The organism is Clostridium sp. D5 (assembly GCF_000190355.1).
GTDB lineage: Bacteria > Bacillota > Clostridia > Lachnospirales > Lachnospiraceae > Faecalicatena > Faecalicatena fissicatena_A.
Map to the genome: position 1 here is coordinate 375,370 of NZ_GL870810.1, position 57,671 is coordinate 433,040.

The window sequence follows — 57,671 nt, forward strand, 5'->3', positions numbered from 1 at the left end:
CAAATTCTGTTGCCGCCGGCGGCGCGAATGCATCAGGCATTCGGGCCAACTGCGGCAAGCACCCTCCCTGTTCTCTGTTTTTTCTCTTACGGGTTCTCAGCAAACGGACAGAAGTTGAAAAGGCATACACAGTCTCAAAGGACTCCCTGCCTGCCTTTCACTTTGCGTCCCCTCCGCTCTAAAATGTCTTAGGCTGAGTTAATACTGATTTTACGTGTTCTACTTCCTGCTGTGTTGCCTTAGCAGCCGGTACATAGTAGCTCTTTTCTCTGGCTACCTGATAGAGTTTCTCCTGAGACATTTCGCAAGAATTGCGGAACTGCTTCAGGCATTGTTTTAATTCCTGGTTTTCAGTCTGTGGAATCATGTCACCAAACATTTTCAGTTCTCCGTTTACTCCGACTAAGGCATCGGATACCATTGTTTTTTCATTCATATTCGTCACCTCTTATAAGAATTTCATCAGTTCCTGTTTGTTTTTCATTGCAGAATCAGCTGCATCCTGGAAAAGTTTTTTTACTTCAGGGTCTTCAGCCTGAGATGCATAATCAGTCATCTTGCAGTGGGTTGTGTCATAGCCGCCAATCAGGTGACGTAAGTTTTGCAGATCCAGTATTGAAATATCGGACATAATCTGACCTCCTTTGAGAAATAATATTTTCGAAGATTATTATGTCCGTCATATAAAAAAATATACTGGTAGAGAATGGAGCATTGTATGCAGACTGAAAGCCCGGGATTATCAGGGTTTAATATACATCGCTTGTTTTAAAGTCATATACTATAATATTCCTTAGATGGTATGATTTGTCAATTAACAGCATGCTGATCTTTTTGAGCCGGAGGCCTGAGCCGCGCATGCAGGATAAATTCCGAGAACAGCTCGCGCATCTCAGGAGATGTGCGGTACATGCACTCCGGATGCCACTGTACGCCTATGGCAAATGGATGTGTGGGCATTTCAATGGCTTCTATGGTTTTGTCCGATGCATGTGCGCAGGCGGTGAGATTCCTGCCAAGCATGCCGACCGTCTGGTGATGGAAGCTGTTGACATCCAGGCGTGAGCCTATATATTTCCTGAGCTGGCTTCCTTTATCCACTTCAATTTTGTGGCTTACTTCAGCGCGCGAATAGGACTGCTGCATATGATTCAGCGGACGTCCGGGCTGAAGGGAAATATCCTGATAAATCGTACCGCCGCAGGCAACATTGTATACCTGCATACCACGACAGATGGAGAAGACTGGTTTTTTAGTATTTAGAACAGCCTTCATCAGGCGGATCTGGAATAAATCCAGTGTAATATCCGTCTTACCGATGCCGTTTTTTGGCTCTTCGCCAAACAGAAGAGGGGTGATGTCATTTCCTCCGCAGAAGAGAAAGCCGTCACAGAAGGTGATATATTCCTCGATTGCATGGTCGGATCTGATCAGGGGAAGAATAAAGGGCAGGCCGCCAGAGTATCGGACAGACTGGATATAAGTATTGGTCACAAACTGTCTGTCGTCCATGAGGCCGCAGACTACAATTCCGATTTTCGGTTTCATAAGCACTCCTTTTTTAACATAGGATAATTCAGGCAGGAATACGTCTGCCGGAAGTGGTGGTTATAGAGTATGTAAAAAAGTGGTAAAATATACCTTGACGTGCAGTTTTACTGCCCGCAGGACATAAAATGCGGGGTGCTCCCTGATTATTTCTTGACGTGCAGTTTTAGTACACAACGGCCCGCAGGGTATGTAATACGAAAAAGAAAATTGTATTTATAAGGGAGGGATTAAAGAATGATGAATTTAATTGATATGCATTGTGATACGATCGGCAGGCTGATGGATGCACCAACAGAGGAGAGTCTTGCAGAGAATAGTTTGTGCATTGATCTGGATGGGATGAGGAGAGCAGGCACGCTTGCCCAATTTTTTGCCTGTTTTGTAAATGCGGTGGCATTTGAAAATGAGGATGTACATAAGGCAAGACCAAAAGAAATCTCATCGGAGGCATGGGAGCGCGCTTATCAGGCGGTGCTGGCGATGACAGACAGGATAGAGCAGGAGCTAAATGAGATGATACGGGTTGCACTTTCTGCTGAAGAGATTTCGAAAAATTGCAGAGATGGTGTAATATCTGCTGTAAAAACAGTTGAGGAAGGCGGCATTATCAACGGAAAGCTTTCCCGGATTGATACGCTTTACAAGGCAGGAGTGAGACTGATTACGCTGACGTGGAACCATCCGAACTGCCTTGGGTATCCGAACTCCAGGGAAAGGAGTATCATGGAAAAGGGGCTGACGAGTCTGGGATGTCAGACAGTGGAACGGATGAATGAACTTGGTATGATTGTGGATGTGTCTCATTTATCTGACGGTGGTTTTTGGGACTGTATCAGGATAAGTAAAGCACCGGTTTGTGCATCCCATTCCAATGCGAGAGCTCTTTGCAGCCATCCGAGAAATCTGTCAGACTATATGATCCGCGCACTTGCGGAAAAGGGCGGAGTGGCAGGACTGAATTTCTATCCTGCATTTTTAACCGGAACAGATGAGGCTGTGTTAGATGATATTGCCCGACATGCTGTATATATGATTCAGTGCGGGGGGGAAGATGTTATCGCTATAGGGACGGATTTTGACGGTTTTGACAATAAAGGCCGTGACAAATGGATCGGTCATGTGCGTGAGATGGGGCTGGTCTGGGAGGCCATGAAAAACAGAGGCATCACGGAGCGCCAGCTGGATAAGATCATGTCCGGGAATGCGCTCCGTGTAATGCGGGAAGCCTAGTACAGCATTGCTATTGCAGCAGATAGGCCCTTGCAAAATGACTGTCTGTGAGATGTGTAAAGCCGGAGTAAGAAGGATTTTGTGCCAGCAGATCCCGAAGCAGGGCATCCTGGTCCTCCAGGATATTCATGATATAGACAATGACCGGCCTCTTATGGTAAGCGTCTGTTTCTGCGTATACTTTCAGGTCTGCAGAAGACAAAAATGTCAGTGTTTCATAGTTTATGACTTCGTAATACAGAGTATGGTTCCAGAAATTTACTCCGTCATTGATGACGATGCAGTCCAGTCCGGCATATTTCTGTGCCGTTTCAACTGCCGGTTCTGTTTGTTTTTCAAGATAAATCCAGTCGCAGCCCCAATAGCTGAGAAGAATACAGCCCGAAGTCAGCAGAAGCACAACGGTAAGGCGCAGGTTTCTGCTCGTGAAGAATGCACGGGCAGTAAAATCAATTGTGCCGCTTATCAACAGTATTAGAACAGGATAGGCAGGTGAGATATATCTGTCATAGTGGTAGACTGCAATTTTAGAGACCAGCAGGAAATAGCAGACTGTGGGAATCAGCAGCATTCCCCATAGTTCTATATGTTTTACAGCAATTTTTTTATTAGTTCGCAGCCGCCAGATGAGTGCGGCTGCAAAAAGAATCAAAATGACGTACAGCAGATTACCGGTCAGATTTCTGCTTATAATCTGGAAAAAGTCCTTGAGGCCGTCTATGTAGCCGGTGGAAGCTGCCAGATTATCCAGAGATTCTTTCCCCCGGTATCCTGTGAAAATATGCTCAATCATTGCCGGAAAGACGAACACAGCGGCCGCTGATGCAGCCAGGGTGTCTGCAAGGTACAGTAAGGCAGATTTCCAGCGTCTGCGCAGGAGAAGTGAGAAGCCAAAATACAGTCCTTGCAAAAAAAGGAATATGAAGAAGTAGTAATGCGTCAGCATGCCGGACAGAATAACCAGCGGATAACAAATAAAAAACTGCAGCGGCTGATTTTTATAATACTTTACGTGAAGCCAGGTAAGGAGCGCGGTTATAAACATCAGCATAGTATACATGCGCAGAAATGTATTGATCTGTATGAGGCCGCCGGCTAAAGCACAGAACAAAGCAGCAGTCAGAGCAGTCGAGCGCCGCGTAGTCAGGTTTTTCATTGTCAGGTAGGTTAATAGGATAAGACCGGAGAAAAAAGTGATGTTAATGACAGCTGCGAACCATATGCTGAACTTAGCCGGGAAGAAGCTGCATACAGTATGGAGAATCACATAATAAAACGGAGGATGAACATCCGCGCTCTGTTTGTCCCAGACATTGTCATACGAAAAGCCATTGCCTGGCTGTACAGTCATATAGTCCAGAAATGGCTGCTTTGGATCGGTATATGTCTTCCCTAAATCAACAGACATAAAAATATTGTTTCCGGAATAATTGCTGAGTCCGTAGCTGTAATATTCATCTACATGCATTCCCTTTTTTAAAGAAACTGCAAAGACTGTTGCACAAACTCCGGCAAGAATGATGAAACTCAATATAAAAAAAGCGGTTCGTTTCTTTTTAGGCACAGTGGTCATCTTGTAAACTCCTTTATTCTTTCTGTCATTATGGGAAAATTATATAGGAGCAGCAAAAAAAATGCAACACGCCTGCTTATTTTATAGAGGAAAGATTGCCTGGAAGAACGGTAAATGATATAATTATAAACTAGTAAGCTGAGCTTACGAAATATGATACGACTTGAAAATGGGGACTGAAATTTATGAAAAAAGTATTTATCCATGCTTATGCGGCAGGAAATCTGGGAGATGATCTTCTTATCAGGATCTTGTGTGAGCGTTATCCAAAAGTACAATTTAGAATCTGCGCAGACAGTTCCTACAAGGAGCGGTTTAGAGACATCTGCAATCTGTCAGTGTATTCACCTGAAGACAGGTATGTGCGCAGATCAGACCGCCTTGCCGGCTGGATCAGGCATACGGACCGCGGATTCTGGAAATGGATGCTGAAAACCTCCTGTGCGACTGTCCATATCGGGGGATCAGTATTTGTACAGCATCAGGATGATTTTACAGATGCATTCCGTCTGGATGAAGAACTTAGTGCCAGAAGCAGAAGAATATATGTGATTGGTGCAAATTTCGGCCCTTATGAGGATGAACAGTATCTGAAAAGTTACAGAGAACTGTTTAAACGATACCAGGGCATTTGCTTTAGAGACAAGTATTCTGCAGGTTTGTTTTCAGATCTTCCTCAGGTTAGATGTGCGCCTGATGTAGTATTTAATTATCAGACAGATATTCAGAGAGCCCAAAAGCGGCAGGTTCTTTTTTCTGTTATTGACATGAAGAACCGGCAGGGAAAGTGGGGAATCAGCCGGCACGATGGGGAGTATAAAGCATTTATTGCAGAACTTGCAGATGCGTACCTGAAAAAAGGGTATGACATTAAGTTTATATCATTCTGCAGATTTCAGGGAGATGAGGAAGCCATACGGAATATCAGGAAGCTGATGAAAGATCCTGACAGCGGCCGGATTTCTGTATGCTGCTATGATCGGGATCTCCGGGAATGTATGGAAAGTTTTACAGAGTCTGAAATTGTGATAGGGACCAGATTTCACAGTGTTATACTGGGATGGATCATGGGTAAAAGGGTTCTTCCGATTGTTTATGATCTGAAGACGAAGCATACACTGGATGATAATGAGTGTCCTTTTTATCTGGAACTGAACAACCTGAAGTGGGATATAAAGGAGCTGATGCAGAAGATAGACAGGATTACGCCTCTGGATACGGAGAATCTGATCAGAGAGGCAGACGGACAGTTCAGGGAGCTGGACAGCATTTTAAGGGGATGAAACAGGAAGTAAGTATACGGATGTTATATGGAGAGAATAGGATGGGAAATGAGTTGGTGAGCGTACTTATGGTGAACTATAACCATGAGGATACTATCGGGGAAACTATTGAGAGTGTTTTGGGACAGGGCTATCAGAATCTGCAGTTTATTATCGTGGATGACGGATCCACTGACGGCTCCTGTGAGGTGATTCAGAGCTTTAAGGATGAGCGGATCGAACTGTACAGGCTGGAGAAGAACCGGCATATCTGTTATGCTACAAATTATGGCTTCAAAAAAGTAAAGGGAGAATTTCTGGCAAGGGTTGACAGCGACGATATTTGGTATCCGGACAAGCTGGAACGGCAGATGGATTTTCTGAGTGCCAGTCCCGACAGAGATATCTGTTTTTCATGGATTGATCTAATCGATGAAACAGGACGCAATATAAACGAGGAGTGCAGGGATCTGCTGGGGTTGTTTGAAACAAGGTTTACAGGGCAGAGTGACTGTCTCCACACATTTTACTTCCTGGGCAACTGCCTTTCACATCCTTCAGTGCTGATGAGGACAGAGGTAATGAAGAAGACGGGGGATTTTGACCTCGGTTATATGCAGTCCCATGATTTTGATTACTGGGTCCGGATTGCTAAAAAGTATCCGCTTTATGTGATGCCCGAAAGGCTCCTTGCCATGCGCAGGTTTTTGGGAGAAGGTAAGGAAAACACAAATAACAGTAACCATTCGGACATAAGTAATACACGGTTCTTTAATGAATATATGGACATCCGTGCTCATTTTTTTGAGGGTATGGACGATCCGCTGTTTTGCGAAACATTCCGCGGTGATTTTGTGTGTGGAGATTCGGAGACGGAACTGGAACTGGAGTGTGAAAAGGCATTTCTTCTCTGTCGTCCCATACATTCCGAACAGACTGTTCCGGCAGCAGGTATAAGACGTTTCCATGAGTTATTCCGGAATCCGGACGCAGTGCAGTTATTGGAAGAAAAGTATCGCTTTTCAGTGAAGGACTTTTATCAGATGACGGGCACCCATCTGTACTGTGACAAAATACGGGATGAAAGACTGAATCAGAAAACCGAGGAATGCCGCCAGCTTCATGCAGAAACAGAAAGGCTGCAAGCTGAGATCAGACGGCAGAAGAAAGCGATCAGGGAGTATACGGAATCAACCAGTTGGAAGGTGACGGCACCTCTGCGTGCAGCAGGGAAAATATTGCATAAATAATATAATAATTATCAGTATGATAGGAAGGAAAACTGGGCTGGATCAGGTGCATAAAACAGATCAGAGAACAATAGCCGGTCAACTGAAATGAGAAACAAGAGCAGGAAGCTCTTAATATAGAAGAGCGTGTACCAGTTTAGAATGCAGTACATTCGCGGTCAACCGGAAATTGTTTTGACAGAGTTGCAATAAGTACGTTAATACAGAAAATATTCTGAAAATAAGGAAAATTATGGGTAATCTATGTATGCATTTCGGTCTTGCGCATGCGCCGGAGATACGTTATACTGATGGCATGGACCGTATGGGGGGAAGGTCCTGATCTGCAGCTAAAGTGTAACAAAAGACAGAGAGGAGTATACGTTAATGAGAAAGCAGAGGAAGACGCTGCTGTGTATTTTGAGCCTGTGCATCTGCCTTTTGGCAGGTATGCTGGTCTCATTTGATGCACATGCAGAAGAGTACGATGGCAAACCTGTAACAGGCATGGATGAAGAGGGAAACATCTATGAGATTGAGCCTGAGGTGGGACTGGTTGAGGAGGATATCTCAACATTTGCTGACAGTAATGAAAAGATTGTAAATTTCAATACCAAGGGCAATGCAACTACAGATTACAATGAAGTTGGAACCGGAGACGGCGGCTATACGAACGGCGCCTATGGAGCAGATGCAGCATATTTGGGTGAATCAGGCGGGAAGGTAAAGTTTATGCTTTCCGGTGTGATCGGACAAGTAGACAAAGGCAGCGTGCAGGTGATTAATAAATCATCAGCAAAGTCTGTAAGTTACTATACCGTCTCCGGAGGATGGCTCGTACATAAAGTAACTACGAATTTAAACAGCAGCAATTATGCAAGCAGCATCCGGTGCGGACGGGCTCCGTCTTATCTTTCAGAGGGTGGCCAGTATTACAGCTATGACGGACATTATTTTTATACAACCGATAAATATTCGGCAATGCTGAATGACTACAGGAACAACAGCAGAGGAAGTTCTGTCAATCCGGGAAGTCCGTATTATAATTATTTTCAGTATCTGCCTATGAGAAGTGCCAGTGCCTATTCTCCGGCATCCATGGATTCAATGATTGCAAGCGAGACCAGAGCTGAATCTAAGATGCGCGGAATCGGCACATCTCTGATGAGCAATCAAAATACATATGGAGTGAACGGACTGCTGGCAGCAGGAGTTGCAGCGAACGAAAGCGCCTGGGGAAACAGTAACCTGGCTCTCACAAAGAATAATCTTTTCGGTTTGAATGCTGTAGATTCCAATCCGAATGATGCATATTCTTATTCAGACATAAACAGCTGTATTAAAGATTTCACCGAGACTTATATGTCGAAAGGATACTTGAATCCCAAGGATTGGCGTTATTTTGGCGGTTTTCTGGGGGATAAGGCAAGCGGAATCGGCGTGAAGTATGCTTCCGATCCATACTGGGGAGAAAAAGCCGCAGCCGCAGCATGGTTCCTGGACGAAGCCGGCGGCAATCAGGATCAGAATGTATATACAATAGCAATCAAAGATACATTAGCCAGCAGCCACCAGAACGTGGCAGTAAGAGCTGACAGCAATGCAGGCTCCACGGTTTTGTATTCAACGGGCACACAGTCTAACACGGCACTGTTGATTTTGGATAATACATCTCAGAATGGTTTCTATAAAGTGATCAGTGATGGTGTTCTGAACAGTTCCAGAACGGGGCTTAACACCGCTTCTGGTAAATATGATTTCAGCAGTATGTATGGTTATGTTGCTGCTGACAGTATCGTTATTGTAAATAAGGGGACAAATCTGGCAGGTGTTGACAGATTTACGGATATGGATGAAAGCGCATGGTTTTACGAGTATGTGAAGTTCGTGTACGACCGCGGTATCATGACCGGAATGGATACATTCAAATTCGGACCGGGAGAAGATCTAAGTCGCGCGCAGTTCGCGACAATTCTCTACCGTATGGCCGGCTCCCCATCTGTATCATACAGCAATGTATTCCCGGATGTGCAGGACGGATATTTCTTCACCTCCCCGGTGTTATGGGCTTACAGCAATCAGGTCATAACCGGGTATGAGAATGGAACATTCGGCCCCGGAGATCTGATAACAAGAGAGCAGATGGCAGTGCTGATGTACCGGTACGCAGAATATTGCGGACTGAATACCCAGGACAGCAGCAATCTGAATAGTTTTCCGGATGCCGGCAAAGTCAGCGGATTCTCAAAGGAAGCGATGAGCTGGGCCGTGGGTGCGGGACTGATCCAGGGCGATCAGGGAGCGCTGAATCCACAGGGAAATGCCAGCCGTGCACATTGCGCAACTATTATTACGCGGTTCATGCAAAAATATGGACTGTAGGACAGAAGGAACAAGGAGGAAAAGTATGAAAGTAACCATGAAAAAAACGATGAAGAATGCGCTGCTGGCTTTTGCCCTGGTGCTGTTTGGAACCCTGATACTGGGATTCAATTCAAAGGCAGCCGGAAGAGTGGGCATGTCAATCACAACGGAAGGCGAAGTGGCTGCGGACAAGCAGGTTACATTCGATTTAAAGGTAGAAAATGGTACTTCAGATACTATCTATGATGCGGAATCTCTTGGGCTGGGTATCTTTTCCCTTAACCCAAAGGATAACGTGGACAATTTTCAGTGGACTGCAAACAATGCAATCATCATTAATCCAAACGATGCAACAGTTGCTGCAAATGTTGAAAAATTAGCACCTAAGGGTGAACTGAATCTGAAGTTCTCCGGAACCCTTCCAGCTACATGGAATAAGGAAAGCTGCATGGCAGTTATGGCAATCAGCCTCAAAGAGGATGGCAGCTATGAGTTGATTGAGATGGCATTATATGGTGATTTGCCATATACGGACGTAACACGTCAGGACTGGTTTGTAAATTATGCAACAATGCTGTATAAAATGGATATTATGACCGGTATGAATGAGACGACCTTCGGAGGAGGCGAAAAGGTGAGCCGCGCCCAGTTTGCTACTATACTCTGGAGAATGGACGATATGCCGGAAGCTGCCTATGATGCCAAGAGATTTCCCGATGTCCCGGATGAAAAATTCTTTACAAAACCCGTGATGTGGGCGAGTTCAGAAGAGGCTGGCATTATCACAGGATATGCAGACGGCAGATTCGGAACAGGCGATGAGATTACCAGGGAACAAATAGCAGCTATGATGTACAGATATGCCAAATATGCAAAACTTGATGTGTCAGCTGCGGGTGATTTAAGTGCATTCCCAGATGGCAAAGATGTGAGCGGATTTGCTCTTGACGCTATGAAGTGGGCGGTAGGAAGCGGCCTGATCAGCGGAAATGGCGATGGAACTCTGAATCCTCAGGGAACTGCTGGAAGAGCAGAGTGCTCTGCAATCATCAGCAGATTTATGATGGGCGCAATTGGAACATTTGACAGCCAGGCAGAGGCTTTCGCATTAGAGCAGTAGAAAGACATTTCTGAAGAATAAAAACTTTAGACAGACAGGATTTAAGAGGAGGCGGCGATACGCTGGAAGGCGTCATTGCTGCCTCATTTTAATAGGGTATTCATAAGGGGAGGCTTAAATGAAGACAGTAAAAAGAATAATCGCGGGAATTGTGGCGGTTGTGATGATGATGGGGATGTGTGTACCAGAGGTAAGAGCAGAAGATCTGCCGATTGAGAAACCCTATCTGGATCTGGATCCTTCTACAGTCATCGACAGTGAGGCAGAAGTACCCGATGTACCGGATATGGAGGCTTATAGTGAAGATAGTGCGGTTATTCAGATGGACGGATCCAAAAAAGGGATTCAGGGTCCAGAGTGGATGTATGCCGGTACAAAGGGACAGGCAGGCATCAAGCATGTGCTTCTGAACCTGGGAATTAGCCAGTTTCTATCCAATGGAGATACAGAGTATACATATAATGGAAAAACCTATATGTTTAACTCAGAATATTCCAAAGGATTTGAAAAGACTGTGCGCGCTTTGAATGCAAAGGGAGTTACCGTGACAACAGTTCTTCTGGTACAGGATGACAGAGGTCTGAAAGAATGGGATGAACTGGTCTATGACCCGGAACGCGGTCATAATTTCTATGCCTTAAGTACAAAGACCGAGAAGGCAAGGGAGACTTGGAGAGCGCTTTTTGGGTTTCTGGCAGAAAAGTTTGGACAATCTGACTGCTTTATTGAAAACTGGATACTGGGCAATGAAGTAAATATGCCTTCCGCCTATAACTGGACGGGAACGTTAAGCCCGTCTACCAATGCAAAAGTATACGCGTCGTCTTTTGTTCTGCTTTATAACGCGCTGCAGGAACAGAATGCAAAGCGTCAGGATTCGGCAGCTGCAAAAGCATATATTTCGCTGGACCGAAGTTGGAATAATAATGGTAATTATACTGGAATAGGAGCAAAAGATTTTTTGGACAGGTTTGCAACCGAACTAAATGTTTTACAGCCGGATGTGAACTGGTGCGTTGCATTCCATCCCTATGCCGTGGTGATGGATCCGACAAGCAGCAAGTTTTCGGAATCTGAGAAACTGTTGTGGGGAAATAATAAGTATACACCGAACAATCTGAATGCACAGTTTGTTACAGCGGCGAATCTGAATGTACTGACGGACTATGTAAAAAATAATTACGGGTCACAGCATCGAATCATCCTGTCTGAGCAGGGCTTTGATGCCAAGGGGGGAGAAGACTATCAGGCGGCCAGCCTGGCATATACCTTTTATGCGGGACAGTTTAATGATATGGTGGATGCGGTTATTTTCAGAAGCTGGGAGGATCATCCGGATGAATTTGGTCTTCAGCTGGGGATTCTGGGAAGAAAAGCATACAACGTCTTTAAGTACATGGATACAAATATTTATGGCGGCGCAACGAACCAGTGTCTGAATACAATTGGAATAGAGAACTGGAAGGATCTGGTGAAGGGGTTTGATATGCCTGGAATGGCATACCGGGACGTATCATACGACAGCTGGTTCCTGAATGCGGTAAAAGCTGTAACGGATGCCGGATGGATGACCGGATTAAATGATACACATTTCGGTGCGGGAGAGAATCTGGGCAGGGGCCAGTTTGCAACGATTCTATACCGTATGGAGGGTAGCCCTCAGCATGGGTATGTCAATAAATTTACCGATGTACCGGATCACTACTTTTTCTCAATCCCGGTCAGCTGGGCGAACAGTAAGGGGATTATCACAGGATACGGACACGATAATTTATTTGGCACAGGCGATGACATCACCAGAGAACAGCTTGCAACGCTGATGTACCGTTACGCACAGTTTAAGGGACGGGACACAGGCGGAAGAGCGAACCTGAGTGGATTCAGCGATAATAAAAAGGTCAGTGCATTTGCGTCGGAAGCCATGCAGTGGATCGTGAGTGAAGGTATTATTCAGGGGGAAGGAACGAACGGGCAGCTGAATCCGCAGGGACAGGTTAGCAGGGCCGTTTGTGCAACGGTTATTCAGAGATATACCGGATTATAAAAAGTTAACAGAATTGAGAAAGCAGTGGGAAATCTATGTCAAATAGCAGAAAGGCAGTAAGAGGATTAAGTGTAGTATTCATGACCATTATTCTGGCTCTGGGAAGTGTATTTACTGTATATGGAACGGAAGCAGAAGGCAGTGAGGCCGAAAGCGCTTCCTATGTACCGGGGGAATTACTCGTCATGTACCGGGAGGATGTCACAGAGGATCAGGCCGAGGTGATGGCAGAGGAACAGGGAGATGAAGGTGTTGAGGTGATTTCCGAGACGGCAGAGGGAACGATAGCAGTGGTTTCTGTTGCAGAAGATTCTTCTGTGGAACAGGCGATAGAAGACTACGCATCAGATGACCGTGTTGTCGCTGTATCACCGAATTATGAACTGGAGCTTTTCGAGGACACCCCGGTAAATGACAGCCAATTTGGGCGGCAGATTTATCTGCAGCAGACCAGGGTGCCCCAGGCATGGGAAATTGTCAATCAGACAGAGCACAGCAGGGTAAAAGTTGCTGTCCTCGACACCGGGGCAGATATCAGCCATCCGGATTTAAAAAATGTATTGGATCTTGGGAACAGCAGAGAAATCCTGAATGCAAACGGTTCCCTGGGGCCGCTTCGCGGGGATGGGTATCAGAATGGTGTCTATTCTTCAGGCGGAGGCCATGGAACTCATGTCAGCGGGATCCTCGCCGCACAGGCCAACAACGGAGAGGGAATAGCCGGAGTTGGAAGCGCTCTGGACAATTCCGTTGTGGAACTGATGGTGGTGGATGTATTTTCGCAGGATCAGAGAACGAGTGTGGCATACGTTCTGAAAGGACTGGAATATGCCAGAAATGCCGGGGCTAAGGTGATAAATCTGAGTCTGGGCATGGAAAAGGCCACAGTGGGATTCTATGATGATCTGTTTGACAGAATGTGCCGCAGTCTGGCGGATGACGGAATTATAATTATCTGTGCAGCAGGCAATTACGGAACAGGGGATAACGGAAGACTGAATGTAATTCCTTCGGATTACGACAGTACAATCAGTGTGATAGCTGTTGACAACAATATGCAGAAAGCAAGTACATCCTGTTATGGTTCTCTGAAAGATATATCAGCACCGGGAGTAAATATCTGGAGCACACTCAAGGGCGGCACTTACGGAAGTATGAACGGAACATCAATGGCAGCGCCGGAAGTAGCTGGAGTTGTGGCCATGATGTGTTCCGTAAATCCGGAGCTTTCTGTAGAAGAGGTCAGAAAGATCCTTCAGGACACCGCCACAGATATAGGGGCACCGGGTTTTGATATCTATACAGGCGCGGGGCTAGTAAATGCACAAAGGGCGTTGGAAAAAGCAGCCTCTTATAATGGCAGTGAAGAGAAAATCACACTTCCCTACAAAGACATAAAGAAAAATGACTGGTTTTACGATGCGGCCGCCTATATGTATAAAAATAAAATAATGACAGGCCTTGAGCCAACAGTCTTTGGTGCTTCCGAGAAAGTAAGCCGGGCCCAGTTCGCTACAATCCTGTATCGTGCATCCGGAGAAAGCCAAATACCTTTTACAGGCAAATTCCCGGATGTACCAGAAGGCCAGTTCTATTCTGATGCGGTAACATGGGCTGCAGCCCGCGGAATCATCACCGGATACGAGAATGGAAATTTCGGTTCGGGAGATCTCATCACCCGTGAACAAATGGCCGTTCTGCTCTACCGATACATGCAATATCAAGGAGCCGATACATCCCAGAAAAACAGCCTGTCCAACTTCCCAGATGCCGGTTCAGTAAGTGCCTTTGCAAAAGAAGCAATGCAATGGGCCAATGCAGCAGGCATTATCACAGGAAATGGAGACGGCACACTGGCACCGGTAGCATTTGCAGACCGCGCAGCCTGTGCCACAATGATGATGCGCTTCTTAGAATTATAACAAGCGAACGATCTTCATGAGCGGCCGAAGATGCATCACCCATTCCCGCTCCTACTTAAAAACTCGTTCCCAAAATCCTCAAATTGTTGTTTTTGTATATGTAATTCTGTGGTACAATAGAACAGATAAAATATTTTAAAGGAACAAGAGAGAAATGGAGGGTAATATGGAAAGTAAGAAGATCATTCAGGTGGAAGAAAAAGTCCCATTTAAGATGCTGGTGCCTTTGAGCATTCAGCATATGTTTGCGATGTTCGGGGCATCTGTACTGGTTCCTTTTATATTTGGAATCAATCCTGCAATAGTATTATTTATGAATGGTATCGGAACTCTATTATTTATCTTAATTACAAAGGGGAAAGCACCGGCTTATCTTGGCTCCAGTTTTGCATTCCTGGCACCGGCGGGAATTGTTATCAGCAAATGGGGCTATAATTATGCGCTGGGTGGCTTTGTAGTCGTGGGTTTTTTTGGCTGTGTCCTGGCTTTGATTATTTATAAATTCGGTTCGGACTGGATTGACGTTGTGCTGCCTCCGGCGGCGATGGGACCCGTTGTGGCCCTGATTGGACTGGAACTGGCGGGAACAGCGGCTTCCAATGCAGGACTGAAGGATGAGGTCATAGACCCTAAAAATGTGATTGTATTCCTGGCAACGCTGCTGACAGCAGTGATTGGTTCTGTCGTATTCAGAAAGTTTCTGTCCGTCATACCGATACTGATTGCGATTATCGTAGGATATGTGGCAGCGCTTCTCTGCGGCGTTGTGGACTTCACCCAGGTTGGCACCGCATCCTGGCTGGCGCTTCCCAACTTTACGACACCCAAGTTTAAATGGGAGGCAATTGTAATTATCCTGCCTGTGCTTCTTGTCATTGCCTCTGAGCATATCGGACACCAGATTGTAACAAGCAAGGTTGTAGGAAGAGATCTGCTGAAAGATCCGGGACTTCACCGTTCCCTTTTTGCAGACAACTTTTCAACTATGATTTCAGGATTCATCGGTTCTGTACCTACTACAACGTACGGTGAAAACATAGGCGTAATGGCAATTACCAAGGTATACAGCATTTATGTTATAGGAGGGGCGGCAGTACTCTCCATCATCTGTTCCTTTATTGGAAAGATGACCACACTGATCAGTACCATTCCGGGTCCGGTAATTGGAGGAATTTCCTTCCTGCTGTACGGTATGATCGGAGCATCTGGTATCCGTATCCTGGTAGAAGCGCAGGTGGATTACGGTAAATCCAGAAATATGGCCATGACATCCATAATTTTCGTGACAGGCCTTTCCGGTATTTCCGTACAGTTCGGAAGTATCCAGTTGTCAGGTATGGTTCTTGCCTGCGTAGTGGGAATGCTTATGGGGCTGATGTTCTTCGTTCTGGACAAGCTGAAACTGACAAACGACAGAGAAGAAGCGTAAATAAAATATAGAAAAAAGAAGTTCTGACTCCCAGGTAAAACCTGTTGTGCCAGAACTTCTTTTTATTTCCACGGCAGAGTTCCAAAATCAGACCCGCCTGACCTTGAAGGCTGCCGCTGTATTTTTTGATCCACCAGACATTTTCTTGCGTGCATATCAGAGTGATAAAAGAATGCCTTTCACTACTGTTCCTGCTCCTGCATTTTCATAGCGCGTACTTTAAGCGGCAGGCCGAACAGATTGATGAAGCCTTCTGCATCGTGATGATCGTATAATTTTCCGGTTGTGAAGCTTGCCAGTGACTCGCTGTACAGTGAGTACGGAGAAGCAGTGCCCGCTTTGATGATATTTCCCTTATATAGTTTGAACTTCACTTCACCGGTTACATACTGCTGTGTTACATCCACGAAAGCCTGGATTGCTTCACGCAGTGGAGTAAACCATTTTCCTTCATATACGATCTGGGCAAATTTATTTCCCATGTCTTTCTTTACTTCATATGTAGCACGGTCAAGTACGAGTTCTTCCAGCTGATCGTGTGCTTCCATCAGTATAGTTCCGCCGGGAGTTTCATAAACGCCTCGGGACTTCATGCCGACTACGCGGTTCTCAACGATATCTACGATACCAATCCCGTGTTTTCCGCCGAGAACGTTGAGTTCTGTAATAATGTCGGATACCTTCATCTCTTTTCCGTTCAGGCTCTTCGGTACGCCGGCCTCAAAGGTCATTGTTACATATTCTCCTTCATCCGGTGCCTTTTCCGGTGACACACCCAGTACTAACAGATCGTCATAGTTTGGCTCATTTGCCGGATCCTCCAGTTCCAGTCCTTCATGGCTTATATGCCATAAGTTCCTGTCGCGGCTGTAGCTGTGCTTTGCGTCAAACGGAAGATCAATCCCATGCTGTTGGCAGTATTCGATTTCATCTTCACGGGACTGCATGGTCCATACATCCGTCATACGCCATGGTGCAATGATCTTAAGGTCAGGTGCAAGCGCTTTAATTCCAAGCTCAAAACGGATCTGGTCATTGCCTTTTCCTGTCGCGCCGTGGCAGATAGCAGTAGCGCCTTCCTTGCGTGCGATCTCTACAAGCCGTTTTGCGATCACCGGGCGGGCCATAGAGGTTCCAAGTAAGTACTTGTTCTCATATACAGCGCCTGCCTTCACGCATGGCATAATATATTCGTCGCAGAATTCATCGATGATGTTCTCTATGTATAATTTAGAAGCGCCTGATAGTTTTGATCTTTCTTCCAGTCCGTCCAGTTCTTCTCCCTGCCCGCAGTCGATACAGCAGCAGATGACCTCATAGTCAAAATTCTCCTTTAACCACGGTATAATTGCGGTTGTGTCAAGTCCGCCTGAATACGCTAATACAACTTTTTCTTTACTCATTTCATTTGCCTCCTAATGTATCCTATTCTAATATTGTTCACTTAATTGGTATAACGCCTTTGTTTAAGCTACAACATACTATACACCATATTTTATATTTATGCAATAGAAAACGTAAAAAAATTAAATATATACATTAATGCCAAATAAATATACATAAAAGCGGTGTAAATATGCATATTTTATGCATGACATATGTCCGTAAAGGGAGAAAATGAATATAATTATTTGTAACCTTTTTCAGCACTTGCCGGTCTAACTAATGTAAAATAAAAACGAATGCAGGAAGCTTCTTCTTTGCCGGAAAGGAAAGGGTGAACAGATGGATGAAGAGATGAGGAACACAAAGCTTGCGAAAAAAGCGGTACGGGGAAATGCCGATGCATATGGGCAGCTGATCACAGAATACCAGGAATATTTGTATAAAATGGCATTTCTCTATATGAAGAATCAGCAGGATGCATTGGACGTGGTGGGAACGACTATATTAAAGGGGTTTCAGAATATCAAAACACTGAAGAATCCGGAGTGGTTCAAAACATGGATTACCAGGATTCTGATGAATACAGCAAATGATGAATTGAAAAAGGTCGTATATTACAGTGATATAGAGGAAATCCAGGTATCAAAGAAGCATAAAGGCGTGTCGCCTGAAGAAAAATGTGACCTGGAAAATGCCGTGAGCCGTCTCCCTGAAAAATACAGGGTGGTCATTATCCTGAAATATTTCAGTGGATTTTCGGTGAATGAAATCGCATACGCCATTGAAGCACCGGTGGGGACCGTCAAGGCATACCTGAGCAGAGCCCGTGTCGAGCTGAAAAAATATTTGAAGGAGGATTATTTGTATGCAGATCACATTTAACAATATCGGAGTGCCAGAAGAAGAATTAAATGCGGTAGTAGAAAAAAATATGGATCAGATTCACAGACAGTGCCATAGAAAAAGAGTTCGTAAAATCTTAACTGGATGCAGTGCAGCAGTGATTTTAGCCGCAGCGGGCATAGGTCTCTGTGCTATGAACCCGGTACTGGCGGAGCAGATTCCTCTGATCGGGCATTTGTTTGAGAGGGTAGAAGACAAGCAGATATATTCAGGAAATCTCAGCAAGGATGCAGAGCCGGTCCATGAGGGCAATGTCAGCGAGTCCGGCGGTATCAAGATGACCCTGTCGGAAATATACTGCAACACAGAGGCTTTAAATATATCGGTTCTGATTGAATCCGAAGCTCCGTTCCCAGAAATGAAACATGATGGAGACCAGACCACTGGAGACAAGACAATCAGCTATCAGTACCTGGAGACAGAACAGAATTTTGACTTTATGCCAGAGAGCCAGCAGGAAGTTATACAAGTAAACGGAGAGTATCTGGACGATCATACTTTTGCCGGTGCATTCAGAATCGATTTTAATTTAGGCGACCTGAGCCAGGTTGAAATACCTGATACCTTTCATCTGGATCTGTCAGTCAGCATGCTTCATATACTGAGCAATTCACCCGAAAAGGAGCCCTGCAACCTGTCAGGAGATACCCCGTGGGAATTTTCAGTAGACGTATCCAAAGACAGCAGTCAGACCGTGACAAAAGAGGTCAATCAATACGCGCCGAATGGTATGGGAATTGGAACAGTTACCAAAACACCATATGAAATCACCCTGAATGGTGGATACAGCGAAGAGAAGAAGACATCAGATGAACCGCTGCAGATGGTCATTCTGGATGCAGATGGAAAATACATGCCGGACAAAGGCGGCTTCATGGTGCCGATCAATGACCATAACGTGTCTAAAATAACAGTCTATTACTATCCGGCAGCCTCAGAAGAAGAATTTATGGCAATCCAGGAACGGTACCGCGATGATGACTTTGAAGAATTCATAAAAGACAAATCAACCTTCCAAATCCAAATCGATTTTGGAGAGTGAGAGGGTTCGGGATAGAAGGGACTCACTCCCTTGGAGGGAATCAGGGAGAGGCGGATGGAGCCAAGAGGACACGTAATGGAAGGGGAAGGCAGTTCTTGTACGAAGCGGATTCCGCGTAGCCAGCCCAATCCGCTGCTCCCGTCGAATTCCTCCCGGCATTAATTTTACCTGCCGACTTGATGAACGCAGCCTGCATGGAACGGGGCGGGGAAGGGCTGTGTACTGCCAGAAAGCAGTACACAGCCCTTCCCCGCCCCGTTCCATGCAGGCGTCTCCCCAACCACAAATTAACTACCAGTTAATAATATTTATAGAATTTAACGAATGGTCTGTTGTGGGTGTGTATTTATTCTGCTATTCTGTAGGAGAAATAGGAAATACTATATAGATCATAATTTATTGTAGGAGGCGGATATGAAAATACATGAAATGATCAGGTGTAAGAGGAAGGAGATGGGGCTGACGCAGGAGGAGCTTGCAAGGTATCTTGGGGTGTCGGCTCCGGCGGTGAATAAATGGGAGAAGGGGCTGAGCTATCCGGATATTACGCTGTTGCCGGTGCTGGCGGCATATTTTAATCTCAGTGTGGATGATCTGATTGGATATGAGCCTCAGATGGTGAAGGAGGATATTAAAAAGCTTTACCGCCGGCTTGCAGACAGATTTGAGAAGGAACCTTTTGAGACGGTGAAGGCAGAGTGCGATGAGTATATTAAAAAATATTATTCCTGTTTTCCTCTGCTGATGCAGATGTCGGTGCTTCTAATGAATCATTATCCGATGGCAGAAAACCCTCAGGAGGTTATGGATGAGATTATAGAACTGCTTGACCGTATAACTGAGGAGAGCAAAGACGTATATCTTGCAAAGAATGCGGCAATGCTGAAAGGCGGATGTTATCTTATGACGGGACAGCCAGAGGAAATCCTGGATATGCTGGGTGAAGAGATACATCCGGTCTCCCAGGAAACGGAGATGCAGGCACAGGCATATCAGCTCAGAGGAAATGTGGAAAAAGCCGTGCAGGCGATCCAGATCTCGATGTACCAGCATCTGCTGTTTCTGATCGCTGATGCTTCTATGCATATTGCATGGCAGACAGAGGCTTCTGAGAAAACGGAAGAGATTATAAGGCGTACACTGGCAGTAGCAGACATATTTAATATGGATTATCTGCATTTTAATACAATCGTTCAGGTGTACTTTGCGTCCGCCCAGTATTACTGTATCACAGGAAAAACGGAGGAAGCTGTAAAAATGCTGGAACGTTATACCGACTGCATTTACATGCAGGAAATACCTTTGCAGCTTCATGGAGACAGTTACTTTGACAAAGTAGATGAATGGCTCCTGGGACTGGCACTGGGACGGGATGCTCCCCGCGGTGATGCAGCCATACGCCAGAGCATTTACCAGGCAATCGCGGCAAATCCTTTGTTTGAATGCCTAAATGATAATATGCATTATAAACGGCTTATAAAACGGCTGGAGGAATACAGCAGAAGCAAATAACAGCAGGATTCGGCCCAGGGATTCCTCTTTCTACAGGAAAACGTGAAAGGATATCCAGGGGCAGGCAGTGAATGGAACATAAAATATCCTGCGGAAATCAGGACATTCGGGTTTATCAGTTGGTTTTTTAGAAGAGCCGAAGTATAGCGGCGAAAAAGGAGGAACAGATTTATGAATACATTATTTGAATATTTACCGATATTGTTTCCGGTAATTCTTATAGAATTAATTTTAATGGTGACAGCACTTGTTCATGTGCTGCGCCATCCGAACTACCGGTTTGGCAATAAAGTGGTCTGGATTGTAATAGTGGTGTTTATTCAGATTATAGGGCCTATTATTTATTTTGCATTTGGAAGAGGGGAAGACGAATGAATGTACTGGAAATTGAAGACCTGAAGAAAAAATTTGGTTCCCACCAGGTTCTGGACGGTTTATCCATTGCTGTGCCGGAGCACTCGGTTTTTGGATTTCTCGGGAAAAACGGCGCAGGGAAAACAACAACAATGAAGATCGTGCTCGGACTTCTGCAGTCGGATGGCGGGGAGGTACGTGTACTTGGAGAAAAGTCTGTATACGGGCAGAACGCGGCAAATCGGTTTATCGGGTACCTGCCGGATGTCCCGGAGTTTTACAGCTACATGACGCCCGTGGAATATCTAAGGCTATGCGGACAGATTACAGGGATGAAAGAAAAACAGATCCGGCTCAAGTCCGAAGAACTGCTGGAGCTTGTAGGCCTTAAAGGGGTTAAAAAAAGAATTGGTGGATTTTCAAGGGGAATGAAGCAGCGTCTTGGAATCGCCCAGGCGTTATTCAATGAGCCGAAGCTGCTAATCTGCGACGAACCAACCTCAGCGCTGGATCCTGTGGGACGGCGGGAAGTGCTGGATATTATGGAACAGGTCAGAGAGAAGACAACGGTTATATTTTCCACCCACGTCCTTACGGATGTTGAAAGAATCTGTGACAGAGTAGCAGTTTTAAACAACGGAAAGACTGTTATGGAAGGCAGGCTGGACGAAATACGGGATAGGCACCGGAAAAACGCGCTGCTCATAGCGTTTGAAAGAAAAGAAAATTTAAAGAGGTTTATAGAAGAGCCTGTTTTCAGAAAGCTTCTGACTGCATCGAAAAAAGAGGGCTGCCAGGTTATTATAGAGGCGGCAGACATTGAGCAGGCAGAGTCCGAGCTTATCAGGGGACTAAACGAGACCCAGATCATGCCCTCCAGGCTGGAAATACTGGAACCGTCACTGGAAGGATTGTTTATGGAGGCAATACAATGAGAGCATATGCAGCATTTACAAAAAAAGAATTTACAGAATTTACAAGAACGTATAAGCTTTTAATCCTGGGCCTGGTGTTTTTACTTTTTGGAATCATGAGCCCGCTGGCAGCCAAATACATGCCCGAAATCATCAGCCAGTTCATGCCCGCGGGAATGGAGATTGAAGTATCCGCCCCGACGGCACTGGATTCCTGGATGCAGTTCTTTAAAAACGTTTCACAGCTGGGTCTGTTTGTGGCAGTCATCCTTTTCGGCGGAATCATGTCTTCAGAGTATTCCCGGGGTACCCTGATTCACATGCTGACAAAAGGCCTCCCAAGAAGAACCGTAGTCCTGGCAAAATTCACGGCCGCATCTCTTCTCTGGACCGGAGCCTATCTGCTGTGTTTTGGAGCGGCCTACGGATACACATGGTTCTACTGGAGATCCGATGCCAACATGTCCGGCCTGTCCGTGGCAATCGCGGCGACATGGCTGTTTGGAATCTTCCTGCTGGCCATAACAATCCTGGGAAGCGTCCTGTGCAGAAACTCCTACGGCTGTCTCCTGTTCACCGGCATCGCAGTAGTCCTCCAGTTTCTGCTGAACATGCTCCCAAAGATCAAAGAATTCAACCCACTGAAGCTCATAACTGAAGGAACCCCGTTGCTGCAGGGACAGATCGAGACCGGCCTCTTTCTGAAGCCCACAATCATTGCATGCGTAGGAACCCTCCTCTGCGTCACCTTGTCATGCATCATATTCAACAAGAAAAAGCTTTAGGCGGAGTGAGCGGACTTGTACGCGAATGGATGGGGGGGGCCGCTGTACGGAATCGTGATATGGCTCTTTTGGATGCGGATTTAGGGGATAACTGCCACTAATCAAAATGAAGGCCAGCATGATGAACACCGACGACAAACACGAGAATGCAGGATGCATTCTCGCTAAGTCGTCTTTCCAACAGGACTGGAAGTCCTGTTGGAAGTTCATATGCTGGCCTTCATTTTGATAAAGTGGCAGTAATCCCCTAAATACGCATCCAAAAGAGCCATATCACGATTCCGTACAGCTACGTTAATCCAATCGGGAATAAAACACTCTCTCCGGGTGGAGTACAAGCCGGTAACAGTGGATCCGAACCGTCTGCCCGAAACTCCCTGTCCCCCATACCGTTGTGTTGCTTTTTATGAACACGGTTATCAACGTTAAAAAATGTTAAACCAACCAACCAACAAACAAAATAACAATCCATTCACTATCACTTCCAAAAAGTACGTCACGTATTATCCAATTCAATCCGCCTCTCCCGTGAACACCCCACCCGGAATGTTTTCCCATACGCCTGGATGAACACAGCCTGTAAGAAGAGGAAGCCCTGCCGGGACGGGGAAAGAAAAAAGAGTGGTGCCCGAAGGCGTAGAATGCGCGGTTAGAACGGCTTAATGGAAAGCCTGCCGGATTTTGAGGCTAAAATCGGCTCACAAAGCCGATTTTAAAGAGGCCTGAGCTGCATAATCATCAAGATTATGCAGTGAATGCCTCTGATGACTCAAAATCCGGCAGGCTTTCCATTTAGCCGTTCTCCGCAAATGCCCCGCCTTCGGGCACCACTCTTTTTTCTTTCCCCGTCCCGGCAGGGCTTCCTCTTCTCACAGGCGCCCCCCATACGCCAAAACATCCCCCCACCTGTTCAAAAGGATGGAAAAAGCGGGGGAGGCGTAGTATAATCTATTTATCTATTACTTATTAAAGGAGACTGGAAGATGCTTTTTTTTAATTGTGACTACACGGAAGGCGCCCATCCAAGGGTGATGGACAGGCTTTTAGAGACGAATATGGAGCAGACGGACGGGTACGGGGAAGATCCGTACTGCGAACGGGCCAGGGAGATTATAAGAGAACTTTGCGGGGACGATACGCTGGATGTTCATTTCCTGGTTGGGGGGACACAGACGAATCTTACGGTTATTTCGGCTGCGCTGCGGCCGCACCAGGGGGTCCTGGCGGCGGAGTCGGGACACGTTAATGTGCATGAGACGGGGGCCATTGAATCATGCGGGCATAAGGTGCTGGTGCTTCCCTCGGGGGATGGGAAGATCACGGCACAGCAGGTAGAGGAGGCATATAGAGACCATATTGCGGATGACAGTTTTGAGCACTGTGTGCAGCCGAAGATGGTATATATCTCGAATCCGACGGAGATGGGCACGATATATAAAAGGGCTGAGCTTGAGGGTCTGGCTGGTGTGTGCAGGAAAAACGGACTGTACCTTTTTATGGATGGGGCAAGACTGGGGTATGGACTGTCCGCAGCAGGTAATGATCTGGATCTGAAAGGAATAGCCGGGCTGTGTGATGTATTTTATATCGGCGGAACAAAAGTGGGCGCTTTATTCGGGGAAGCCGTGGTGATATCAAATCCGGGACTAAAAGAGGATTTTCGCTATATTATGAAGCAGAAGGGGGCGATGCTGGCAAAGGGCAGACTTCTGGGGCTGCAGTTCCTGGCGCTTCTGGAAGACGGACTGTATTTTGAAATTGGCAGGAGGGCCAATGAACTGGCGGACAAGATCCGGGATGCCTGCAGGAAGGCGGGATATCCGCTTCTGGCTGAAAATACAACCAATCAGGTGTTTACGATTCTGCCAGATGATAAGCTTGATGAATTGAAAGAGAAGTATGTTTTTAGTTATCAGCATAGGGTGGATGACGAGCACAGCGCAGTGCGGTTTTGTACCAGCTGGGCGACAGCAACGGAGAATGCGGGAGCACTTGCAGATGATATTTCAGGAAAAGGAGAATGAAGATGAAAGAAGATAACAAAAAAGTGTGGACCCGAAGAGAGATTGTACATGAGATACTGGAATACTCCAAGGTGATTATAGTTGCCGCCGCCTTTTCTGTTCTGCTGAATAAGACGCTGATTACCAATGCGCAGGTTACCTCTGGTTCTATGGAGAATACGGTGATGACCGGAAGCCGTGTGTTTGTCAACCGGCAGGCATACCTGTTCCAGGATCCACAGAGAGGTGATATCATCTCCTTTTATTATCCGGATGATGGCGAAACGGAGTATATGAAACGGATTATCGGACTGCCGGGGGAAGAGATCGAAGGCAGGGACGGCGCAGTCTATATTGATGGGGGTATGCTGGAAGAACCTTATATAAGGGAAGTATCCTATGAGGATTTCGGTCCTTATGAGATCCCGGAAGGTTCCTATTTTATGATGGGCGATAACCGTACTAATTCCTGGGATTCCAGATACTGGCTGAATAAGTTTCTTTCCAGAGATGCGATCATTGGAAAAGCGGAATTTGAATACTACCCGGAGATAAAGTCATTTCACTGACAATAATGACAAAGGAATATAAAGTGTTTTGGAGAGGACAGGAGACTATATGAAGGTATATTTCGATTCATCCCTGTGGTGCACAAAAGGCCGGAAACCATGCAAAGTCCGGCGGGATATAGATGCAGTGTTTAAGGATGGGGGACTGACGCGCTATGTCCCCACAGTATACTGCTTTCAGCAGGGGCTTGTTTTTGATATTCTGACGATAGTGGAAGAGAAAGCGATTACTGAATATTATGAGAAATACAAAGATTTGGAGAAAAAAGCGGACACACTTTCCGATATACAGATACAGAAAATCAGTCAGGACAATCCGTATCAGGATGTGTGCCTGAAGGAAATCTGGCTGAACGGGAAACAGGAACAGCATTTAACCTACAGCAGTACGGGATATCTGCCTGTGATCCGGGAAGAGGAGGAACACAGCGCGATCCGGGAAATCAAAGAGGCTTATTCCGATTATCTGGGCGGTACAGAAAGCTTCTTCTGCCAGCGGGTATGCGCAGAGACAGAACGGGATTTTACTTTAGATTCATTGAATAGAATTCAGATGGAAGTAGCCGGAAAACATGAGGTATATGTTCTGGATCAGGAAACAATGGCAGCACCGGGAGAAGAACACTGTATGCAGTTTATCCATCCGGTGACAGGTGTCAGCCATAGGGTTTATATTTATGATGTGCAAAATATGGGAGCCCCTGAAGTTTTTGACGGCAGGCTGGAATACACTCTTGCAACGGCAGAAATCGTGCCCGGCCTGGGGAAAGATGAACAGCTAAAATTTGATGCGTCTATGTCCTATATATCGACAGGTACAAAGAAGGGGGCAGTGTCTGTAATTGGCGGCCAGTCAGGACCTGTGTCCATATTCTTTGCAGGGAAGAGGACAGAACAGAAGAGCAGGTACGGCGGCAACATGCAGCCCTGTTTTTCAAAACCGTATTGGAAAGAGGCGAGGGATTCCATGTCCGGCAGGTTCCGCATTACAGGACTGGAATGCCTTGTGGAGGAGGAAAAGGTCATAGATTTATTTCCCTGCAGGCAGTGAGCCGGACGGCCTGACGCTGGAACTTCACGAATAACTTAAAGAGCCATTCAAATGAGAAGTAAGAAGAGGAGGCAGAGTATGAAGATATTGGCAGTGATTGATATGCAGAATGATTTTATTGACGGAGCACTGGGAACAGCGGAGGCACAGGCGATTGTATCCAGAGTAATAGATAAAATCAAAAGATTTGACGGCAGAGTTCTGGCAACCAGGGATACCCATGGGGAAGATTACCTGGATACCGAGGAAGGCAGGAAGCTCCCAGTGGTGCATTGTGTTCGTGACACACAGGGCTGGCAGATTCATGCGGATATCGAAGCACTTCTTACGGAACAGCCCATTGATAAACCGACATTCGGCAGTCTCGGCCTGGGGCAGGTATTGTCGGCGTATCAGAAGTATCAGGAACCGATTGAGAGTATTACCCTGATCGGCGTGTGCACGGATATTTGTGTGATATCCAATGCACTGCTATTGAAGGCATATATGCCCGAGGTTCCGGTGATTGTGGATGCTTCCTGCTGCGCAGGAGTAACGCCGGAAACGCACAGACAGGCGCTGGAGGCTATGAAAGTCTGCCAGATTAACATTGTAAATGAATAAACTGTATCAAATATTTAGAATCAAACGAGAATAAGGAGAGCAGGAACATGGAGAATTTTCAATATTATACTCCCACAAAGGTTGTATTTGGCCGGGGGACAGAGGCTGAGACAGGAAAGCTGATACAGGAATACGGCTGCAGCAAAGTTCTGGTGCATTACGGCAGCGGAAGTGTAAAAAGGACAGGGCTTCTGGAACGGATCTGCCGGTCACTTGAAGGTGCCGGGATCGCATATATTACCCTGGGTGGTGTCGTGCCCAACCCCCATCTGTCTCTAGTATATGAAGGGATTGAACTGTGTAAAAAGGAAGCGGTTGACTTTATCCTGGCCGTAGGCGGCGGCAGCGTGATTGATTCGGCAAAAGCAATCGGATATGGCGTGGCGAATGAGGGCGATGTATGGGATTTTTATGACCGGAAGAGACAGGCAGAGGCGTGTCTTCCGATAGGAGCCGTCCTCACAATCGCGGCGGCAGGTTCAGAGATGAGCGATTCCTCTGTAATCACAAATGAAGAGGGCTGGATAAAAAGAGGATACAGTAGTCAGTATGGCAGGCCACGTTTTGCGGTTATGAACCCGGAACTGACGATGACGCTTCCGGAATACCAGACCATGAGCGGCTGCGTGGACATTATGATGCATACGCTGGAGCGTTACCTGAACCGTTCACAAAACATGGACCTGACGGACGGAATCAGCGAGCATTTGCTGCGTACGGTGATGAAACATGCGGCCATTCTCCTGAAAGATCCGGAGAATTATGATTCAAGGGCGGAAGTCATGTGGGCGGGAAGCCTTTCCCACAATGGACTGACCGGATGCGGTACAGACGGAGGAGACTGGGCTTCCCATCAGATCGAACATGAGCTGGGCGGCATGTTTGACGTTGCACACGGCGCAGGTCTGGCGGCAGTGTGGGGCAGCTGGGCGAGATACGTAGTATCGGAAAGGCCCGGGCGTTTTGCAAAGCTGGCTGTAAATGTCATGGGGACTGCTGACTGTGGAGATGATATACAGACTGCGTTAAAAGGAATTGAAGCCATGGAAGATTTTTACCGCTCCATCAATATGCCTGCATCGTTGAAAGAGCTTGGCCTGGATCCTACGGACGAACAGCTGAGAGAGATGGCGGAGAAGTGCTGTTTCTGGGGCAGAAGAACTGTCGGCTGTGTGAAGGCGCTGGAAGCGGAAGACGTTTATAAAATTTATCAAGAGGCCAGATCCTATGAATAGCAGAGAAAAGTGGCTGGATTGGGCGGTTGAGCTGCAGAGCATCGCGCAGGGGGCGCTGTATTATTGTAAAGACAAATTTGATATCGAACGTTTTGAACGGATACGTGAAATTTCCGCGGAAATGCTGAGTCTTCAGACGGAGATTCCGCTGGATAAGGTGAAGGATATCTTTTGCGATGAGAAGGGCTACCAGACTCCGAAGCTGGATACAAGGGCCGCAATTTTTAAGGACGATAAGATTCTGCTTGTGCAGGAAGCAAACGGTACCTGGTCTCTGCCTGGAGGCTGGGTGGATGTAGGTCTGTCTGTGAAAGAAAATATTGTGAAAGAGGTCAAAGAAGAAGCCGGGCTGGATGTGACGGCCGAGATGGTGATTGCTGTCCAGGACAGAGAAAAGCACAATCAGCCGCTCTATGTCTACCGGGTATGCAAGATTTTCCTCCTCTGCAAAGTGACAGGCGGGCAGTTTGAGGAAAATCTGGAGACTGTGGACAGCAGGTATTTTGAAATAGATGAACTGCCGGTTCTGGCAGAGGAAAAGAATATAAAAGAGCAGATCATCATGTGCTTTGAGGCATATCATACACCGGGATGGAAAACTTATTTTGACTAAAGGACAGGAAAAGACGCTTGACGCTGCCAGGCGCATAAAAGCAGCGATCGGGATAGTGGAATGGGAGTAATACAGGAGGGAATGTGATGGGCAAAGTAAGAAAAATTATACTGTGGGTTTTAAGTGTATTGACTGGTGTGGGGATTGTGTTCAGCGGTATCTGTATCTGGCTGCAGAGTAAAAGGAACTTTTCTGTGTCCATAATCGGCGGCACAGATGGCCCCACCAGTGTATTTATTGCTGGAAATGCAAGGGATTTCACAACCTTATATATGGCAACGGTTTTACTGATTCTGGTGACTGCGTTTGCGTTCTGGCTGATGAGCGGGATCCCCCTGTGGGACAGAACAGAGGTATTCTTTACAATGGACATGGGAGAATTTTCCCGGGCTGAAAAGATTCTGAGCCGTCATAAGATTCCCTACAGGTCAAAGATTGTACGGCATACTACAAGGAATAATCAGATGCTGGGCAGAATCGGGGAAAATGAAAACTGTAATGCAACATATGCAGTGTACACAGAAAAAAAGAATGCAGAGGAGGCAAGATACCATTTGAGTCAGGAAATGGGCCGTCAGGAATAATGGGAACAGATAAAATATTAGCAGAAGAAATTGCATATGCAAGACAGGATGAGATGCCGGTTGAAAACCGGAATTATAAAGATGAGACAGTGACAGGTGCGGACATACATAAAGTGGAATTCATGGCAGTAACGTTTGAAAGGTGCAGGTTTGTGGACTGCGATTTCTCGGGAGCAGGATTTTACCGCACTCAGATGGAAAAATGCGATTTTTCCAATTGTATATTCAGCGGAAGTTATTGGAAAGATAGTAAGATCATCGAATGCAAAGGAAACGGCAGCAGGTTTGACCACGCAGTTTTGAAGAAAACTTGTTTTCTGGATACGCAGCTTAACATGGCCAATTTCGGACAGAGCCTCTGGGAAGGCTGCACGGCGGAGATGTGCGGTTTCCGGGAGGCATTTTTCTCGGAGGTGAAGCTGAAAAAGACCGGATTTTCCAAATGTGATTTCACAAAAGTTGATTTTTTCAGGACACTGCTCAAAGGGATTGACTTTTCGGACAGTACAATTGAAAGCATTATGGTGTCGGATGGATACCGGGAAGTTTCAGGAATGAAGATTAATATGTTTCAGGCGGTGGAGATGGCAAAGCTGCTGGGCGTAAAGATTGTTTAACAGAGGAGCACAAAATAGATGAAGATAGATCGACTAATTGGAATTTTATCCATCCTGCTCCAGCAGGAGAAGGTAACGGCCCCCTATCTGGCGGAAAGGTTCGAGGTATCCAGGAGGACAATCAACCGGGATATCGAGGCACTGTGCCAGGCCGGCATACCGCTGGTGACAACACAGGGAAGCGGGGGAGGCATCTCCATTATGGAAGGTTACCGGATCGACAGGACGCTGCTTACTTCTTCGGATATGCAGGCCATACTGGCGGGGCTTCGGAGTCTGGACAGTGTAGCCGGAAGCAGCAGGTATCAGCAGCTGATGGACAAACTGTCCGTTGGCAATTCTTCCGTGCTGAAATCAAATCAGCATATCGTGATCGACCTGTCCTCCTGGTATAAGGTGTCGCTGGCGCCCAAAATAGAACTGATCCAGTCTGCGATCGACAGAAAAGAGAAGATACTCTTTGATTACTATGGCCCGGGCGGCGACAGCAGCAGGAAGATCGAGCCATATCTGCTTGTCTTTCAGTGGGCCTCCTGGTATGTATGGGGATATTGCCTTGACAGAGAGGATTACCGGATGTTTAAGCTGAACCGGATGCTTGAGTTAAAAGCGGCAGGGGAGCGGTTTGCAGGGCGAAGCCTGCCCGAGTTCCGGATCGAGAACGAGGCGGTATTTCCCGCGCGGCTGCAGGTGAAAGCACTGCTTGAGCCGTCCATGAAGTGGCGGCTGATTGAAGAATATGGGATTGAAAGTTTTCAGGTGCAGCCTGACAAAAGACTGCTTTTCCAGTTTGGCTTCATGGACAAAGAAAGCGTGTTTGGATGGCTTCTGAGCTTTGGAGACAGGGCAGAGCTTCTGGAACCGGCCGGCCTGCGCGGTGAGATGCGGGAAATGCTTCAGCGCATGACGGAAAAATATAAAGATTAATTTGTTCTCTAAATGTGACATATAGATGTCATGTTCTGTATGTTAAACTCTTATTATAAAAAATAGTAAGGCTTGTCGCATGTAAGTGACCAAAGGACGGTCACTAAGAGCTCATAGCTATAAAAAATAGTAAGGCTCGAAAATACCTTGCCAACTATTTTTCATGCATCGCACATAAGTGACCAAAGGACGGTCACTAAGTGCTCATAGCTATAAAAAAAGAAAGAGGGAAATGAAAATGGAATATGAAATCTTATATATGGAAGAAAAGAAAGCAGCAGGACTGGCTGCCAGAACGAACAATACGTCTCCTGATATGGGAGCCGTGATCGGAGGGCTCTGGCAGCGTTTTTATGGGGAGGGCATCTATGAGATGATCCCGGGGAAGGTAAATGGCAAGGCTCTGGGAATTTATTCGGAGTATTCGGAAGATGAAAAAGGAGATTATACTATAACAGTGGCATGTGAAACAGACGGAAATGGTGAATTACCGGAAGGAACTTTGGTTACCGTGATTCCGGCAGGAAAATACGCCAGATTCATTGTAAAAGGAGATCTGCACGAGGCGGTGGCACAATTCTGGCAGCAGCTATGGGACATGGATTTGCCCAGAACATATGTGTGCGATTATGAGGAATACCAGAACAGCGATATGGAGCAGGCGGAAATTCATATGTATATAGGAGTGAAATAAATGGCATCCAGTTTAGAATATGTAAAGTATGTGACCGGACAGCTGGACCAAGCTGGCAGTATCACCTATAAGAAACTGTTCGGCGAGTACGGGCTCTGGCGGGACGGCAAATTTTTTGGAACAGTGGAGGACAACCAGTTTTATGTGAAAATGACCCGGGCAGGGCATGAGATGCTGCCGGATGCAGAGCCGGCTGCCCCTCACGGCGGGACTCCGGGAATGTATCTGGTGGAAGAGCTGGAAGATACACTGTTTTTAAAAGAGCTGGTCGAGAGAACCTGTGAGGAACTGCCCGAACCAAAGAAAAAAACGGCGGGAAAGAAGGCAAAGAAAAATGGATAAAGTAGATTACAAAAAAACAGACAAAGAATTGTATTTTCCAAAGAAAACTCCGTCGGTTATCGAGATACCGGAAATGGTCTTCATAATGACGGATGGGAGAGGAAATCCGAACACATCAGAAAGCTATGCCCAGGCAATGGAGATCATGTACGGCCTTTCTTATACGATCAAGATGAGCAAAATGAAAGGAAATCAGCCGGCAGGTTATTTTGAATATGTGGTGCCGCCGCTGGAAGGTTTTTGGAGTGTGGAAGGAACGGAATTCGATGGACTGAATATCACGGACAAAGACAAGTTCTGCTGGACCTCTATGATACGCCAGCCGGAATTTGTGACAGAGGAAGTTTTTGAATGGGCCAAAGAAGAGCTGAGAAAGAAGAAGCCGGAACTGGACTTTTCCGCAACCAGGCTGGAGCGGTTCACAGAGGGCCTGTGCTGCCAGGTTATGCACCTGGGTCCTTATGATGATGAGCCGGCTACGATCATGAAGCTGGAAGAATATATCCGGGACAACGGATATATGACTGATATTACGGATGAGAGGCGGCATCATGAGATCTATCTGGGGGATCCCAGAAAGACAAAACCGGAAAACTTAAAGACAGTGATCCGGCATCCGATCAGGAAAATATAGGAAAAAATTTTAAAACTTATAAGCTGATAATCATTTTTGAGTACACCTTGAAAACAGCAAAGATACGGCGATAGACTGGCGTTCATTTAGACTGCCTTCTAGTTTTGGGGACAGGACAAAATGCCCCAAATTCCTTGACAAATCAGGAAATGTGAGTAAAATAAGACAAAACAGGAGTAACTAACACGCACACGAATGATTGGAGTTTTAGTGATGAAAGCAAAACATAACAGTCTTGACATCATGAATCAGTTTAATCAGACTCTGCCGCTTGCTGACAGCGTTGTTTTTGTGCCGTGCGTTCCAAGTCCCCTTGGGGTATGCGCATAGTATAAAAATGAATAATGACAGTAAAGAGGATATCGTTGTGCTGATCGTTTGATATGGATAGAATGCAAAGGATGGAGGTATGGCTATATGCTTCCATCCTTTTTCTGTGGAGGGCCTGTGGGAAACCGGAGATGTTTCCGGGGCATGAAAGCTCACAGTTAAGCTATTGAACGGGAGAGACGGAAAGTATCCGGCTCTCCTTTTATCATCCTGAAAATGTATCGGCAAATCCCAAAAGGCATTCCGTAAAGTCTGTCCCGGAGGGAACCAAAAGGAAGATGAGGAAGGTTAAACATTATGGATAGAAAAGAGATTCTGCAGAATAAGAAAAGAGTAGTAATAAAAGTAGGGACGACTACGATTACGTATGACGAGACTGGAAATATTAATCTGGATAAGCTGGAAAAGTTCGTAAGGATACTGATTAATCTGCGCAACAAAGGAAGGGAGGTAATCGTGGTATCTTCCGGGGCTGTGGGAATCGGAAGAAATGTGCTGGGACTTCAGCAGAAACCAGAGACCGAAGCTGCCAAGCAGGCATGTGCGGCGGTCGGACAGGGAAGACTTATGATGATCTATGAAAAATTGTTTAACGAATACAGCCAGCTGACAGCACAGGTTCTTTTAACAAAGGAATCCATCACAAATGAGGAGTGCCGCAAGAATGCCCGCCAGACCTTCGATGAGCTGTTCCGCATGAAGGTGGTTCCGATTGTAAATGAAAATGATGCCATATCTGTGGATGAACTTTCATATGGTAACTTTGGAGACAATGACACGCTTGCGGCATATGTGGCAAGACTGGTGGATGCGGATCTGCTGATCCTGATGTCCGATATAGACGGTCTTTACACAGATGATCCAAAGAAAAATCCAAATGCCAGATTTATCCATACGGTGGTAGGCATTGATGAACAGCTGGAACAAATGGCGAAAGGAGCTTCCAGCGATATGGGAACAGGCGGAATGGCCACGAAGATCGGTGCGGCAAAGATTGCGACAGCATCCGGTGCAGACATGGTGATCGCCAACGGTAAAAATATTTATGCCATCAACGACATTATGGCGGGCAAAAAGATTGGCACTTTATTTTTATCAAGAGAGCATGGGATCGAACTGGAGAATGAACTGGCCCCGGAACGGGCACAATACCGCAGGCAGGTAAAAAAACAAAAAAAAGATAACCAGAGAGAAGACGAGACAAAACCACAGTATCATATGGAACAGGAAACAATGGGAGTATCAATGAATCTGATAGGAGGCAGTTATGGGCAGTTATATGGAAACATTGGGTAACAGGGCAAAAACAGCATCCCGGGAGGCGGCGTCACTGGGTACGCAGGAGAAGAACCGCGGCCTTCTGTCTGTAGCCGAAGAGTTATGCCAGCAGACAGAGCGGATATTAGAGGAAAATGAAAGAGATGTCGCAGCGGCGGAAGAAAACGGTATGAAAAGTTCTCTGATTGACAGGCTGCGCCTGACAGAACAGAGAATTCAGGATATGGCGGAAGGACTGAGACAGATTGCGCAGCTTGAAGATCCTGTAGGGGAAGTGCTGTCTATGAAAAACAGGCCGAATGGCCTTAGGATAGGGAAAAAGAGAGTACCGCTCGGCGTAATCGGGATTATCTATGAATCCCGGCCAAATGTAACGGCAGATGCATTCGGACTGTGTTTTAAAACGGGGAATGCAGTTATACTGCGGGGAGGCAGCGACGCGATTAACTCCAACAAGGCAATTGTGCATGCCGTGAAGGAAGGCCTCAGAAAAGCAAAACTTGCTCAGGATCTGATTCTGCTTGTAGAAGATACCGGGCGGGAGACCGTGTATGAGATGATGAAGCTGCATGGATATATTGATGTGCTGATACCAAGAGGCGGGGCGGGGCTGATCTCCAGCGTGATCCAGAACAGTACCGTGCCCGTGATCGAGACAGGTACCGGTAATTGCCATATCTATGTAGATGAGTGTGCGGATCTGAACATGGCGGCAGACATCATCGAGAATGCAAAGACACAGCGGATGGGCGTATGCAATGCCTGCGAATCACTGGTGATACATGAGCATGCGGCAGCCCAGGCAATCCCTATGATAGTGAGCCGCCTGAAAATGCACGATGTAGAGATCAGAGGAGATGAGAAGGCCTGCGGGTACAGTGAGGATATCGTACCGGCAACGGAAGACGACTGGGGAACGGAGTATCTGGACGCAGTGATATCCATAAAAGTGGCAGATTCTCTGGATGCAGCTATCCGGCATATTAATACTTATAATACGGGCCATTCCGAATCTATTATAACCGAGAACTATGACAATGCGCTCCGCTTCCAGGATGAGATTGATGCCGCGGCGGTCTATGTGAACGCCTCCACCAGATTTACGGATGGGTTTGAGTTCGGGTTTGGTGCGGAGATTGGTATCAGTACACAGAAACTGCATGCACGGGGACCTATGGGGCTGGAAGCGCTGACTACGACAAAATATATTATATTTGGGAATGGGCAGACCAGAAAATAAAGGCTGTGGAGGATGGGGACGCTAAGAAACCGTGAAGCATGACCCCTGCCGGGAGCATATCTGCCATTTTAAAAATCCGCTCCGTTTACGTAAGAGGCCCTAAAGGAAGAAACATAGAAAATAGCGGTCCAGCGGCATGCACCCCGAAATTTGATAATTTCAGGGCTTAGGCCGCTTCAGAATTTGCCGTGATACGACAAATTCTGCCCACTATTTTCTATGTTTCTTCCTTAAGGGCCTCTAGCGTAAACTCTAGGACTTTTAAAATGGCAGATATGCTCCCGGCAGGGGTCATGCTTCACGGTTTCTTAGCTGGTACATCCGGCCGGCAGGAATAGTTCATTTACTGGGGGACTCTGAATCGTGGCAGCGTATGAATTCGCTTGATGGAACTTAAAGGTTACAGTAAATGGTTAATTGTATAACAGTTGTGTTTTGCAAATACAGAAAGTAAAATAATTTATGAATAACACTTGCATAATATACATTTTGGATGTATAATTATGCAAGTGTTATTCATATTCATGGTGAGAATGTATACTACAGCACAGCGTTTTACTGTCGGCATGTATTTGCTATGAGAAATCGGGCAAACTCTTTACTTCATTGTTAAAGTGGTATATGATTATGAACTAGAAGCGGGAAAGGAAGTTATACATATGATTAAAGTGGGAATTATCGGATCTACAGGATATGCGGGCGGGGAGCTTGTGAGGATTTTGACGGCACATAAAGATGCAGAAATTATCTGGTATGGGTCCAGAAGTTATATAGACAGAAAATATGCAGATGTTTATCAGAATATGTTTCAGATTGTGGATGCGGTCTGCATGGATGATAATATGGATGAACTGGCGGAACAGGTGGATGTTATATTTACTGCCACGCCGCAGGGGTTGTGTGCCTCTCTGGTTAGTGAGGCGGTTCTGTCTAAGGTTAAGATTATTGATCTGAGCGCGGACTTTAGAATTAAGGATGTCTCTGTTTATGAAGAGTGGTATGGGATTGAGCATAAGAGTCCTCAGTTTATTGAGGAAGCGGTATATGGGCTTTGTGAGATCAACAGGGAAGATGTGAAGAAGGCGAGACTGGTGGCGAATCCGGGGTGCTATACGACATGTTCTATATTGACGGCCTATCCACTGGCGAAAGAGGGGCTGATTGATATGAGTACCCTGATTATTGACGCCAAATCCGGGACTTCGGGGGCCGGAAGGGGCGCCAAACTTCCGAACTTATATTGTGAAGTGAATGAGAATATTAAGGCTTATGGTGTGGCAACACACAGACATACGCCGGAGATTGAGGAACAACTGGGATATGCGGCGGGTGAGGATGTGGTGCTGAATTTTACGCCTCATCTTGTGCCGATGAACCGGGGAATTCTGGCTACGGAGTACGCAAAGCTTTTAAAAGATGTGACTTATGAGGAAGTCAAGGCAGTTTATGATAAGTATTATGCGGACGAGAAATTTGTCCGTGTTCTGGATGAGGGTGTCTGCCCGGAGACAAAGTGGGTGGAAGGAAGCAATTATGTGGATGTTAACTTCAAGATTGATAACAGGACCGGACGTATCATTATGATGGGCGCTATAGATAATCTTGTTAAGGGTGCAGCGGGCCAGGCGGTACAGAATATGAACCTGATGTTCGGCCTGAAGGAATCGGAAGGGCTGGAACTGGTGCCTAGTTTTCCGTAGGCGGCAGAGATAGTGCCAAAAGAGAGTGAGAGGAAGAGACGATGGTACGGACAATGACAATAGAGGATTATGACGGCGTGTATGCCCTGTGGAAAAAAATCAGGGGGTTCGGTCTGAGGAGCATAGATGACTCCAGAGAAGGTGTTGGCAGGTTTCTGAAAAGGAATCCCACAACAAGCGTGGTAGCAGAAGAAGACGGCCGCATCGTAGGAAGCATTCTGTGCGGGCACGACGGACGGAGAGGGTGCCTCTATCATGTATGTGTGGATGCTGCATACCGAAGGCGTGGTATTGGCAAGGCCATGGTTGTAAAGGCGATGGAAGAGCTGCGCAGGGAAGAGATCAGCAAAGTGTCTCTGATTGCATTTACAAAAAATGATGTGGGAAATGCATTCTGGAACACGATTGGGTGGACCGAGAGGCTGGATTTGAATTATTATGACTTTGTCTTGAACGTAGAAAACATTACTGCATTTAATGAACAGTAACAGCAGAATATAATTATAAAAAATAAGCAGTGTGTAATAAAGAATTACACAGGAAAGGAATCGGGAATGGAAATTATCAAAGGCGGAGTCACCGCAGCAAAAGGATTTGAGGCAGCGTCGGCCGCAGCCGGCATCAAGTATCAGGACAGGACAGATATGGCACTTATATATAGTAAAAAGCCGTGCAAAGTAGCAGGCACATTTACGACGAATATAGTGAAAGCAGCACCCGTAAAGTGGGATAAAAGCATAGTGGAAAGCAAAATTAAGTCCCAGGCAGTGATTGTGAATTCAGGGATTGCCAATGCATGCACAGGGGAAGAAGGATACGGATACTGCAAGGAGACCGCGGATGCAGCGGCAAATGCGCTTGACGTGAAAGCGGACGGAGTATTGGTGGGATCTACAGGCGTCATCGGGATGCAGCTGCCCATTGAAAAGCTAAAAGCGGGAATCACAAAACTTGCAGCCGATAAAAAAAGTGAGATAGAAAACGGCACTCTGGCGGCAAAAGCAATTATGACGACGGATACTTTTGAGAAGGAAATTGCAGTCTCAATCCAGGCGGGCGGCAAGACCGTGACAATCGGTGGTATGGCAAAGGGATCCGGCATGATCCATCCAAATATGTGCACCATGCTTTCCTTTATAACAACGGATGCGGCGATCTCCAGAAAAGCGCTGCAGAAGGCTCTGAGCGGGGATGTGGAAGAGACGTATAATATGATTTCCGTGGATGGAGATACTTCTACAAACGATACCGTGCTGCTTCTGGCAAACGGGATGGCCGGAAATGATAAGATCAAATACGGAACAGAGGATTATGAAAAATTTGCAGAGGCGCTTCACATGGTGAATGAATATCTCGCGAAAAAGATTGCCGGAGACGGAGAGGGTGCAACCGCTCTGTTTGAAGTGAAGGTGACAGGTGCATCTACAAAAGAGCAGGCAAAAGTACTTGCCAAGTCCATTGTATGCTCAAATCTGACAAAGGCGGCAATTGCGGGACACGATGCCAATTGGGGACGTATTTTATGCGCCATGGGGTATTCCGGGGCACAGTTTGACCCTGAAAAAGTAGATCTGTATTTTGAAAGCAAGGCAGGCAGAATTCAGATCATAGAAAATGGTACGGCAGTCACTTACAGCGAAGGAAAAGCCACCGAGATACTGTCACAGCCTGAGGTGACAGCGACAGCAGATATAAAAGAAGGCGAAGAAAGCGCAACAGCATGGGGCTGCGATCTGACCCATGGTTATATTGATATCAATGCGGATTACCGCAGTTAAGGAAGAACTGTATACGCAGTAAGGAGGATGTTATGAACGAGAACATGCAGCAATATCTGGAGAAAGCCCAGGTATTAATTGAAGCGCTCCCCTACATTCAGCGATTTAACCGTAAGATTATTGTAGTAAAATACGGTGGAAGCGCAATGGTGGATGAGGAACTGAAAAGACAGGTTATTGAAGATGTTACGCTGTTGAAGCTGGTCGGATTCAAGCCGATTATTGTACACGGCGGCGGAAAAGAAATCAGCAGATGGGTCGGTAAAGTGGGGATGGAACCTCATTTTATGAATGGTCTGCGCGTCACGGATGCGGATACGATGGAAGTGGCGGAGATGGTGCTCGGCAAGGTAAATAAGAGCCTGGTACAGCTGGTGGAAGAGCTGGGTGTGCGTGCGATCGGAATCAGCGGCAAGGACGGCGGGCTTCTAAAGGTAGATAAAAAACTATCCAATGGCGAAGATATCGGATTCGTAGGGGAAGTCAAAAAAGTCAATGCTGAGATCCTCTATGACCTTCTGGAAAAAGATTTCCTGCCGATCGTCTGCCCGGTGGGAATGGACGATGAATATAATACATACAATATCAATGCAGATGATGCTGCCTGTGCAATTGCACGTGCAGTAGAAGCCGAAAAGCTGGCGTTTCTGACGGATATTGAGGGCGTGTACAAAGATCCGGATGACCCCAGGACGCTGATCTCCGAGCTGCGGGTGGATGAAGCACAGAAGCTGATGGATGATGGCTACATAGGCGGCGGCATGCTGCCAAAGCTGCAGAATTGCATTGATGCCATCGAACACGGCGTTTCCAGGGTACATATTCTGGACGGAAGGATCCCGCACTGTCTGCTGCTGGAGATTTTTACGAACAGAGGGATTGGAACCGCTATATTAAATGGTGAAGAAAGCAGGTATTATCATGGTGAACAGTAAGATACAGGCAGGGGAAGAGAACCTGCTGCATGTATACAACCGTTTTCCCGTAGCGCTGGATCATGGGGAAGGCATGTATGTTTACGATACGGACGGCAAAGAGTATCTTGACTTTGCTGCAGGGTTTGCAGTTACAGGGCTGGGGTACAATCATAAAAAGCTGAACGAAGCGCTGAAAGCACAGATCGATAAGATCTACCATATTTCAAATCTCTATTATCATGAGAACTGCGGAGAGGCGGCAAAGGAACTGAACCGTATATCAGGCATGGACAGAGTTTTCTTTACGAACAGCGGGAGCGAGGCAAACGAGGGTGCTCTTAAGGCAGCAAGGCGGTATGCATATACAAGAAAGACCGGCAGGTACGAATTCATTGCAATGGAGAACTCCTTCCACGGAAGAAGCTTCGGAGCTGTTTCTGTTACCGGGCATGATTCCTACAGAGAGCCTTTCGAACCGGTAGTGCCGGGCGTGCGTTTTGCAAAGTTCAATGATCTGGACAGTGTGAAGGCCCTGGTGAATGAAAAGACCTGTGCCGTCATATTGGAACCCCTCCAGGGAGAGGGCGGAATCAATCTTGCAACGCAGGAGTTCATGGAAGGAATACGGCAGATTTGTGACGAGAATGGTATCCTGATGATTTGTGACGAGGTACAGTGCGGCATGGGGCGTACCGGCAGCATGTTTACCTGGCAGGGCTTCGGTGTGAAACCGGATATTCTCACGATGGCAAAGGCAATCGGTAACGGAATACCTGTGGGGGCATTCGCCATGACACAGGAGGTTGCGGATGATTCTCTAAAACCGGGCGATCATGGAGCAACCTATGGCGGAAATCCGCTGGCATGTACTGCAGTTAAGACGGTCATAGAAATATTTGAGCAGGAACATATCCTGGACCATGTTAATGAAGTCTCCCCGTATCTGGTTAAGCGCCTGGATGAGCTGACTGAAAAATGGGACTGCATTCTTGGAAGAAAAGGAAAAGGACTAATGCAGGGGCTTGCATTTGACAGACCTGTGGCAGAAGTGAACCAAAGAGCAATCAAAGAGGGATTGCTGGTAATACAGGCAGAAGGCAATGTGATCCGTCTTCTTCCGCCGCTGATTGTGGAAGAAAAACACATCGACGAGATGGTGCAGCGGTTTGAGAGAGTCCTTGAAGGACTGTCTTAAAACACACTGTATACTGAGGAAAATAATAATTTACACGAAATAAAAACCAGTCATTGGGACATACTATAGAAAAGCAGAAGAGAAACTGCAGGAGGTATGAGGATATGATTGGTTTTTTTATTGCGCTGTTATCAGGTGCATTGATGAGTGTACAGGGGGTTTTTAATACTCAGGTGACAAAGACGACGGGAATGTGGGTCGGCAACGCCTGGGTACAGCTGTCTGCATTTCTCGTGTGTGCAGTAGCATGGTTTATTACGGGCCGCGACAGCATAACCGCAATTGCCAGGGTAGAACCCAAATATATGCTGCTGGGTGGAGTGATCGGCGCAGGAATTACATGGACAGTCATAAAAAGTATGTCTGCACTGGGGCCGGCGAAAGCAGCCCTGCTGATTGTGATTGCACAGCTGATTGTCGCATATGCGATTGAGTTGATGGGGTTATTTGGTGTCGATAAGGCTCCTCTGGACTGGCGGAAAATCGGCGGGCTTGCCCTCGCACTGATCGGAATTGCCATATTTCAGTGGGAATGACCATAATGTCTTAATAAAGATGTAACAAAAACGTAAAAATATGTATTGTAATTTAAACTATTATTCGTTACAATATTAATGTCCGGCGAGGGGATTCTCAAACAGCCTGAAGACTGTGAGGGAATTATGAAGGACAGATGGGTAAAAAAGGTCTGCAGGTTTTTCTGTGCGGCCTGCGCTGCGGTACTTTTAGCGGCAGGGTGCGGAAAAGAAAAGGCAGATTCTTTATCAGAGTTGGAACTGGAGCAGAATGAAGCAGAGGAGACAGCAGAGGAAGCTGTACAGCAGGAGGAATCCGGTACAGTTTTTGTTTATGTCTGCGGTGCGGTGAATGCTCCGGGGGTATATGAATTAGCTGGTGATGCGCGGGTATATGAGGCGATTGCACTGGCAGGCGGCTTGAAGGATGCAGCGGCAGGGGAAGCTTTAAACCAGGCCAGTACAGTAACGGATGGGGAGCGCATATATATACCGACGGCGGAGGAACTGGAAAAAGGGATTGTAGACGGCCAGACGGCCGAAGTAACAGGAACGGATAATCAGGGAAAGATAAATATTAATACGGCTGCAAAAGAGGAACTCAAGACACTGCCCGGCATCGGAGATGCCAAAGCCGACAGCATTATTTCCTATCGTGAAGCGAACGGGGGATTTCAGACTGTGGAGGAGCTGATGCAGGTTGAGGGAATCAAAGAGGGAGTATTTAATAAAATAAAAGACAGAATAATAAGCTGATGGTAACTGTTCGAAACAGGGCTGTACATGAAAGATACAGTCTGTGTGAAGACATGGAACATGCGGCAGCAAACCCATCGCCAGTGGCGGAATTTGTGGGCTTGCGGCGTATCTGTTTACGGTTTTGAACAGATACAGCTGAGGTATATTTGTCCCCGCAGCCCGGGGTGTTTTTATGACTTCCGGGCTGCGCGGGATGAATTTTCAGTGGGCAGTAGCTAAGGGAAAGAGGAGTATGAGCGAAAAAAAGATCTTAGTAGTGGATGATGAAAAATTAATAGTAAAGGGGATCCGTTTCAGCCTGGAGCAGGACGGCATGGAAGTGGACTGCGCCTATGACGGCGAGGAGGCTTTGGAATATGCCAGAAACTGCGAGTATGATCTGGTTCTTCTGGATGTCATGCTTCCCAAATTGGACGGCTTTCAGGTCTGCCAGCAGATCCGGGAATTTTCCGACATGCCGGTGGTCATGCTGACAGCGAAAAGCGAGGACATGGATAAGATTCTCGGCCTGGAATACGGTGCGGATGATTATATTACAAAACCTTTTAACATTCTGGAAGTGAAGGCCCGCATTAAGGCCATCATGAGAAGAACAGCGAAAAGGGAAGAGCCTGCAGGCAGTACGGTCATAGTCAAAGGAGCTATGCGGATTGACTGCGAGAGCCGGAGAGTATTCATCGGTGAGCGGGAGATCAATCTGACAGCCAAGGAATTTGATGTGCTGGAATTGCTGGCAATGAATCCGAATAAAGTATACAGCAGAGAAAATCTGCTGAATCTGATATGGGGTTACGACTATCCGGGGGATGCAAGAACAGTGGATGTGCATATCAGGCGCTTGCGTGAGAAGATAGAGAAGAATCCGAGCGAGCCAAAATATGTACATACAAAGTGGGGAGTTGGTTATTATTTCCAGGGGTGATTTTCATTTTAGTATAAACAGTAAATTTCTAAAGAGCCTGCGGTTCTGCATTATACTGCTGCTTCTTGTTGTGTCTACTGTGCCCTGTGCAGCTGCATACAGGGGCATCATAAAGGCATATGAGTCGAGGGCAGTATCTTTGCGTACCGCAGATATACAGAATCAATGTACAATTCTAAGCAATCAGCTGAACAGCTATAATTATCTGTCGGATACTTCTTCCGAGGTTATCAATGCAAGTTTAACGCAGTTAACAAATATATATAATGGACGGGTAATGATTGTAGATAAAGAGCTGCGTGTTATAAAGGACACGTATGGCCTGGACGAGGGAAAAACAATCGTATCCGAGGATGTTATCCGCTGCATGAAAGGCAGCAGTACGAATTATTATGACAAGGCGAACCGGTACATAGAAGTGACCTCCCCGATTACGACGGGAGAGACGGAAGAGATATCGGGTGTGATGCTGGCCAGTGTGTCAACGGATACGATAGAAGACAGTCTGAAGATACTGAGCACAAAAGGCAGTGCGATTCTGGGAATCGTTCTGATTCTGATGCTTGGAATCAGCCTGTTTATAGCGGACCGAATCGTAAAGCCTCTGCGCAGGATCACAGAGTCTATTGCAGACGTATCGGAAGGCTATGATGATGAAGTGCTCCACGTGAACACATTTACCGAGACAAAGCAGCTCTCCGATGCTTTTAACAAAATGCTTGGGAGACTGAAGCAGCTGGATCAATCCAGGGAAGAGTTTGTATCCAACGTGTCACATGAACTGAGGACTCCGCTGACATCTATGAAGGTGCTGGCAGATTCCCTTCTGGCGCAGGATGATGTTCCGATCGAGCTGTATCAGGAGTTCATGGGGGATATTGCAAAAGAAATCGACAGAGAAAATGACATTATTGCAGACCTTTTGTCTCTGGTTAAGATGGACAAGACTGCCAAGGACCTGAACATCAAGTCCGTTAATATCAACGAGTTAATGGAGCTGATCCTGAAGAGGCTGAAGCCGATTGCAGAGAAGAAGAATGTGGAAGTGGTTCTGGAAAGTTTTCGTCCGGTAACGGCGGAGATCGATGAGGTGAAGCTGACACTGGCATTTTCAAATCTGGTGGAGAATGCAATCAAATATAACCAGGAAGAGGGATGGGTTCATGTGTCCCTCAATGCGGACCACAAATATTTTTATGTAAAAGTGGCCGATTCGGGTATTGGGATTCCGGAGCAGGATCAGCAGCATGTATTTGAACGTTTTTACCGGGTGGACAAGTCACATTCCCGCGAAATGGGAGGTACCGGTCTGGGCCTTGCTATTACAAGAAACGCAATTATCATGCACCGGGGATCTATCAAAGTGTACAGCAGCGAAGGTGAGGGAACCACATTCACAGTCAGGATTCCTCTGACCTATGTTGCTTAAAAGGAGGCAGTATTATATGAAAAGAAAAATTGCAGGCCTGGTTTCTGTCTGCTTCTGCCTGCTGCTTTTGCTGGCTGCCTGTTCAAAGCGGACAACGGTAAAAGATGACCGTTCTTTCATTTATTGTCTGAACGGTGACAGGACCGGCCTTACGAAGGTGACCTATGAAGTCAAGCAGACAGATCCGCTTAAGGCTGCGGAAGCCATGCTGAAAGAACTGGCGAAACCTTCTGAGGATATTGATTATACTGCACCGATTCCGAAAGGGGTAAAGGTCAATACCTGTGAGCTGGAGGGGGAGCTTTTGTATCTTGATTTCAGCGGTCAGTACAGGGACATTCCACCTTTGGAGGAAAAACTGGTGAGGGCGGCTGTAGTGCAGTCACTGGTCCGGATTGACGGCGTGAGTGTTCTGTGGTTTTCCGTGGATGGTGAGGACCTTCGGGACAGTGACGGAAAAATTCTGGGCTATCAGAATGAGGATGATTTTGTGCAGAATACAGGATCCTCTCTGAATTCATATCAGACGGCAACGCTGACGCTTTATTTTGCGAATGAGACAGGCGATAAGCTGACTGAGCAGCATATGGATGTAAAATACAGCAGCAATATGTCTAAAGAAAAATTAATTGTAGAGAAGCTGATGAAGGGTCCGAAGAAGAATGCCGGATATCCGACAATCAATCCGGCTGTCAGCCTACTCGGAGTTACGATAAAGGACGGGATCTGCTATGTAAATCTGGATGACGAATTTCTGACAGGAGGAGTGGATGTCAAACCGGAGATTACGATTTACTCCATTGTTAACTCTCTTGTGGAGGGGACGACGGCGAGTAAAGTGCAGATCACAGTGAACGGTGAAAAAAACATTTCCTATAAGGATACTGTTGATTTGACCCAGCCGCTGCAGTGGGATATGAGCTGGGTAGAAAACGCGGAGGGAGAATGATCAAAAGGCCTCTATGTGCGGCGGCAGTACTTTTTCTGGGAATACAGGCTGTTCTGGCGGGCGGGTTTCATATAGCATCAGATTGGAAACCTACCCGGCTGGAATCCAGTATCGGCAGCAGGGAAGATGCCGTACTGGAAGGAACAGTCTACCGCAGAGAAGAGAAGCCGAACTGCAGAGTGTTATATCTTAAGGACAATATTGTCCATCTGAAGAATCAAATCTTTCAGGAATCTAAAATTCTTGTTTATATCCAAACAGATCATCAGACAGCAATTGGAAACCGCATACAATTTACCGGAACCGCGGAGACTTTTCAGGAAGCCAGGAATCCGGGGAATTTCGATCAGAAGTTCTATTACCGGAAACAGGGAATCCATGTCTTCGCATGGGCGCAGGACATGAAAATATTGGATGAGGGAGTGTATCCGGTACGGGAAAATCTGGCGGTAATAAGAGAACACTGGAAGGAGATTTTGATAAAATATCTGGGAGAATATCACGGGAACAGCATGAGTGCAATTCTGCTGGGAGATAAAAGCGAACTGGACAGCGATCTGAAAGAACTGTACCAGAAAAGCGGAATCGGACATATACTCGCCATTTCGGGGCTGCATATGTCCTTTCTGGGGATCGGACTGTACAAATTATTGCGCAGAACCGGTCTGTCCTTTGGAATTGCCGGTGGAACAGGGATCTGTTTTTTACTGGCCTATACGCTTATGATTGGGTGCGGTGTATCCAGCATCAGGGCATTTGTCATGTTTTTTGTCAGAATGGGAGCAGACATTACGGGTAGGGACTACGACATGCCCACAAGCCTGGCGCTTGCAGCGGCCGTGATTGTGGCATGGCAGCCGCTGTATCTGCTGGATGCAGGCTTTCTGCTTTCTTTTGGCGCGCTGCTGGGAATCACTGCAGTATATCCGTGTCTGGAATTCTGTTTTTTACGGGGAAAGAAGGGAAAGAAACTGTTCGGCAGCATCTTTGCCAGTCTGGCAATAAATCTGACGCTGCTGCCTGTCATGCTGTACTTTTATTTTGAGTTCCCTTTGTATTCTATTATTTTGAATCTTCTTGTGATACCCTTGATGTCTCTTGTGCTGGGTATTGGTGTTACCGGCTCCCTGGCGGCGCTTGTATTGGGCGGGGCAGGAGCGGTACTGCTTCAGGTCTGCAAAGGCCTTCTGATTTTCTATGAGAAAGCCTGCACTCTAAGCATGGAACTGCCAATGAGTCGTATTGTATCGGGGCAGCCGGAAAAGGGCTGGATCGTGGTCTATTATGCTCTCTTATTTATGTTCTGCCTCACGGTATACCGGCTGAAGGCAGTAAAAGAAAATGGGGGTACTGGTTCTGACATTTGGTTGATAATATCCGTATACAAAAAGACCTTGGGAGGTGCAGCGGTCATATTTCTCTGCGGCATGTTATTTACAGCCTGCAGACTATCTTATAATAACGGCGGAAGACTTCGGGTTACCATGCTGGATGTTGGGCAGGGGGATGGTTTGTACATAAACGGCCCCCGGGGAACCAGGTATTTTATTGATGGCGGCAGCAGCGATGTTTCATCCGTTGGAAAATACCGGATCGAACCGTTTTTAAAATCCCAGGGCACTAAAACGCTGGATTACGTTTTTATTTCACACGGGGACGCGGACCATATGAATGGAATCGAAGATCTGCTGGACAGCCAGCGTCTTGGAATCCGAATCAGGAATCTGGTTCTGCCGCCGGAAAGAGTGCAGGATGAATCGTTGAAGAAGCTGGCCCTAAAGGCTGCGGAAAACGGTACGAGAGTCGCTGTGATGGAGGCCGGCGATACAATGAGAGAAGGCGATTTCAAATTGACCTGCAAGGCTCCGGCGGCCGCGTACAAAGGAGAGGCCGGAAATGCTGCATCTATGGTACTGGAGGCAGAATTTGGAGAACTCGATATGTTGTTCACCGGGGACGTGGAGGGGGATGGCGAGAGACTTTTGGAAAAAAATGGGCTGCGGCAGTATGATGTGCTGAAGGTGGCACATCACGGATCTAAAAATTCCAGCTCTGACGCGTTTCTCAGACAGACGCTGCCCCGGACTGCATGGATATCATCGGGGATTGATAACCGGTATGGGCATCCTCATGAAGAGACAGTGAAAAAACTGGAGAATATTGGGAGCCGGATATACGGGACACAGGAATGTGGTGCAGTGACATTGGTGACGGATGGGGAAGATGCTGTAATTGAAACATATCTTCAACTGGATCAGTGAAGGAAACGGTCAGACGAAGGTTAAGCGGCTAATTTATTATTTTAATTAGAATACAAGGAAATATTTTGCAAAATAGAGAACTTTCCTATATAATAGATACGTTATGAAGAGTTTAAATGAAGATTTAAAAACAGGACAATTTAAACAGATATATCTTCTATACGGGGAAGAGAATTATCTGAAGAGGCAGTATAAGGACCGCTTTACGAAAGCAATGCTCCCGGACGGGGACACGATGAATTACGCTTATTATGAAGGGAAGGGCGTAGATGTCAGGGAGGTCATTGATCTGGCTGAAACTCTGCCGTTCTTTGCTGAGCGCCGTCTGCTTGTATTTGAAAATACCGGTTTTTTTAAAAGTGCCGGGGCAGATCTGGCCGATTATATTAAGGAAATGCCCGACACAACATTTTTTATCTTTATAGAAAATGAAGTGGACAAGCGCAGCAAGCTGTTCAAAGCGGTGAAGGCGAAAGGGCATATTGTGGAGCTGCCTTTCCAGGATGAAATGACGTTGAAGAAGTGGGTTCTGGGGCTGGTGCGAAAAGAAAATAAGCAGATATCCGAGTCTACTGTCACTTATCTGCTGAATAAAGTCGGCACAGATATGGAAAACATACAGAAGGAACTGGAAAAGTTATTCTGCTATACGCTGGAAAAGGACGGTATTCTGCCGGAAGACGTGGATGCGGTATGTGTAACACAGATTTCGAACCATATTTTCGATATGGTCAATGCGGTAGCGGATAAGAAGCAGGAGCGGGCGCTGGAGCTTTACTATGAGCTGGTAGCGCTGAAAGAGCCGCCCATGCGGATTTTGTATCTGATGACCAGGCAGTATCGGATTCTGCATCAGGTAAAGGACCTGCTAAAGAAAGGGTATGGCAGGAAAGAGATTGCATCGAAGGCGGGGCTGCATCCTTTTGCAGCAGGGAAATACATGGATCAGGCAAAGCAATTTAAAAGCAGCGAATTGCGCGCAATTATGGAGGACAGCGCGGATATTGAGGAGCGTGTAAAGACCGGACGTCTGACGGATGTTCTGGCGGTAGAGCTGTTCATTGTAAAATACTCATCCGTGTCAAAGAGATAGAGAAAGATTGGAGGAATAAAAGTGTCAGGAACAGATCAGAGTAAGATACGCAATTTTTGTATTATAGCACATATAGATCATGGAAAATCTACGCTGGCAGACCGGATTATTGAGATGACGGGTCTGCTGACCAGCCGTGAGATGCAGTCTCAGGTGCTGGACAATATGGATCTGGAGAGAGAACGGGGAATTACGATTAAGGCACAGACGGTACGTACCGTATACAAAGCAAAGGATGGGGAGGAGTATATCTTCAACCTGATTGACACACCGGGGCATGTGGATTTTAATTACGAGGTGTCCAGAAGCCTTGCCGCGTGTGACGGAGCGATCCTTGTAGTAGATGCCGCACAGGGCGTGGAGGCACAGACGCTGGCGAATGTATATCTGGCTTTGGACCATGACCTGGATGTCATGCCGGTCATCAACAAAATTGATCTTCCCAGTGCAGACGCAGAGCGGGTCAAAGAAGAAATTGAGGATGTGATCGGAATTGACGCAGAGAATGCACCTTTGATCTCTGCAAAGACCGGATTGAATGTGGAAGATGTACTGGAGCAGATTGTGGAGAAGATCCCGTCACCCGTGGGAGACGCATCGGCGCCGCTGCAGGCGCTGATCTTTGATTCTCTTTACGATTCCTACAAAGGAGTAATTGTGTTCTGCCGCGTAAAAGAGGGGAGCGTAAAGAAAGGCACGCCGATCCGTATGATGGCTACAGGAGCCACGGCAGATGTTGTGGAGGTTGGATATTTCGGAGCAGGCCAGTTTATTCCGTGCGAGGAACTGAGTGCGGGGATGGTAGGCTACATTACAGCCAGCCTGAAAAATGTAAAAGACACCCGTGTGGGTGACACTGTGACCAATGCAGAGTGTCCCTGCGAACAGCCGCTGCCAGGATATAAAAAGGTTAACCCCATGGTTTACTGCGGTATGTATCCGGCGGACGGAGCAAAGTATCCCGATCTGAGAGACGCACTGGAGAAGCTTCAGCTCAATGATGCCGCCCTGCAGTTCGAAGCGGAGACTTCTGTTGCGCTGGGATTTGGATTCCGCTGCGGATTCCTGGGATTGCTGCACCTGGAGATTATTCAGGAGCGTTTGGAGAGAGAATACAATCTGGATCTGGTGACCACGGCTCCCAGTGTTATCTACAAGGTATACAAGACAAACGGGGATGTCATCGAACTGACAAATCCTACAAACCTTCCGGATCCCGCTGAGATTGAATACATGGAAGAGCCGATCGTAAAAGCCGAGATCATGGTGACCTCTGAATTTATCGGTGCGATTATGGACCTGTGCCAGGAGCGCCGCGGGGAATACCAGGGAATGGAATATATTGAGGAGAAGCGTGCGGTTCTGCATTATCATCTGCCGCTGAACGAGATCATTTATGATTTCTTTGATGCATTGAAGTCCCGTTCCAGGGGATATGCATCCTTTGATTACGAGATGTTGGGATATGTACAGTCAGAACTTGTGAAACTGGATATCCTTATTAATAAAGAAGAAGTGGATGCTCTTTCCTTCATCGTGCATGGCAGTACGGCTTACGAGAGAGGCAGGAAGATGTGCGAGAAGCTGAAGGAAGAGATTCCGCGTCAGTTGTTTGAGATCCCGATCCAGGCCGCTGTAGGCAGTAAGATCATAGCACGTGAGACTGTTAAGGCAATGCGTAAGGACGTACTCGCAAAATGTTACGGCGGTGATATTTCCCGTAAGAAAAAGCTTCTGGAAAAACAGAAGGAAGGAAAGAAGCGTATGCGCCAGGTGGGCAACGTAGAGATTCCACAGAAGGCCTTCATGAGCGTGCTGAAGCTGGATGATAAATAAAATGGAGAAAGAACTGGAGCTGTATCTGCATATCCCCTTCTGTGTGAGAAAATGTGCATACTGCGATTTTCTCTCTGCGCCTGCCGATGAGGCCGCGAGACAGGAATATGTGGATGCACTGCTCATGGAAATACAGGGATACAAAGAAACATATTATGTACCGTACAGGGTCACGACAGTATTTATTGGAGGAGGAACGCCCTCCCTGTTAACAGCAAAACAGATTACAGAAATCTTTGCCGCCCTGCATCAAAGTTTCCGTCTCGCTGATACTGCAGAAATTACTATAGAGGTAAATCCCGGAACCATAACAGAAGAGAAACTTAGATCCTGGAAAGCTGCCGGAATCAACCGCCTGAGCATTGGCCTTCAGTCCGCGGACAATGAAGAATTAAAGATGCTGGGAAGAATCCACACATGGGAAGAGTTCATGGAAACCTATACTTTGGCGAGAGAAAAGGGTTTTGAGAATATCAATATAGATTTGATATCCGCCATACCCGGCCAGACAGAAGCAAGCTGGGAGAATACACTAACCAGAGCCGCCCGTCTGGATCCTGAGCATATATCCGCCTACAGCCTGATCGTAGAAGAAGGAACCCCATTCTATGAACGGTACGGGGAACCGGACGGTCAAAGGGCAGTGGATGTGATAGATACAGAGAATCCGGAACTGCCGTCTCTGCCCGATGAAGACACAGAAAGAGCGATATACGAAATGACCGCAGGGATCCTGTTACATTACGGCTATCATAGATATGAAATCTCCAACTACGCAAAAAAAGGATATGAATGCCGCCACAACCTGGGTTACTGGGAGCGGAAAGAGTATCTCGGAATCGGTCTGGGGGCATCCTCTTTTGTTAAAGGCTCAAGATATCACAATACAGAGGATATCAGTTCCTATCTAAAAAAGGTACAGGGCAGGGAAGAAATAAAAGAGGACGTGGAACAGCTGTCAACCGCAGACGAAATAGAAGAGTTCATGTTTCTTGGACTAAGGGAAACAAAAGGAATCTCGATTTCCCGATTTGAACAGTTATATAAACAAAGTATATTTGATGTTTATGGGACAGAATTGGAAAAACTGACTGAGGGGGAACTTCTGACCGTTGATGGGGATCATATTCGACTAACGGGGCGGGGAATCGATGTAAGTAATTTAGTATTTATAGAATTTATGAGGTGAAGTTTAGCGGCGGAGGGGGCGCCAGCGAGGAGCGTGATGTTCCGGCGGCGTACGGGAAGGCTTATGCTGATTCTGGAAACCGGCCGCTTAGCCAAGAAGTTCTAGCCGCGAAAAAGCCGCATCTTATGGAACCGAGCGTATTCACTTAGAAAGCCGATGCTTTCTAAGCTCAGACGCTCTGGATAATTGATTTGGAGATCAATTATCCTCCATAAGATGCGGCTTTTTCGCGGCAAGAACTTCTAGGGCACGCTATGAGGCTTCCAGAATCAGCATAAGCCTTCCCGTACGCCGCCGGAACATCACGCTCCTCGCTGGCTGGACGCATCAGGGCGGGAGAAAAGTTACCGGGGAGGGAATTCGGACGGGGGCAGCGGATGGAGTTGGTTTACTTTTAGGGGTTGGAAGGGGACAGCGCCCCCTCAAACCCGAAAAACACCCCCTGCCACCGCCCCCTCAAACCCGAAAAACACCCCCTGCCACCGCCCCCACAATGATCCATATGAGGGGATGTATGTTTTTGAGTGGTTTTATCTGCAGCAGTATAAATATGATGACTCCCAACAGGATAGCCGAATATTTTAGCGTAATGACTCCCTGGTTTGTATCTGCGAATGTAATGACTACGATCTGCCATACTGCGTAACCGATCAGTGCGGCTATCATGGGGCGTATTCCATAGAATGCGGATTTGACGTACTTGTTGTCGCTGAAATTGGACATGAATTTGGCTATAAGGATTATGATAATAAGGGCCGGACATACCAGGCCGAAGGTCGCGATCAGTGCTCCGGGGATACTACCGGCATGAAAACCTGCATAGGTTGCCATGTTAATACCGATCGGACCCGGGGTGCTTTCGCTGATGGCTATCATGTTCGCAAGCTCTGTCGTTGTAAACCAGGTATATTTGGTGGTAAGCTCCATAAGAAAGGGGATAGTCGCCATACCACCGCCGATGGAAAACAGTCCTATTTTAAAAAACTCTATAAATAAGGTAAGATAGATCATGCGCGTTTTTTCTCCTTCATAATATTTACAAAGATACCTGTTCCTGCAGCACAGATAACCAGTATAATCGTAGGCACAGGCGAGAAAGTAGCAAGCAAAAACCCGGCAAGAAATAAAAGCAGACCCACTTTATCACGAATTCCGGTCCTGGCCAGTGAGATGACGGTATTAATCATCAGTGCACATACAGCAATCCGAATACCCGCCAGAGCATGCAAAACCATCGGATTATCCATAAACTGGGTCAAAATACTGGCAATCAGACAGATAATGATAACCGAAGGACTCACCATTCCCAAAGTACCAAAAACAGCCCCCCAAACCCCGGCCTGCTGATACCCAATATAAGTAGAGGTATTAACAGCAATAATACCGGGAGTACACTGCCCGATCGCATAAATATCCAGGAGCTCCTCATCCGTAGCCCATTTCTTCTTAACAACAACCTCCCGTTTCAGCATTGGCAGCATAGCCATACCGCCCCCAAAAGTAAGCACGCCAACACGAAAAAAAGTCGAATATAATTCCCACAATTTCTTCATAAAACCTCCTGCAAAAATCAAAGGCCCCGAACAGTCTGAATCCCGAAGTCCATTTCTTCCTATTAATAAAATACCATTATTAATACATTCTACGACTTTTTTTGAAAAGATACAATCAAACCTATGTAAAGTTCAAATAAAGTTAAAAAAACACCCAGCCTCACCTTCCGTCAATCCTGCCATAGAGCGCCCCCCCTCTTCCCCTGCCCCCAAGAATTCATTCTTTTGTATATAAAGTATAAAAAATATATAAACACTGTTGACAAAAATAAACCAGGGTGCTATCTTAATATACGTAAGGTGTTAGCACTCAAAACTAAAGAGTGCTAATAAACAAAAAAGCTGATTCAGTAAGGAGGATCCTGATATGGCAGTAGATACAGAATTGACTGACAGAAAGCTTGTCATATTAAAGGCAATCATCCGGAATTATCTGGAGACAGGAGAACCGGTAGGTTCCAGGACCCTTTCAAAATATACAGAATTGAATCTGAGTTCAGCTACTATCCGCAATGAGATGGCAGACCTGGAGGATCTGGGATACATATTCCAGCCCCATACATCTGCAGGGCGTATTCCTTCCGACAGAGGTTACCGGCTGTATGTCGATATGCTGATGGAAGAGAAAGAGCAGGAGATCACGGAACTGAGGAATACCATGCTGGAGAAGACAGACAAGGTTGACAAGGTACTGCAGCAGGCAGCCAGGGTTCTTGCAGCCAATACGAACTATGCGACTATGGTTTCAGCACCGGTCAACAGCAGGAACACATTGAAGTTTATACAGCTGTCACAGGTGGATGAAGAACAGATTGTTGCAGTGATCGTGATGGGCGGCAATGTCATCAAGAATAAAATTATTGATGTGGGTGAGACTTTAAGTAATGAGAATCTGCTGAAGCTGAATATGCTGCTGAATACTACTCTGAATGGAATGTCCATTGAAGAGATTAATCTTGGCCTGATTGCAAGGCTGAAGGAGCAGGCGGGAATTCACAGCAAGGTGATTAGTGATGTCCTGGATGCAGTGGCAGAGATTATACATGTGGACGACGATATGGAGATTTATACAAGCGGCGCCACGAATATTTTTAAGTATCCGGAATTAAGCGACAAGCAGAGTGCACAGGAGATTATCAGTGCATTTGAAGAAAAGCAGCAACTGGCCGACCTCGTAACCGAGACGCTGGCCAGTGAAGATAATCATGGAATTCAGGTATACATCGGAGATGAAGCGCCGGTGAAGACCATGAAAGACTGCAGTGTTGTGACAGCTACCTACGAATTGGGCGAGGGCATGAAGGGTACCATAGGTATCATAGGTCCAAAGCGTATGGATTATGAACATGTCATGAAGACGTTGAAGACTCTGCAGAATGAGTTGGATGCAATTTATTACAAAGACCCAAAAGAATAGGAAGGTGAATAGCTGGTGGAAGAAAAGATGAGCAAAGAAGATATGGTGAAAGAAGCCGTAGAAGAAGCAAAGGCAAAAGCTGTAATGGAAGCAGAAAAAGAGCAGGATGAAAACCAGCCTGAGTCCGAAGCTGAGCCGGAAGCGTGTGAAGACGCACAGGAAGAAACAGAGTGCGAAGAAGATGTGAGCGCTGAAGATGCCGAAGAGTCCGGAGATGATGACAGCAAGTCCGGCAAAGAAAAGAAGCGGTTCGGCAGAAAGAATAAAAAAGACAAAAAAGACGAGAAGATTGATGAACTGACTGACAGGCTTACCCGTCAAATGGCAGAGTTTGATAACTTCCGCAAACGTACTGAAAAGGAAAAATCCCAGATGTACGAAATAGGTGCGAAAGATATCATAGAAAAGATTCTTCCGGTCGTTGATAATTTTGAACGCGGCCTGGCAGCTGTGCCAGAGGAAGAACAGTCCAATCCTTTTGCACAGGGAATGGAAAAGATTTATAAACAGCTGATGACTACGCTGGAAGAGATTGGCGTAAAGCCGATTGAGGCGGTTGGAAATGAGTTTAACCCGGATTTCCATAATGCGGTTATGCATGTGGAGGATGAAGAGTTTGGCGAGAATATCGTAGCCGAGGAGTTTCAGAAAGGCTACACATACCGTGAAAGTGTAGTAAGACATAGTATGGTGAAAGTAGCAAACTAATTTCTCATTCAAAATCAAAATATTTCAGGAGGAAATGATTATGGGCAAAATAATTGGTATTGACTTAGGTACAACAAACAGCTGTGTAGCTGTTATGGAAGGTGGACAGCCAACTGTCATTGCAAATACAGAGGGCGCAAGAACAACTCCATCTGTAGTAGCATTTACAAAGACTGGAGAGCGTCTTGTAGGTGAACCTGCAAAACGTCAGGCAGTAACAAATGCAGACAAAACAATCTCTTCTATCAAGAGAGAGATGGGAACAGACTACAAAGTATCAATCGATGATAAAAAATACTCTCCGCAGGAGATTTCAGCAATGATCCTTCAGAAGATGAAGGCAGACGCAGAAGGATATCTTGGAGAAAAGGTAACAGAAGCAGTTATTACAGTACCGGCTTACTTCAATGATGCACAGCGTCAGGCAACAAAAGATGCAGGTAAAATTGCAGGACTGGATGTAAAGCGTATCATCAACGAGCCTACAGCAGCAGCTCTTGCATACGGGCTGGACAATGAAAAAGAGCAGAAGATCATGGTATATGACCTTGGCGGTGGTACATTTGATGTATCTATCATTGAAATCGGCGACGGCGTTATCGAAGTATTATCTACAGCAGGAAATAACAGACTCGGCGGAGATGATTTTGACCAGAAGATTACAGATTATATGCTGGCTGACTTCAAATCAAAAGAGGGCGTAGACTTATCAGGAGACAAGATGGCGCTTCAGAGACTGAAAGAAGCTGCTGAGAAAGCGAAAAAAGAACTTTCTTCCGCAACAACAACCAACATCAACCTTCCGTTCATCACAGCTACATCTGAAGGACCGAAGCATTTCGATATGAACCTGACAAGAGCTAAGTTTGATGAACTGACACATGACCTTGTTGAGAAGACTGCAGAACCGGTAAGACGTGCACTTTCAGATGCAGGTATTTCAGCATCCGAACTGGGCCAGGTACTGCTGGTTGGTGGTTCCACACGTATTCCTGCAGTTCAGGAAGAAGTTAAACGTCTGACAGGCAAAGAGCCAAGCAAATCCCTGAACCCGGATGAGTGTGTTGCACTCGGTGCATCTGTACAGGGCGGTAAGCTGGCAGGAGATGCAGGCGCAGGCGACATCCTTCTGCTGGACGTTACACCGCTGTCACTTTCTATTGAGACAATGGGGGGCGTTGCAACAAGACTGATTGAAAGAAATACAACAATACCTACAAAGAAGAGCCAGGTATTCTCCACAGCAGCAGATAATCAGACTGCAGTTGATATCAATGTTGTACAGGGAGAGAGACAGTTCGCAAGAGACAATAAGTCCCTCGGACAGTTCAGACTGGATGGAATTCCGCCGGCTCCACGTGGAATCCCGCAGATCGAAGTAACATTTGATATCGATGCAAACGGTATCGTTAATGTATCAGCAAAAGACCTTGGAACAGGCAAAGAGCAGCACATCACAATTACTGCAGGCTCCAACATGTCAGACGATGACATTCAGAAGGCAGTAAAAGAAGCAGCTGACTTTGAGAGCCAGGATAAGAAACGTAAAGAGGCAATTGATACCAGAAACGAAGCCGACAGTATGGTATTCCAGACTGAAAAAGCAATTAAGGAAGTCGGCGACAAGCTGGATGCTACAGACAAAGCAGCTGTAGAGGCTGACTGCCAGGCATTAAAAGATATCCTTGCAAAATCTACTCCGGAAGAAACTACAGACGCTCAGGTTGCTGAAATCAAAGCAGCCAAGGATAAGCTGATGGAAAGCGCTCAGAAGTTATTTACTAAGATGTATGAGCAGGCAGGAGCAGGCGCAGGTGGAGAAGCAGGCTATTCAGATGGCCCGGCACCAGAAGCAGGCCCGGCACCGGAAGGCTTCCAGGGAGATGATGTAGTGGATGGAGATTATAAAGAAGTATAAGATCCGTCGGCAGAAGGGTTCTACGAAGCCGCAAAATGCGGCCTCGTAGAATTTCTTTGTTACAAACTGTCTATGAAAAAAGGCTGCGACGAGTCTTTTGGTGACAGAAATAAGCAGACAGATGAAAGGGTAGAGTGTTATGGCAGAGTCAAAAAGAGATTATTACGAGGTGCTTGGCATAGGCAAGGATGC

Annotated in this window: 53 protein-coding genes (1 of these 53 running past the window's edge); 46 read left to right on the plus strand and 7 right to left on the minus strand. The window is 46.4% G+C overall.

From position 1 onward, the window contains the following. Positions 1-178: 178 nt before the first annotated feature. The 3 genes from HMPREF0240_RS08070 to HMPREF0240_RS08080 form a co-directional block, all read right to left on the minus strand. A complete protein-coding gene (locus tag HMPREF0240_RS08070; protein ID WP_009002946.1) occupies positions 179-436 on the minus strand; it encodes a spore coat protein in 258 nt (85 codons plus the stop codon). Between the two features lie 12 nt (positions 437-448). After that, on the minus strand, positions 449-631 hold the full coding sequence (locus HMPREF0240_RS08075) for a hypothetical protein (RefSeq protein WP_009002947.1): 183 nt from the start codon (positions 629-631) through the stop codon (positions 449-451). A gap of 179 nt (positions 632-810) precedes the next feature. Further along, positions 811-1,548, minus strand: a complete 738-nt coding sequence (locus HMPREF0240_RS08080; protein ID WP_009002948.1) for a gamma-glutamyl-gamma-aminobutyrate hydrolase family protein — start codon at positions 1,546-1,548, stop codon at positions 811-813. Between the two features lie 237 nt (positions 1,549-1,785). Between HMPREF0240_RS08080 and HMPREF0240_RS08085 the strand changes: the two genes are divergently transcribed. Further along, positions 1,786-2,781, plus strand: coding sequence for a dipeptidase (locus HMPREF0240_RS08085; RefSeq protein WP_009002949.1), 996 nt, complete (start codon positions 1,786-1,788; stop codon positions 2,779-2,781). Between the two features lie 10 nt (positions 2,782-2,791). Here HMPREF0240_RS08085 and HMPREF0240_RS08090 read toward each other — a convergent pair whose 3' ends face one another. Beyond that, entirely contained in the window at positions 2,792-4,354 is a 1,563-nt protein-coding gene (locus HMPREF0240_RS08090; RefSeq protein ID WP_009002950.1) for a glycosyltransferase family 39 protein, read from the minus strand. Positions 4,355-4,539: 185 nt separating this feature from the next. Between HMPREF0240_RS08090 and HMPREF0240_RS08095 the strand changes: the two genes are divergently transcribed. The 7 genes from HMPREF0240_RS08095 to uraA all read left to right on the plus strand — a co-directional run bounded on the left by HMPREF0240_RS08095 (position 4,540) and on the right by uraA (position 15,724). Beyond that, entirely contained in the window at positions 4,540-5,637 is a 1,098-nt protein-coding gene (locus HMPREF0240_RS08095; RefSeq protein ID WP_035312715.1) for a polysaccharide pyruvyl transferase family protein, read from the plus strand. 41 nt (positions 5,638-5,678) lie between these two features. Next, positions 5,679-6,866 (plus strand): glycosyltransferase, encoded by a 1,188-nt coding sequence (locus HMPREF0240_RS08100; RefSeq protein ID WP_035312653.1) that lies wholly within the window; start codon positions 5,679-5,681, stop codon positions 6,864-6,866. Between the two features lie 366 nt (positions 6,867-7,232). Then, positions 7,233-9,227 carry an S-layer homology domain-containing protein gene (locus HMPREF0240_RS08105; protein WP_009002953.1) on the plus strand — a complete coding sequence of 665 codons (1,995 nt, stop codon included), beginning with the start codon at positions 7,233-7,235 and terminating at the stop codon, positions 9,225-9,227. 25 nt (positions 9,228-9,252) lie between these two features. Then, positions 9,253-10,329, plus strand: a complete 1,077-nt coding sequence (locus tag HMPREF0240_RS23370; RefSeq protein ID WP_050794506.1) for an S-layer homology domain-containing protein — start codon at positions 9,253-9,255, stop codon at positions 10,327-10,329. Between the two features lie 118 nt (positions 10,330-10,447). Beyond that, on the plus strand, positions 10,448-12,373 hold the full coding sequence (locus HMPREF0240_RS23375; RefSeq protein ID WP_009002955.1) for a DUF5722 domain-containing protein: 1,926 nt from the start codon (positions 10,448-10,450) through the stop codon (positions 12,371-12,373). A 35-nt stretch (positions 12,374-12,408) separates the two neighbouring features. Next, on the plus strand, positions 12,409-14,295 hold the full coding sequence (locus HMPREF0240_RS23380; protein WP_050794507.1) for a S8 family serine peptidase: 1,887 nt from the start codon (positions 12,409-12,411) through the stop codon (positions 14,293-14,295). Between the two features lie 166 nt (positions 14,296-14,461). Beyond that, entirely contained in the window at positions 14,462-15,724 is a 1,263-nt protein-coding gene (uraA, locus tag HMPREF0240_RS08125) for a uracil permease (protein ID WP_009002957.1), read from the plus strand. Positions 15,725-15,906: 182 nt separating this feature from the next. Here uraA and HMPREF0240_RS08130 read toward each other — a convergent pair whose 3' ends face one another. Continuing rightward, entirely contained in the window at positions 15,907-17,127 is a 1,221-nt protein-coding gene (locus HMPREF0240_RS08130; protein WP_009002958.1) for an argininosuccinate synthase, read from the minus strand. A gap of 322 nt (positions 17,128-17,449) precedes the next feature. Here HMPREF0240_RS08130 and HMPREF0240_RS08135 point away from each other — a divergent pair, with 322 nt between their 5' ends. The 34 genes from HMPREF0240_RS08135 to hemW all read left to right on the plus strand — a co-directional run bounded on the left by HMPREF0240_RS08135 (position 17,450) and on the right by hemW (position 51,883). Further along, entirely contained in the window at positions 17,450-17,992 is a 543-nt protein-coding gene (locus tag HMPREF0240_RS08135; protein WP_009002959.1) for a sigma-70 family RNA polymerase sigma factor, read from the plus strand. After that, a complete protein-coding gene (locus tag HMPREF0240_RS08140) occupies positions 17,976-19,055 on the plus strand; it encodes a DUF4179 domain-containing protein (RefSeq protein ID WP_009002960.1) in 1,080 nt (359 codons plus the stop codon). The genes HMPREF0240_RS08135 and HMPREF0240_RS08140 overlap by 17 nt, the downstream gene beginning before the upstream one ends. Positions 19,056-19,469: 414 nt before the next feature. Beyond that, positions 19,470-20,567 (plus strand): helix-turn-helix domain-containing protein, encoded by a 1,098-nt coding sequence (locus HMPREF0240_RS08145; RefSeq protein WP_009002961.1) that lies wholly within the window; start codon positions 19,470-19,472, stop codon positions 20,565-20,567. Between the two features lie 171 nt (positions 20,568-20,738). After that, positions 20,739-20,942, plus strand: coding sequence for a PLDc N-terminal domain-containing protein (locus HMPREF0240_RS08150; RefSeq protein WP_009002962.1), 204 nt, complete (start codon positions 20,739-20,741; stop codon positions 20,940-20,942). Then, the gene (locus HMPREF0240_RS08155; protein WP_009002963.1) at positions 20,939-21,856 is read left to right on the plus strand and encodes an ABC transporter ATP-binding protein; all 918 of its coding nucleotides are present in this window, start codon (positions 20,939-20,941) and stop codon (positions 21,854-21,856) included. The genes HMPREF0240_RS08150 and HMPREF0240_RS08155 overlap by 4 nt, the downstream gene beginning before the upstream one ends. Beyond that, entirely contained in the window at positions 21,853-22,620 is a 768-nt protein-coding gene (locus HMPREF0240_RS08160) for an ABC transporter permease (RefSeq protein WP_009002964.1), read from the plus strand. The genes HMPREF0240_RS08155 and HMPREF0240_RS08160 overlap by 4 nt, the downstream gene beginning before the upstream one ends. 983 nt (positions 22,621-23,603) lie before the next feature. Continuing rightward, positions 23,604-24,644, plus strand: coding sequence for an aminotransferase class I/II-fold pyridoxal phosphate-dependent enzyme (locus HMPREF0240_RS08165; protein WP_009002966.1), 1,041 nt, complete (start codon positions 23,604-23,606; stop codon positions 24,642-24,644). 2 nt (positions 24,645-24,646) lie between these two features. Continuing rightward, positions 24,647-25,192 (plus strand): signal peptidase I, encoded by a 546-nt coding sequence (gene lepB / locus HMPREF0240_RS08170; protein ID WP_035312654.1) that lies wholly within the window; start codon positions 24,647-24,649, stop codon positions 25,190-25,192. 49 nt (positions 25,193-25,241) lie between these two features. Then, on the plus strand, positions 25,242-26,243 hold the full coding sequence (locus HMPREF0240_RS08175; protein ID WP_009002968.1) for a hypothetical protein: 1,002 nt from the start codon (positions 25,242-25,244) through the stop codon (positions 26,241-26,243). 78 nt (positions 26,244-26,321) lie between these two features. Next, complete coding sequence (locus HMPREF0240_RS08180; RefSeq protein ID WP_009002969.1) at positions 26,322-26,846, plus strand: isochorismatase family cysteine hydrolase; 525 nt, start codon at positions 26,322-26,324, stop codon at positions 26,844-26,846. 47 nt (positions 26,847-26,893) lie between these two features. Next, positions 26,894-28,081 (plus strand): iron-containing alcohol dehydrogenase, encoded by a 1,188-nt coding sequence (locus tag HMPREF0240_RS08185; RefSeq protein ID WP_009002970.1) that lies wholly within the window; start codon positions 26,894-26,896, stop codon positions 28,079-28,081. Continuing rightward, positions 28,074-28,694: an NUDIX hydrolase gene (locus HMPREF0240_RS08190; protein ID WP_009002971.1), complete on the plus strand. Its 621-nt coding sequence runs from the start codon at positions 28,074-28,076 to the stop codon at positions 28,692-28,694. The genes HMPREF0240_RS08185 and HMPREF0240_RS08190 overlap by 8 nt, the downstream gene beginning before the upstream one ends. Before the next feature lie 86 nt (positions 28,695-28,780). Then, positions 28,781-29,278: a hypothetical protein gene (locus HMPREF0240_RS23385; protein WP_050794508.1), complete on the plus strand. Its 498-nt coding sequence runs from the start codon at positions 28,781-28,783 to the stop codon at positions 29,276-29,278. Further along, positions 29,278-29,895 carry a pentapeptide repeat-containing protein gene (locus HMPREF0240_RS08200; RefSeq protein WP_009002973.1) on the plus strand — a complete coding sequence of 206 codons (618 nt, stop codon included), beginning with the start codon at positions 29,278-29,280 and terminating at the stop codon, positions 29,893-29,895. The genes HMPREF0240_RS23385 and HMPREF0240_RS08200 overlap by 1 nt, the downstream gene beginning before the upstream one ends. An 18-nt stretch (positions 29,896-29,913) precedes the next feature. Continuing rightward, positions 29,914-30,822: a YafY family protein gene (locus HMPREF0240_RS08205; RefSeq protein ID WP_009002974.1), complete on the plus strand. Its 909-nt coding sequence runs from the start codon at positions 29,914-29,916 to the stop codon at positions 30,820-30,822. 238 nt (positions 30,823-31,060) lie between these two features. Beyond that, positions 31,061-31,516, plus strand: coding sequence for a GyrI-like domain-containing protein (locus tag HMPREF0240_RS08210; RefSeq protein WP_035312655.1), 456 nt, complete (start codon positions 31,061-31,063; stop codon positions 31,514-31,516). Continuing rightward, positions 31,517-31,858, plus strand: coding sequence for a TfoX/Sxy family protein (locus HMPREF0240_RS08215; RefSeq protein ID WP_009002976.1), 342 nt, complete (start codon positions 31,517-31,519; stop codon positions 31,856-31,858). Continuing rightward, positions 31,851-32,492, plus strand: a complete 642-nt coding sequence (locus tag HMPREF0240_RS08220) for a GyrI-like domain-containing protein (protein WP_009002977.1) — start codon at positions 31,851-31,853, stop codon at positions 32,490-32,492. Before HMPREF0240_RS08215 ends, HMPREF0240_RS08220 begins: the two co-directional genes overlap by 8 nt. A 627-nt stretch (positions 32,493-33,119) precedes the next feature. Next, the gene (proB, locus tag HMPREF0240_RS08225) at positions 33,120-34,118 is read left to right on the plus strand and encodes a glutamate 5-kinase (RefSeq protein WP_009002978.1); all 999 of its coding nucleotides are present in this window, start codon (positions 33,120-33,122) and stop codon (positions 34,116-34,118) included. Then, entirely contained in the window at positions 34,090-35,340 is a 1,251-nt protein-coding gene (locus HMPREF0240_RS08230; protein WP_009002979.1) for a glutamate-5-semialdehyde dehydrogenase, read from the plus strand. Before proB ends, HMPREF0240_RS08230 begins: the two co-directional genes overlap by 29 nt. A 659-nt stretch (positions 35,341-35,999) precedes the next feature. Beyond that, positions 36,000-37,040, plus strand: a complete 1,041-nt coding sequence (gene argC / locus HMPREF0240_RS08235) for an N-acetyl-gamma-glutamyl-phosphate reductase (protein ID WP_009002980.1) — start codon at positions 36,000-36,002, stop codon at positions 37,038-37,040. 41 nt (positions 37,041-37,081) lie between these two features. Then, positions 37,082-37,528, plus strand: a complete 447-nt coding sequence (locus HMPREF0240_RS08240; protein ID WP_009002981.1) for a GNAT family N-acetyltransferase — start codon at positions 37,082-37,084, stop codon at positions 37,526-37,528. Between the two features lie 66 nt (positions 37,529-37,594). After that, positions 37,595-38,818 (plus strand): bifunctional glutamate N-acetyltransferase/amino-acid acetyltransferase ArgJ, encoded by a 1,224-nt coding sequence (gene argJ / locus HMPREF0240_RS08245; protein ID WP_009002982.1) that lies wholly within the window; start codon positions 37,595-37,597, stop codon positions 38,816-38,818. Positions 38,819-38,850: 32 nt separating this feature from the next. After that, on the plus strand, positions 38,851-39,753 hold the full coding sequence (gene argB / locus HMPREF0240_RS08250) for an acetylglutamate kinase (RefSeq protein WP_009002983.1): 903 nt from the start codon (positions 38,851-38,853) through the stop codon (positions 39,751-39,753). Next, entirely contained in the window at positions 39,740-40,930 is a 1,191-nt protein-coding gene (locus HMPREF0240_RS08255) for an aspartate aminotransferase family protein (protein WP_009002984.1), read from the plus strand. The genes argB and HMPREF0240_RS08255 overlap by 14 nt, the downstream gene beginning before the upstream one ends. Before the next feature lie 104 nt (positions 40,931-41,034). Next, positions 41,035-41,466 carry a DMT family transporter gene (locus HMPREF0240_RS08260; protein WP_009002985.1) on the plus strand — a complete coding sequence of 144 codons (432 nt, stop codon included), beginning with the start codon at positions 41,035-41,037 and terminating at the stop codon, positions 41,464-41,466. A 126-nt stretch (positions 41,467-41,592) separates the two neighbouring features. After that, complete coding sequence (locus HMPREF0240_RS08265; protein WP_035312656.1) at positions 41,593-42,201, plus strand: helix-hairpin-helix domain-containing protein; 609 nt, start codon at positions 41,593-41,595, stop codon at positions 42,199-42,201. A gap of 235 nt (positions 42,202-42,436) precedes the next feature. Next, positions 42,437-43,126, plus strand: coding sequence for a response regulator transcription factor (locus tag HMPREF0240_RS08270; protein ID WP_035312729.1), 690 nt, complete (start codon positions 42,437-42,439; stop codon positions 43,124-43,126). After that, positions 43,083-44,555 carry an ATP-binding protein gene (locus tag HMPREF0240_RS08275; protein WP_083806144.1) on the plus strand — a complete coding sequence of 491 codons (1,473 nt, stop codon included), beginning with the start codon at positions 43,083-43,085 and terminating at the stop codon, positions 44,553-44,555. Before HMPREF0240_RS08270 ends, HMPREF0240_RS08275 begins: the two co-directional genes overlap by 44 nt. Positions 44,556-44,571: 16 nt before the next feature. After that, positions 44,572-45,504 (plus strand): GerMN domain-containing protein, encoded by a 933-nt coding sequence (locus HMPREF0240_RS08280; protein ID WP_035312657.1) that lies wholly within the window; start codon positions 44,572-44,574, stop codon positions 45,502-45,504. Continuing rightward, complete coding sequence (locus HMPREF0240_RS08285) at positions 45,501-47,765, plus strand: DNA internalization-related competence protein ComEC/Rec2 (RefSeq protein ID WP_035312658.1); 2,265 nt, start codon at positions 45,501-45,503, stop codon at positions 47,763-47,765. The genes HMPREF0240_RS08280 and HMPREF0240_RS08285 overlap by 4 nt, the downstream gene beginning before the upstream one ends. A 103-nt stretch (positions 47,766-47,868) precedes the next feature. Further along, the gene (gene holA / locus HMPREF0240_RS08290) at positions 47,869-48,858 is read left to right on the plus strand and encodes a DNA polymerase III subunit delta (RefSeq protein ID WP_009002991.1); all 990 of its coding nucleotides are present in this window, start codon (positions 47,869-47,871) and stop codon (positions 48,856-48,858) included. Positions 48,859-48,879: 21 nt separating this feature from the next. Next, positions 48,880-50,694 carry a translation elongation factor 4 gene (gene lepA, locus HMPREF0240_RS08295; protein ID WP_009002992.1) on the plus strand — a complete coding sequence of 605 codons (1,815 nt, stop codon included), beginning with the start codon at positions 48,880-48,882 and terminating at the stop codon, positions 50,692-50,694. Position 50,695: 1 nt separating this feature from the next. Next, positions 50,696-51,883: a radical SAM family heme chaperone HemW gene (gene hemW, locus HMPREF0240_RS08300; RefSeq protein WP_009002993.1), complete on the plus strand. Its 1,188-nt coding sequence runs from the start codon at positions 50,696-50,698 to the stop codon at positions 51,881-51,883. Between the two features lie 456 nt (positions 51,884-52,339). Here hemW and HMPREF0240_RS08305 read toward each other — a convergent pair whose 3' ends face one another. Beyond that, a complete protein-coding gene (locus tag HMPREF0240_RS08305) occupies positions 52,340-52,894 on the minus strand; it encodes a chromate transporter (protein ID WP_009002994.1) in 555 nt (184 codons plus the stop codon). Then, positions 52,891-53,436, minus strand: a complete 546-nt coding sequence (locus HMPREF0240_RS08310) for a chromate transporter (protein WP_035312659.1) — start codon at positions 53,434-53,436, stop codon at positions 52,891-52,893. The genes HMPREF0240_RS08305 and HMPREF0240_RS08310 overlap by 4 nt, the downstream gene beginning before the upstream one ends. Positions 53,437-53,803: 367 nt before the next feature. On the opposite strand from HMPREF0240_RS08310, the gene hrcA reads away from it, so the two are divergent. The 4 genes from hrcA to dnaJ form a co-directional block, all read left to right on the plus strand. Continuing rightward, complete coding sequence (gene hrcA / locus HMPREF0240_RS08315; RefSeq protein ID WP_009002996.1) at positions 53,804-54,853, plus strand: heat-inducible transcriptional repressor HrcA; 1,050 nt, start codon at positions 53,804-53,806, stop codon at positions 54,851-54,853. 27 nt (positions 54,854-54,880) lie between these two features. After that, positions 54,881-55,561: a nucleotide exchange factor GrpE gene (grpE, locus tag HMPREF0240_RS08320; protein ID WP_035312733.1), complete on the plus strand. Its 681-nt coding sequence runs from the start codon at positions 54,881-54,883 to the stop codon at positions 55,559-55,561. Between the two features lie 40 nt (positions 55,562-55,601). Continuing rightward, the gene (gene dnaK, locus HMPREF0240_RS08325) at positions 55,602-57,479 is read left to right on the plus strand and encodes a molecular chaperone DnaK (RefSeq protein WP_009002998.1); all 1,878 of its coding nucleotides are present in this window, start codon (positions 55,602-55,604) and stop codon (positions 57,477-57,479) included. Positions 57,480-57,618: 139 nt separating this feature from the next. Then, positions 57,619-57,671, plus strand: the start of a protein-coding gene (gene dnaJ, locus HMPREF0240_RS08330; protein WP_009002999.1) for a molecular chaperone DnaJ. 1,159 nt of this gene lie beyond the right edge of the window; only the first 53 of its 1,212 coding nucleotides appear in the window; it begins with the start codon at positions 57,619-57,621; its stop codon lies beyond the right edge, outside the window.

What these genes read in the sequence shown, in the direction of transcription:
- HMPREF0240_RS08070 (WP_009002946.1), bottom strand. Translation starts at nt 436, where the DNA reads ATGAATGAAAAAACAATGGTATCCGATGCCTTAGTCGGAGTAAACGGA.
- HMPREF0240_RS08075 (WP_009002947.1), bottom strand. Translation starts at nt 631, where the DNA reads ATGTCCGATATTTCAATACTGGATCTGCAAAACTTACGTCACCTGATT.
- HMPREF0240_RS08080 (WP_009002948.1), bottom strand. Translation starts at nt 1,548, where the DNA reads ATGAAACCGAAAATCGGAATTGTAGTCTGCGGCCTCATGGACGACAGA.
- HMPREF0240_RS08085 (WP_009002949.1), top strand. Translation starts at nt 1,786, where the DNA reads ATGATGAATTTAATTGATATGCATTGTGATACGATCGGCAGGCTGATG.
- HMPREF0240_RS08090 (WP_009002950.1), bottom strand. Translation starts at nt 4,354, where the DNA reads ATGACCACTGTGCCTAAAAAGAAACGAACCGCTTTTTTTATATTGAGT.
- HMPREF0240_RS08095 (WP_035312715.1), top strand. Translation starts at nt 4,540, where the DNA reads ATGAAAAAAGTATTTATCCATGCTTATGCGGCAGGAAATCTGGGAGAT.
- HMPREF0240_RS08100 (WP_035312653.1), top strand. Translation starts at nt 5,679, where the DNA reads ATGGGAAATGAGTTGGTGAGCGTACTTATGGTGAACTATAACCATGAG.
- HMPREF0240_RS08105 (WP_009002953.1), top strand. Translation starts at nt 7,233, where the DNA reads ATGAGAAAGCAGAGGAAGACGCTGCTGTGTATTTTGAGCCTGTGCATC.
- HMPREF0240_RS23370 (WP_050794506.1), top strand. Translation starts at nt 9,253, where the DNA reads ATGAAAGTAACCATGAAAAAAACGATGAAGAATGCGCTGCTGGCTTTT.
- HMPREF0240_RS23375 (WP_009002955.1), top strand. Translation starts at nt 10,448, where the DNA reads ATGAAGACAGTAAAAAGAATAATCGCGGGAATTGTGGCGGTTGTGATG.
- HMPREF0240_RS23380 (WP_050794507.1), top strand. Translation starts at nt 12,409, where the DNA reads ATGTCAAATAGCAGAAAGGCAGTAAGAGGATTAAGTGTAGTATTCATG.
- uraA (WP_009002957.1), top strand. Translation starts at nt 14,462, where the DNA reads ATGGAAAGTAAGAAGATCATTCAGGTGGAAGAAAAAGTCCCATTTAAG.
- HMPREF0240_RS08130 (WP_009002958.1), bottom strand. Translation starts at nt 17,127, where the DNA reads ATGAGTAAAGAAAAAGTTGTATTAGCGTATTCAGGCGGACTTGACACA.
- HMPREF0240_RS08135 (WP_009002959.1), top strand. Translation starts at nt 17,450, where the DNA reads ATGGATGAAGAGATGAGGAACACAAAGCTTGCGAAAAAAGCGGTACGG.
- HMPREF0240_RS08140 (WP_009002960.1), top strand. Translation starts at nt 17,976, where the DNA reads ATGCAGATCACATTTAACAATATCGGAGTGCCAGAAGAAGAATTAAAT.
- HMPREF0240_RS08145 (WP_009002961.1), top strand. Translation starts at nt 19,470, where the DNA reads ATGAAAATACATGAAATGATCAGGTGTAAGAGGAAGGAGATGGGGCTG.
- HMPREF0240_RS08150 (WP_009002962.1), top strand. Translation starts at nt 20,739, where the DNA reads ATGAATACATTATTTGAATATTTACCGATATTGTTTCCGGTAATTCTT.
- HMPREF0240_RS08155 (WP_009002963.1), top strand. Translation starts at nt 20,939, where the DNA reads ATGAATGTACTGGAAATTGAAGACCTGAAGAAAAAATTTGGTTCCCAC.
- HMPREF0240_RS08160 (WP_009002964.1), top strand. Translation starts at nt 21,853, where the DNA reads ATGAGAGCATATGCAGCATTTACAAAAAAAGAATTTACAGAATTTACA.
- HMPREF0240_RS08165 (WP_009002966.1), top strand. Translation starts at nt 23,604, where the DNA reads ATGCTTTTTTTTAATTGTGACTACACGGAAGGCGCCCATCCAAGGGTG.
- lepB (WP_035312654.1), top strand. Translation starts at nt 24,647, where the DNA reads ATGAAAGAAGATAACAAAAAAGTGTGGACCCGAAGAGAGATTGTACAT.
- HMPREF0240_RS08175 (WP_009002968.1), top strand. Translation starts at nt 25,242, where the DNA reads ATGAAGGTATATTTCGATTCATCCCTGTGGTGCACAAAAGGCCGGAAA.
- HMPREF0240_RS08180 (WP_009002969.1), top strand. Translation starts at nt 26,322, where the DNA reads ATGAAGATATTGGCAGTGATTGATATGCAGAATGATTTTATTGACGGA.
- HMPREF0240_RS08185 (WP_009002970.1), top strand. Translation starts at nt 26,894, where the DNA reads ATGGAGAATTTTCAATATTATACTCCCACAAAGGTTGTATTTGGCCGG.
- HMPREF0240_RS08190 (WP_009002971.1), top strand. Translation starts at nt 28,074, where the DNA reads ATGAATAGCAGAGAAAAGTGGCTGGATTGGGCGGTTGAGCTGCAGAGC.
- HMPREF0240_RS23385 (WP_050794508.1), top strand. Translation starts at nt 28,781, where the DNA reads ATGGGCAAAGTAAGAAAAATTATACTGTGGGTTTTAAGTGTATTGACT.
- HMPREF0240_RS08200 (WP_009002973.1), top strand. Translation starts at nt 29,278, where the DNA reads ATGGGAACAGATAAAATATTAGCAGAAGAAATTGCATATGCAAGACAG.
- HMPREF0240_RS08205 (WP_009002974.1), top strand. Translation starts at nt 29,914, where the DNA reads ATGAAGATAGATCGACTAATTGGAATTTTATCCATCCTGCTCCAGCAG.
- HMPREF0240_RS08210 (WP_035312655.1), top strand. Translation starts at nt 31,061, where the DNA reads ATGGAATATGAAATCTTATATATGGAAGAAAAGAAAGCAGCAGGACTG.
- HMPREF0240_RS08215 (WP_009002976.1), top strand. Translation starts at nt 31,517, where the DNA reads ATGGCATCCAGTTTAGAATATGTAAAGTATGTGACCGGACAGCTGGAC.
- HMPREF0240_RS08220 (WP_009002977.1), top strand. Translation starts at nt 31,851, where the DNA reads ATGGATAAAGTAGATTACAAAAAAACAGACAAAGAATTGTATTTTCCA.
- proB (WP_009002978.1), top strand. Translation starts at nt 33,120, where the DNA reads ATGGATAGAAAAGAGATTCTGCAGAATAAGAAAAGAGTAGTAATAAAA.
- HMPREF0240_RS08230 (WP_009002979.1), top strand. Translation starts at nt 34,090, where the DNA reads ATGGGCAGTTATATGGAAACATTGGGTAACAGGGCAAAAACAGCATCC.
- argC (WP_009002980.1), top strand. Translation starts at nt 36,000, where the DNA reads ATGATTAAAGTGGGAATTATCGGATCTACAGGATATGCGGGCGGGGAG.
- HMPREF0240_RS08240 (WP_009002981.1), top strand. Translation starts at nt 37,082, where the DNA reads ATGGTACGGACAATGACAATAGAGGATTATGACGGCGTGTATGCCCTG.
- argJ (WP_009002982.1), top strand. Translation starts at nt 37,595, where the DNA reads ATGGAAATTATCAAAGGCGGAGTCACCGCAGCAAAAGGATTTGAGGCA.
- argB (WP_009002983.1), top strand. Translation starts at nt 38,851, where the DNA reads ATGAACGAGAACATGCAGCAATATCTGGAGAAAGCCCAGGTATTAATT.
- HMPREF0240_RS08255 (WP_009002984.1), top strand. Translation starts at nt 39,740, where the DNA reads ATGGTGAACAGTAAGATACAGGCAGGGGAAGAGAACCTGCTGCATGTA.
- HMPREF0240_RS08260 (WP_009002985.1), top strand. Translation starts at nt 41,035, where the DNA reads ATGATTGGTTTTTTTATTGCGCTGTTATCAGGTGCATTGATGAGTGTA.
- HMPREF0240_RS08265 (WP_035312656.1), top strand. Translation starts at nt 41,593, where the DNA reads ATGAAGGACAGATGGGTAAAAAAGGTCTGCAGGTTTTTCTGTGCGGCC.
- HMPREF0240_RS08270 (WP_035312729.1), top strand. Translation starts at nt 42,437, where the DNA reads ATGAGCGAAAAAAAGATCTTAGTAGTGGATGATGAAAAATTAATAGTA.
- HMPREF0240_RS08275 (WP_083806144.1), top strand. Translation starts at nt 43,083, where the DNA reads ATGTACATACAAAGTGGGGAGTTGGTTATTATTTCCAGGGGTGATTTT.
- HMPREF0240_RS08280 (WP_035312657.1), top strand. Translation starts at nt 44,572, where the DNA reads ATGAAAAGAAAAATTGCAGGCCTGGTTTCTGTCTGCTTCTGCCTGCTG.
- HMPREF0240_RS08285 (WP_035312658.1), top strand. Translation starts at nt 45,501, where the DNA reads ATGATCAAAAGGCCTCTATGTGCGGCGGCAGTACTTTTTCTGGGAATA.
- holA (WP_009002991.1), top strand. Translation starts at nt 47,869, where the DNA reads ATGAAGAGTTTAAATGAAGATTTAAAAACAGGACAATTTAAACAGATA.
- hemW (WP_009002993.1), top strand. Translation starts at nt 50,696, where the DNA reads ATGGAGAAAGAACTGGAGCTGTATCTGCATATCCCCTTCTGTGTGAGA.
- HMPREF0240_RS08305 (WP_009002994.1), bottom strand. Translation starts at nt 52,894, where the DNA reads ATGATCTATCTTACCTTATTTATAGAGTTTTTTAAAATAGGACTGTTT.
- HMPREF0240_RS08310 (WP_035312659.1), bottom strand. Translation starts at nt 53,436, where the DNA reads ATGAAGAAATTGTGGGAATTATATTCGACTTTTTTTCGTGTTGGCGTG.
- hrcA (WP_009002996.1), top strand. Translation starts at nt 53,804, where the DNA reads ATGGCAGTAGATACAGAATTGACTGACAGAAAGCTTGTCATATTAAAG.
- grpE (WP_035312733.1), top strand. Translation starts at nt 54,881, where the DNA reads ATGAGCAAAGAAGATATGGTGAAAGAAGCCGTAGAAGAAGCAAAGGCA.
- dnaK (WP_009002998.1), top strand. Translation starts at nt 55,602, where the DNA reads ATGGGCAAAATAATTGGTATTGACTTAGGTACAACAAACAGCTGTGTA.